The sequence below is a fragment of the Arthrobacter sp. UYP4 genome, from assembly GCF_057291175.1.
The window spans coordinates 680,585-737,160 of sequence record NZ_JBXAVU010000001.1 but is presented as its reverse complement, the minus strand read 5'-3'; the positions used below and the strand labels follow the sequence as shown (position 1 = coordinate 737,160).

The window sequence follows — 56,576 nt, the reverse complement described above, 5'->3', positions numbered from 1 at the left end:
CGCCGCCGGGCTGGCGGCCGACGTCGCCCCCGCCGCCGTCGTGGCACTCGGCATGGCCCCCGGCGTGCCGGTGTTCCTCGGCTTCCGGCATGAGGACGCAACCGTCTATCCGGTGTAGGACGGCGGTCCGCGCCGTGCCCCGACCGGCGATAGAGTCGGAGGCATGACGCGCATCATCTCAGGAGCCGCAGGCGGCACGACGCTCACCAGCGTCGACGGAAACGGCACGCGGCCGACGACGGACCGCGTGAAGGAAGCGCTGTTCTCGAGCCTCGAGTCCTACGGCGTGGTGCACGGGGCGCACGTCCTGGACCTCTATGCCGGTTCGGGCTCGCTCGGGGTGGAGAGTGCGAGCCGCGGCGCCGCCTCCGTGGACCTCGTCGAATCCGCCGACCGGGCCGCCGCGGTCGCCCAGCGGAACGCCGACCTCGTGAACCGCGTCCTCGGCTGGACGGCCGTCCGCGTGCACCGCACGAAGGTCGAGACCTACCTCGATCGGGTGGCCCCCGAACTGACCTGGGACCTCGTCCTGATGGATCCGCCCTACACGGTGCGTGAGGACGGCGTGGTCGCCGTCCTCGCTGCCCTCGAGACGCGCCTTGCGGAGGGTGCCGTCGTCGTCGTCGAGCGATCGGCGCGGACCCCGGAACCGGCGTGGCCCGCGTGGCTCGAACGCTTCTCGGACAAGAAGTACGGGGAGACACGCCTGTGGTTCCTGGAGCCCGTCGTGGAGTCCGAGGTGGAGTCGGATGGCGACTCCGCCGGGGAAGCCTCCGCCGACTAGCAGCTCTCCCTCGCGCGGGCGCAGATAGTGCCGGGCGCAGAAAGGCGCAGAGCGCAGAAGGCGCCGTGCCGGTCCTCCGGCACGGCGCCTTCTGCCGTGGGCTAGGCCCGGCGTCGTGTCCTCAGCAGGGCGGTGACGCCGGCGGCGAGTCCGAGCAGGCCGGCGATGAGGCCCGCCCAGCCGACGGCCGACGTCGACCCCGGCGTGCTGGACGCCGTCTGCTCCGCGTCGATCGCCTCGGCGGACGCCTCCGGGGTCACCTCGGCCGCATTGTGGGACCCGCCGTGGGCGTCACCCTCGACGGCGGCTGTGGTCACGAACGAGGGCGCCGGCTTGTCGGGTTCCTCGGCGCCCTCGACGGTCTCCTGGTCCCATGCGACGACGTCACCGTCCGTGTAGGACTGGGAGGTCGGGAGCAGCACCGTGGATCCCGCCTCGGGCAGGCGCCCCACCGAGATCGAGAACGTCTGGTACTCCTGCTGCGAGATCTCGGCGCCCGCCTCCGCCGTCCACACGACGGACAGGGGAGCCTCCGTGATGGTCGCGCCGTCGGAGGTGGTCACCGGCTCCGGCAGGGCGCCGGTCACCACCTCCGCCGTCCACCCCTCGACCGGCTTGACGCGCACGGACGTGAAGGGCTCGTCGGTGGGCAGCTGCACCTCGAGCTTGTTCGTCGCCGCGGTCTCCGATTCGTTGGGCACGCTGAAGGTGAGCTGCGCATAGCCGTTCTCCGTGGTGGACGCCGGCGCCACGGTCACGTGGGCGCTCGCCGCGCCGAGGCCGAGGGCCATCAGACCGGCAGTGGTGAGGGCGACGGCTCCGGTGGTGACGGTACGCCTGGGGTGGGAAGTCATGGAAATGCCTTTCGGGGATGCTGCTCCACGTCCGCGACAGCGGGATCGCGCGGGGCAGCAGGGAAGTGGGAAGGGTGCATCGGGAAGGCCCGCCAACGTACCCCGGTCCCTGTCAGGACGGGCCGGTTCAGGCGGGCAGCGGCGACGGACGCGGCGGACCGCGCAGGGTCGGCACGGAGGCGTGCACGGACAGCGGCGCGACGGGATGCGGCACGTCGGTCACGGCACGGGGCGTCGCCGGCACCGGGGAAGTGACGGAGGGCAGGGTCAGCAGGGGCCGTAGCCAGGCCAGGAGGAGCGTGACCGCCCGGTCGCTCCGCGCGACCGCGAGGGCCAGGACCACGGTGGCTATCGCGTGCAGGACGACCATGGCGGGAGTGCCGACCGCACCGGCCATTCCGGTCGGCGCCACCGTGGAGCAGGCGAGCTCGAAGGCGGCGTGGTGGTCCGGCATCGTCGAGGAGCTCTGGCAGACCGCCGGGACGGAGGTCAGCGCGAAGACGTGGTGCAGCAGGAACTGCCCGCCTCCCATCGCCAGGAGGGCGGGCCGGACGGAGAGCGCCCGCCGGGCGAGCAGCGTCGCGGGCGCGAGGAGGAGGACTGCGAGCAGCAGCATCACCCCGGGGGCGGGCAGGTGCCCCGACGCCAGGACGTGGGACGCCGAGGAGACCGAGAGGATCAGCGAGACGAGGATCACGGACCGGACGTAGGTCAGGCTCGTTGCAGGCACCCGTCCCTCCTTCCCGTCGCTCCGCGCAGTCGTGGAAGCCGCGCTGGATTCAGCGGCTCCATCTCAGGCTACCGTCGACACGCCGGCTTCCATGCCAGTACTTCGCGCGGGGCGGTCCCGTGGATGGGCACGGGAGCCGCTGCGCTCCTCCTAGTTCTTCGGGTTCGGCTGGCGGGGATCCTGCTCGCCCATGTCCGCCGCACCGAGCGCGCCGGCGGCAGGTGAGTGGCTGGTCTCGTTGAATCGCGCCACCAGTTCGGGGTGGTGGAGATCCAGGGCGGGACGCTCCGAGCGGATCCGGGGGATGGAGGTGAAGTTGTGGCGCGGCGGCGGGCAGGAGGTCGCCCACTCCAGCGAGGCACCGAAGCCCCACGGATCGTCGACGTCGACCTTCTTGCCCTTACGCCAGGTGATGTACACGTTCCAGAAGAACGGGATGATGGACGCGCCGAGGAGGAAGGAGCCGATGGTGGAGAACTGGTGCATGCCCGTGAAGCTGTCCTCGGGCAGGTAGTCTGCGTACCGGCGGGGCATGCCCTGGACGCCGAGCCAGTGCTGGATGAGGAACGTGGCGTGGAAGCCGAGGAACAGCATCCAGAAGTGGATCTTCCCCCACCGCTCGTTGAGCATGGTCCCGGTGAACTTGGGCCACCAGAAGTAGAAGCCGGCGAACATCGCGAACACCACGGTGCCGAAGACCACGTAGTGGAAGTGCGCGACCACGAAGTAGGTGTCCGAGACGTGGAAGTCCAGCGGCGGCGAGGCCAGGATCACGCCGGTCAGACCGCCGAAGATGAAGGTCACGAGGAAGCCGAGGCTCCAGAGCATCGGCGTCTCGAAGGTCAGCGATCCCCGCCACATGGTGCCGATCCAGTTGAAGACCTTCACGCCCGTCGGAACGGCGATGAGCATGGTCGTGAAGGCGAAGAACGGCAGCAGGACGGCTCCGGTGACGTACATGTGGTGTGCCCAGACCGTCACGGAGAGCGCGGCGATCGCGATCGTCGCGAAGACCAGGCCCTTGTAGCCGAAGATCGGCTTGCGGCTGAACACCGGGAAGATCTCCGAGACGATGCCGAAGAACGGCAGCGCGATGATGTACACCTCGGGATGGCCGAAGAACCAGAAGAGGTGCTGCCACATGATCGCCCCGCCGTTCTCCGGGTCGAAGATGTGCGCGCCGAAGCGGCGGTCCGCGCCGAGGGCGAACAGGGCGGCGGCCAGGACGGGGAAGGCCATCAGGACGAGGATCGAGGTGATCAGGGTGTTCCAGGTGAAGATCGGCATGCGCCACATGGTCATGCCAGGGACGCGCATGCAGATGATCGTCGTGACGAAGTTGACCGAGCCGAGGATGGTGCCGAAGCCGGCCAGGGCGAGCCCGAAGACCCACAGGTCCCCACCGATGCTGGGGGAGAAGCTGACGTTCGCGAGGGGCGGGTAGGCGGTCCAGCCGAACCCTGCGCTGCCCTGCGGGGTGAAGATGCCGAGACCGACGATGATCCCGCCGAAGAGGTAGAAGTAGTAGGCCAGGGCGTTGAGCCGGGGGAAGGCGACATCGGGTGCGCCGATCTGCAGCGGCATGATGACGTTCGCGAAGCCTGCGAACAGCGGTGTCGCGAAGAGGAGCAGCATGATCGTGCCGTGCATCGTGAACAGCTGGTTGTACTGCTCCTTGGTCTGCAGGATCTGCATGCCCGGTGCGAAGAGTTCCGCCCGGATCAGCAGGGCCTCGACGCCGCTCAGGGAGAACCACACGAACGACGTGATGATGTAGAGGTAGCCGATCGTCTTGTGGTCGGTGGTCGTCATCCACTCGAGGAAGATCCGGCCGGGGGACCGGGTTCCGGGCGTTGCCGCCGGCGTCGCTGCAAGGGTCGAATCTGCGTATTCAGCGGTCACGGTCCGCTCCTGCCGGGTAGGGATGGGGGAGGTTCATGCGGCGAAGCGGTGGCTCCCGTGCGGGCGCGGGAACCGGGAGGGGCACGAGGGGAGGACCTCGGGCACGATCAGCGAGCACGAGCCGGCGGAATCGCCGACGACGGGCTGGGCTTCCAGGCCGCTGATCCCGAGGCGTTCGAGCGCCTCGATTCCCGCGATCTCGATGTGCTGCGCGCTGCTCGCATCGATCACGACGTTCGGCTCCTGCAGGATGCGGAAGCTACGGCGGACGATGGGCAGGAGAGCCCGGCAGTTCTCCTCCGTGAGGCACCCTCGCACTTCCATGCGTGCCCAGCGGAGGTCGATGTCCAGGCGGACGGTGATGCGCAATGTGTGGCTCATGGCCCAGGTCCTCCGAAGAGCGGTCCTCGATGCCCGGCTGCTCAAGCCCTTTAAGGCTAGGAGGAGCTGTCGGACCCGGGCGCGGAAGAATGGTGCTTGACAAGCACTGCGCCGGGCGACCATGGCGTGCTGAACACCAGGGTCGGAAGGGTCGGGGCGGAGCTACCGGCCCATCGGCTGCTCGAACGCCGCCCGCTCGGCGTCGACGAGGACGGCGGCGGGGTGCGGACCCGCGGCACGCAGGGCCGAGGTCCAGGACTCCGGCCACGGCGTCCTGCGTGCCGCGATGATGACGTTCCCGGCGCTCGCACCGCCGACCATGCCCGCCTCGGTGAGGACGGCCGTCGCGGTGGCCAGGGCGGAGAGCTGCCTGCTCTGCGCGCGGGCGAAGGCGAGCGGCGGGTCGTCGCCGACGTTGACGAGGACCACGCCGTCGTCGGCGCAGACCCTCAGGAGGTGCGCGGCGAAATCCGGGCTGGTGAGATGGGCGGGGGCGTCGGCCCCCGCGAAGATGTCCAGCACCACGGCGTCGAAGGCCGCATCCGGCTGCTCGAGCACGGCGTCGGCGGCGTCGCCGACGACGACCTCGCACACCGTGCCCTCGGCCAGCGGCATGGCATCGAGGACGAAGTCGACCAGTTCTGCTTCCAGGTCGACGGCGACCTGCACGGATCCCGGACGCGTCGCCTGGACGTACCGGACGAGGGTCAGGGCTCCCGCGCCCAGGTGCAGGATCCGCAGCGGAGCGCCCGGTGGCTTGACCAGGTCGAGAACCGCCGCCACGCGACGCAGGTACTCGTAGAACACCCGTTCCGGGTGGTGCACGTCGACATGCGACTGCTGCGCCCCTCCGATGCTGAGGATGAGCGCGCCGTCGATGTATGCGTCCTCGTCGATCTCGGCGTAGGCACCCGCGCCGGGAAGCCAGCGCGTGGGGACCTCGAACTCTTCGTCCGTGCCGGGAGCCGTGCTCACACGCGCTCCCGCAGGGTCGCGAGGCGCAGTGCGCCCTCCTCGATGACGTCGAACCGCTTGCAGAACGCGAACCGCAGCATCGAGCGCGTACGCCGGGCACCCTCCTCGTGGCAGAACATCGCCACGGGGATCGCCGCGACCCCGATCAGGGACGGCAGGCGCCGTGCCAGGTCCGTGGCGTCGTCGATACCCAGCGGCGCGACGTCGACCATCGTGAAGAACGTGCCCTCCGGCTCGAAGACCTCGAACCCGGCGGCACGGAGGCCCTCGCCGAGCAGGTCCCGCTTCTTCCGCAGCATGGCCGCGGCGGAGGTGAAGAACTCCTCGGGCAGCCCCAGCCCGAGGGCGACGGCTCCCTGGAACGGTGTTCCCGAGGTGTAGGTCAGGAAGGTCTTCACGGTACGGACCTGCGCCACGAGGTCGGCGGGTCCGCTGAGCCAGCCCACCTTCCAGCCCGTGACCGAGAAGGTCTTGCCCGCGGAGGAGATCGTGAGGGTGCGTTCCGCCGCCCCGGGCAGCGAGGCGATGGGGACGTGCGGCACACCGAAGGTCAGGTGCTCGTACACCTCGTCCGTCACGATGATGGCACCGTGGCGTTCCGCCAGCCGCACGATGAGCTCGAGCGCCGGCCGGGCGAGGACGCTGCCGGTCGGGTTGTGCGGATTGTTCACCACGACGATCCGCGTGCGCTCGTTGAACGCGGCCTCCAGGCTTGCCGCGTCCGGCTGGAAGTCCGGAGCGTTCAGCGGAGCGGTGGTGTGGGTGGCGCCCGAGAGCCCGATGACGGCCCCGTAGGAGTCGTAGAAGGGTTCGAAGGTCAGCACCTCGTCGCCCGGACCGGCGAAGGCGAGGATCGCCGCCGCGATCGACTCCGTGGCGCCCGTGCTGACGATCACCTCGGTCTGCGGATCGATGTGCAGTCCGTAGAAGCGTTCCTGGTGTGCGGCGATGGCATGGCGCAGGACGGCGAGGCCCTGACCGGGTGCGTACTGGTTGGCGCCGTCGGCGATCGCGGCACGGGCCGCGTCGAGGATCTCGCGTGGACCGTCCTCGTCCGGGAACCCCTGTCCGAGGTTGATCGCCGAGTGCTGCTGGGCGAGCGCCGTCACCTCCTCGAAGATGGTGATGCCGAGGGTGCCGTCGCCGCCGAGCAGGTTCGCACCGCGCGCGGCCCTCGTCCAGGGTGCCGTACTGCTGGTCGGAATGGCTGCCGCCCGCGCGTCTGTGGTCATGACACCAGTATCGCCGGTCCCGCGCGTCCGGCCGCAGACCGCCGTGCCCTCCGCGGTATGCCGGGGGGCGGGGTGTGCGCGCAGGTGGGGAGGACTGGGTACCGTGGGGGCATGAGCCGCGCCGTCTGCCCCGGATCGTTCGACCCCCTCCACAACGGACACATCGAGGTCATCGGTCGTGCCGCCCGGTTGTTCGACGAGGTGATTGTCGCCGTGTCGACCAACTACGCCAAGAAGTACCGGTTCGACGTCGACGAGCGCATCGCCTTCTGCCGCGACGGCCTCGCGCACCTGCCCGGCGTGACAGTGCTGCCCATGGGCCCCGGCCTCGTCGCCGACTTCTGCAGGGAGCACGGCGCGGCGGCACTCGTCAAAGGGCTGCGATCAGGGCTCGACTTCGACTACGAACTCCCCATGGCGACCATGAACCGCCACCTGACCGACGTCGAGACCGTCTTCGTCCCCACCGGTACGACGTTCGCCCATGTCTCCTCCACGCTGCTGAAGGAGGTCGCGTCCCTGGGCGGCGACGTCCGTCCGTTCGTTCCGGACGCCGTCTACCGTTCCCTGCACTGATCCGGCGGGGCCTCAGACCGGTCGAGCGCACGCCGGGCGGGCCAGGGCGGCGGCCAGTGCCGTGGTCTCCTCGACGAACCGTCCGAGCCACTCCAGGGCGTCGAGGTCCGGCGTCGATTCGGCCATGGTGACGTCGGCCTCGGAGCACTGGGAGATGTTCGTGGAGGCGCGAGTCACGTGGTAGGTCGAGGTGACGACGACGATCCTGTCCCAGCCGCGGTCGCGGGCGAGCGCGGCGATCGCACGCGCCTCGCCCCTCGTGGTCAGGGGATCCGAACGGAAGCAGGTCGTGCCTGGTAACTCCGCGGCGCACAGGGCATCGGCCGCGGAGTTGCCCGGCAGCCCCGTCGAGGAGAGCACGAGTTCGTCGGCGACGCCGCGCTCGATCAGCCGCTGGCCCGCGGGCAGCCTCTCGCCCGCGGCTCCGGCCAGCACCACCACCGCATCGGCCGTCCCGACCGTCCGCAGCGGAGGGTTGTAGAACAGCACATAGGCGAGGATCAGCCACGCGAGGAGACAGGCGGTGGCGATCCCGGCCGCTGTCCGCAGGGCGCGGACCGCCCGACGGCGACGCGGGTCAGCCGGTGCCGGGCGGGGATCGGACGTCATCGTCCGAGCGTAGACGGGTCCGCCCGTTTTGGGACTGCCCGCCTCATCGGGCTAGGATGGTACGTCGGTCATATGTTCTACAGGAGTCATCATCAACAGCGATCTCAGTTCGCCTTTGACTTTCAGCGTCAAGGATCTCGGACGCAGTCCGGGAAGCATGCGGACAGTGGAAGAACATGTACCGGCACCGAAGGATTTCGGCGTTGCGCTGATCGGCGTGCAGGAGGGTTCCGAGATGGAACTGGACCTGCGTTTCGAATCGGTGCACGAGGGAATCCTGGTGTCGGGTACGGCAAACGTCGAGGTAACCGGCGAGTGCGGCCGTTGCCTGGAGCCCCTGCGGTTCGACCGTGAGGTGGACGTCCAGGAGCTCTTCTTCTACAGCGACTCCGAGTCGCTGTCGGTGGAAGAGGAAGAAGATCAGCACAGGGTGGAGAACGATTCGGTCGATCTGGAACCCGTGCTGAGGGATGCAGTGGTTACGTCGCTGCCATTCCAGCCGGTGTGCCGGGAGGATTGCAAGGGTCTGTGCTCCGAATGCGGAGCGCAGCTCAATGACGATCCGGACCACCACCATGAAGTTTTGGACCCTCGCTGGTCAGCCCTCGCAGGGCTGACGGGCACCGCCGCCGGTAACGACGCGGCAACCAAGTCAGAGTCAGACGAGAGAGAAGAGAGTTAGCCGTGGCTGTCCCGAAGCGGAAGATGTCCCGCGCGAATACCCGTGCACGCCGGTCCCAGTGGAAGGCAACCGCCCCCAAGCTGGTCAAGACCCTCGAGAACGGTCGCGTCACCTACAGCCTCGCCCACCAGGCCAAGGTTGTCACCGATTCAGCCGGTACCCCGCTGTTCCTCGAGTACAAGGGCCGCAAGGTAGCCGACGTCTGACAACGGGGTGCGGCCCGCTGCATGCCCGGTGCTGCAGTGGGCACCCGTTCGATGCTGGATCAGCTGATGCGGTTGTGAAGAATACAGAAGAACTCACGAGGCGTCTCGGTGTCGATATCGACACCGAGACGCTTCGTCTTGCCCTGACGCACCGGTCCTACGCCTATGAGAAGGGCGGGATCCCCACCAACGAGCGGCTCGAATTCCTGGGCGACTCGGTGCTCGGCCTCTCGGTGACCGACGCCCTGTACCGGGACAACCCCGACCTCTCCGAGGGTGAGCTCGCCAAGCGGCGGTCCGCCGTCGTCAGCACCAGGGCGCTCGCCGGAGTGGCCCGCACGCTCGACCTCGGCAGTCACGTGCTGCTCGGACAGGGCGAGAAGCTCACCAACGGCCGGGACAAGGCATCCATCCTCGCGGACACCATGGAGGCCGTCATCGGTGCTGCCTACCTGAGCCACGGGATCGAGATCGCGAGGGCCATGGTCATGAGGCTCATCGGGCCGCTCCTGCGCGACTCCGCTGTCCTCGGCGAAGGCACGGACTGGAAGACCCGCATCCAGGAGACCGCGGCCGCCCGCCGGCTCGGCCTGATCGACTACCAGGTGGTGGGCGCCGGTCCCGACCACGCCCGTACGTTCACCGCGCGCCTCGTGATCGGCGGCGTCGAGTACGGCTCCGGGTGCGGCCACTCGAAGAAGGAGGCGGAGCAGGAGGCTGCTGCCGCCTCCTGGAAGCTGCTCGCACCCGGGCCCGGGACGACGCCCGACGGCGAACCGCACGACGCGCCCGCAGCGCCCCCCGGACCCTGAGTGCCTGAACTGCCCGAGGTCGAGGTGGTACGGCGTGGGCTGGCGCGCTGGGTCACGGGCCGCACCGTCGAGGCCGTCGAGGTGGTGGACCCGCGGTCGCTGCGACGCCACGTCGCAGGCGTCGAGGACTTCCGCGGCAACGTCACCGGAGCACGCGTCACGGACGTGGTGCGGCGCGGGAAGTTCCTCTGGATGACCCTCCAGGACCCGGACGCCCCCCGTGACGTCCCGCACGTCGCACTGATGGCGCACCTCGGCATGAGCGGTCAGCTGCTCATCGAGGAGTTGGAGGCCCCCCTCGAGAAACACCTGAAGGTGCGCCTTCGGCTCTCCACCGCCGTCGACGACGAGGGTGCCCCGCTCCCCGCCGACCTCCGGTTCGTCGACCAGAGGATCTTCGGGGGCATGTTCGTCGCCGATCTCGAGCCCACCGCCGACGGCGCGCCGGGTGGTCGCGGAGACACGGATCTGCCTCTCATCCCGCACCAGGCCGCGCACATCGCGCGTGACCCGCTCGATCCCGCGTTCTCCGTCGAATCCTTCCACCGGCGTCTCCGCGAGCGGAGGACGGGCCTCAAGCGTGCCCTCCTCGACCAGGGCCTCATCTCGGGGATCGGCAACATCTACGCGGACGAGGCGCTGTGGGCGGCGAGACTCCACTACGCGCGCCCCACGGACACTCTGCGCCGTCCCGACACCCTCCGTATCGTCGAGGCGGTCACCACGGTCATGACCCGGGCCCTGGACGCCGGTGGCACGAGTTTCGACGCGCTGTACGTCAACGTCAACGGCGCGTCGGGCTACTTCGCCCGCGACCTCGAAGCCTACGGCCGTGCCGGGCAACCCTGCCGTCGCTGCGCAGCCGAAGGGCGCTCGACCCTCATCCGGCGCGAAGCCTTCATGAACAGGTCATCGTCCCTCTGCCCGTACTGCCAGCCGAGGCCGCGGAACGCTCGGGCCTAGTCGGCGCGGGGGGATTATGGCACCGTCGGCGCCGTAACCCAAACGTGACAACCGGAAGCTCAACGGGTACCGTTGACCCCGCGCCCGCTCCACAACGGAGGGGCGCCCCTCCTCACTCTGCCTAACCCTGTCGATGAGGACGGACCGTTCGCACTACACATTCGACAGGGGCGGGGGAACCGATAGCGGACTCAGTCCTGAGTCCTAGGGGTAAAGACGCGTGTCGACCAGCGCATGTTCGCTGGAACGAGAACAGCACGTCCGGATGTCCCATCCGAACCCGACAGCTAACTTCGCAGGCATTGGGAAAGGCATGATCATGTCCAAGAGCACTTCAGCGCGCCACCGGGCCGTCCCCACGCGCACCAACCCCCTTCTCACCGCCTCCCGCGCGATCTCCGCGAGTGCCTCGGTGGCCGGCAAGCCCGCCGCCGTCGTCGTCGCAGCATCCGGGATCATGTTCGGCGCAGCGCTCCCCGCGAGTGCCGCAGGCGAGATCACCCTGCAGGCCGCACCCGAGCAGGTCGCGGCGTCCACCGTCGCGGCGGGCACCTACACCGTCCAGGCCGGCGACACGCTGGGCAGCATCGCTGCCTCGCACGGCGTCGGCCTCGACACGCTGTTCACGGCCAACGGACTCGGCTACAGCTCGGTCATCTACCCGGGTCAGGCCCTCGCGCTCACCGGTACTGCCGCTCCCCAGCAGTACTCCGCCCAGTCCGCAACGATCGTCGCTGCCCCCGCAGCGATCGCGGCACCGGCACCCGTGGCGGCACCCGCACCCGTGGCAGCACCCGCAGTCTTCTCGGGGAACACCACCGGACTCAGCACGCAGTCCGCCTCGATCAGCCCCGCCGGCGGAGGCATCGTCGGCACGGCCATGCAGGGCATCGGCTCGGGCTACGTGTACGGCGGAACCTCGTTCGGCGGCTGGGACTGCTCCGGCTTCGTGCAGTGGGTCTACGCGCAGAACGGCATCAGCCTGCCGCGCACCACTTGGTCGCAGTTCGCTGCTCTCACCCCCACCAGCAACCCGCAGCCGGGCGACCTGGTGAGCCAGAACGGTGGAAGCCACGTCGGTATCTACCTCGGCAACGGCCAGATGGTCAGCGCCCTGAACCCCTCGCAGGGCACGCTGGTGCACTCGGTCAACGCCATGTCGGTGGACGGGTACTACACCCGCTAGGAATCGCGACCGGCGTCAGCCGGTCGTCCCAGGTACAGGTACGCAGAAGGGCGGGATGCGGGGCATCCCGCCCTTCCGCGTACCCGGCGAGAGGCCGTGGCGGCGCGTTCCCGCCCGGGCCCGCGTCCTCAGCCGCCGTAGTGCGCCGCGAGGCGCTGGAACCCCTGGTCGATGCTGACCCCCGGCGTCCAGTCGAGCACGGCCCGGGTCCGCCGCTGGTCGAACCAGTGTGCGGTGGACAGCTGTTCGGCCAGGAAGCGGGTCATGGGCGGCTCCTCGGCGCGGCCGAGCGCCAGCCAGGCGCGTTCGATGACCGTCCCCGCCGCCCGTGCTACCGATCCGGGCACCGACCATGCCGGTGGGCGGACGCCGGCGGCGCGGCAGATCCCTGCGAGCAGCTCCGCGATGGGCCGCGGCTCACCGTTGGTCACGACGAAGGCCTGGCCCTGCGCCTCGCCGATACGGGCGAGGCAGGCGACGATCGCCGACGCCGCGTTGTCCACGTAGGTGGTGTCGATCAGTGCGGTGCCACCGTCGAGCAGCGGCAGCCGTCCCCGCCGGGCCCGGTCGACGACGCGCTCGACGAGCTGCGTGTCACCGGGTCCCCAGACGATGTGCGGGCGCACCGCGGCGACGCGGAACGACGCCGTGGAGCGTCGCAGCGCCAGCACCTCCGCCGCGGCCTTGGTCCGGGCGTAGTCGCCTCGTGCGGTCCCCGGGTCCGCGGGACCGGCGGACGCGCCGACCAGGGACGTGCCGTCGTGCGCCACGGAGGGCGAGGAGACGTGGACGACGTCGGGGATGCCGGCGCGCCGGGCGGCATCGAGCAGGCGCCGGGTCCCGTCCACGTTGGTCCTGTCGAAGTCGGCGGCGCGGCCGGTGAAGGAGACCTTCGCCGCGAGGTGGATCACGGCGTCGCACCCCCGGACCGCGGCGGTCACCGCCGCGTCGTCCTCGATGGAGCCCAGTACGTCGGCGGCACCGACGACACCCGACGGGCGGCGCTGGAAGCACCGAACGTCGTGGCCGTCGGCGAGGAGCTGTCCGGCGACCGCGCGGCCGAGCATCCCGCTGGCGCCCGTCACGAGGACGGTCACAGGGAGCCGGCCCGCCCGCCGGCGAGGAACCGTCCGCTCCAGGCCGCGACCCGTGCGCGGTCGATCTTCGCATTGTGCCGGATGTCCACCGGCAGCGCGGGGACCGAGACGACCGCAGCGAGGTCCACGCCGCGCGCGCCGGCCGCATCGCGGGCGGCAGCGGCGAGCGACGCATCAGCGAGCCGGGGGCGACGACGACCCGGCGTCGTCGTCTCGACGACCGCCACCACAGCCTGCGCGCCGGAGGGGCCGACGCCGACGACAGCGGCGAGGCGGACGCCGTCGAGTGCCTCCAGCGACTGCTCGAGTCCCACCGGGGTCACCACCCCTCCCGGTGCGGTGATGACGTGGCCGAGCCGTCCTTCGACCCAGAGGCGGCCGTCGGCGTCGAAGTGGCCGACATCGCCGGTGCGATGCCACGGGCGCGTCCGTGCCGAGTCCTCCTGGGTGCGCCAGAGGCGGAAGTAGCGATCCTTGACGTGCGGAGCGTCGACGAGGATCTCGCCCGTCACGCCGGGAGTCCCGGTGGCTTCGCCGGTTGCCTCACCCGTGCCGTCGAGCGGGCTGACCGCGACGCGTGCGCCGTGCACCGGGAGACCCACGCACACGCCGTTGCCGGCGCCGTCCAGTCCCGCCTCGGCCGCCGTCGCGGCGGCCCGGATGCCGTCGAGGTCGATATCGGCGACGAGGAGGGACTCGGTCATGCCGTAGGGCGTGTGGAGGGCCGCGGACGGGACGAGTGCCTGGACCTCCTCGAGCAGCGGTACCGGGATCGGCGCCCCGGCGGAGAGCATCAGGGTAATCCGCTCCAGAGCCGACCGGCCGGCCGCAGGGAGGTCGGCCGACGTCGCCAGGACGTTGCGCAGCGCCGCCGGCGACGCGAAGACGACGGTGGCGTCGATCGCGGCCGCGGCATCGGCCAGTGCCCGCGCCGTCAGGGTCCGCGGGGCGGTGACGTCCATGGCCGGGGTCACCGACGTCGCGCCGAGGGCCGGGCCGAGCAGGGCGAAGGGTGCGAATCCTGCGACGAGAGAGGCGCCCGGTCCCAGCCCGAGGGTGGATTCCACGGCGTCGCGCATGGCCGAGAGCCGGCGGTGCGTGTACACCACGCCCTTGGCCGGACCGGTGGACCCGGAGGTGAAGAGGATGGCGGCGTCGGTGTCCGGCGCGGGCGCGGCGCGCGGTGCTCCGGCGACCGGCCGGGCGGCACGGAGGTCGTTCAAGGACGCCTCGACGCGCAGCGCCTTCTTCTTAGCGGCAGGCAGGGGAGCGGCACTGATCCGCCGACCCGGCCAGCCGAAGGCCCGGGCTGCGAGGAGGGCGTGTTCGATGCCGATCACGACGTCGGGTGCGGACCCCTTGACGGCACGGTTGAGGCCGCGCGCGCCGAGGCCGGCATCGGCGACGACGATCACGGCGCCGATCTGCAGGCAGGCGTAGATCAGGACGGTGAGGTCCACTCCGGGCGGGACGAGCAGGCTGACCCTGCTGCCCGCACCGTAGCCGAGCGCGGTGAGGCCGGCGGCCACGGCGTCGACGTCGTCGGAGAGCTCGCGCCAGGTCAGCGTCCGCGGCGTGCCCGCGGGAGCCATCTCGGCGACCGCCGTCGTCCCTGCCTCGGGACCGGCGGCGAGCTCGGTGATCCGCCGGCCCAGCGGGGTGTAGGGACGGTCCTCCGGGGCGCTGTCGCCGGACCGGTCCGGTCGGGGCACGCCCACGGACCGGATGCCGAGCCACTCCATGGCGGTCGACGCCGTGTCGGCGTCCTCCTGCACCAGGTGGCCGGCCTGCTCGAAACGATGGATGTCCGCGGCGGGGAGGCGGCGGGCGAGGTCCTCGAGGTAGGGGTCCGAGAAGATCGGGTCGTGCGGGCCCCACATCATCAGCACGGGCACGGCCAGGCTGCGGATGCCCTCCGCGACCGCGGTGAGGGCGGCGAAGCTCGGGTGGGACGGGTCGGCGGGGATGTCGGAGACGAAATTGGCGATGCCCTCGCGGGCTGCCGACGTACGGTACGGGTCGCGGAACGCGCGGCGGACCCCACGCTCCAGCGCCGGCCGGGCGAGGGAGAGGGTCACGTCGAGGAAGGCCGTGCTGGTCCTCGTGCCCAGGCCGTGCACGCCGGGTGCCAGGGCGAGCCGCAGGGGTGCCGGGATGGGCCGGGCCGGATCCTGGTGGATGGCCGTGTTGGTCAGGATCACGCCCGCCAGGTCCCTGCGGTTGCGGTCGGCGTAGCCGAGGCTGACGACGCCGCCCCAGTCGTGCCCCACCGTGACCACGGGACCCGCGAGGCCGACGGCGGCGACGAAATCCTCGAGGTCGGTGATGCGGTGTTCGAGGCGCCGGAACGCGCCGGTGCGGTCGGAGTAGCCCATGTCGAGCTGGTCCACCGCGATTACGCGCCAGCCGGCCGTGCGACCGGCAGCGAGGTAGCTCCGCCACAGGTAGGACCAGGTGGGATTGCCGTGGACGCACAGGAGCGTTCCCGTGACCTCGTCATCGGCACCTGCGCCGAGCCCGTTGTCGAGGTAGTGCCAGCGGTGGCTGGTTCCCGGGGCGTCGGCCCCGCTGGTCGAGGGCACGTCGATGTACGCCGACCACGAGGGGTCGACGCCGGGGAGTTCTACCACGCAATCTCCATCATGGAGGTGTTCAGGCCCGAGCCGACGCCCAGGCACAGCACCCGGTCCCCGGGGGTGAGGGACTGCGACTCCTGGGCGAGGGTCATCGGCAGGGAGGCCGGCCCCACGTTGCCCCAGTGCGGGAAGGTGATCGGGACGCGCTCACGCTCGAGGTCGACGGCCTTGATGATGGCGTTGGTGTAGGAGTTGGAGACCTGGTGGGTGACGTAGCGGTCCATCGCGTCCCACGCCCAGCCGTCCGCCTGCGCCTCGTGCCACGCCGTGACGACGAGCTCCAGGCCGCCGTCGAGCAGTCCCTTCGTGTCGGTGTACATCCCGTCGATGCCGCCGACGCACAGCTCGTGGTGCTGCGTCCCCGCACGGGAGACGCCGCCGAGGATGCGGTGGGACCCGGGGTGGGCGTCGGCCGGGCCGATGACCGCGGCGGCCGCGCCGGAGCCGAGCGTGAGGGTCGCGAACTCGCTCAGGAAATCCTCGCGCGTCGAGTCCTCGCGGTTGAGGCGCTTGAAGGTGGCCTCCTGGGTCCGCTGGGCGTCCTCGCCGGCGACGATCAGGGCGTACTTGATCTGGCCGGAATCGATCATGTTCGCGGCGAGGGTCATCCCGTTGACGAACCCGAGGCAGGCGTTGGCCAGGTCGAAGTTCATCGCGGACGAGGGCAGCCCCAGCGAGTGGTGGATCTTCACGGCGACCGAGGGTTCGAGGTTGCGGCGGGTCACCGACGTGTTGATGAGCAGCCCGACGTCGCCCGGCTCGATACCGGCCTCGGCCATGGCCTTGGCCCCCGCCTCGATCGCGGCGTCGTCGAAATCGGACCCGGGAGACCACCAACGCCGTTCCGTCACCCCGGCCACGCGTTCGAGGAGCCGCTTCGAGAGGCGGAGCCTCTTCAGGCTGGGGGCCAGTCGTTCGTCGAACTCGGCGGAACTGACGACTACCGGCGCCTCCACACTCGTGACGGCGAGCAAGGCCGTGTTTTCATGTCGAAACGTCGCGTTACCGGTCAAATTTCCTGCCTCGTCAACTGGTCAGCGCCGGTGGTTGGCCGTGAGGGACCCACGAATGGATCGGCCCGGACGCCTCTGAATACTGGATACTGCTGAAACTTTTGTAAGCCTACTTCTGATTGCATCGGGCGGTCACGCCGAAATCGTGCGCGTCCATGGTGTTGCCTGCCCAATACTCCGCACAGTCGGTGCGTTCCAGTAGATTGGGGAGGTCCCATTCCACCTGGAGATCCTGACACTGTGCATCTGAAGAGTCTAACCGTGCGGGGGTTCAAGTCTTTCGCCTCGGCGACCACCTTCGACTTCGAGCCCGGCGTCACCGCCGTCGTCGGTCCGAACGGCTCGGGCAAGTCCAACGTGGTCGACGCCCTCGCCTGGGTGATGGGGGAGCAGGGCGCAAAGACCCTGCGCGGCGGCAAGATGGAGGACGTCATCTTCGCCGGGACGTCCGGCCGTGCCCCGCTGGGACGGGCCCACGTCTCGCTCACCATCGACAACGCGGACGGCGCCCTGCCGATCGAGTACTCCGAAGTGACCATCTCCCGCACCCTCTTCCGCGCCGGCGGGTCCGAGTACGCCATCAACGGCAAGAACTGCCGCCTGCTCGACATCCAGGAACTCCTCTCGGACTCGGGGCTCGGTCGCGAGATGCACGTGATCGTGGGCCAGGGCCAGCTCGACAAGGTGCTGCACGCGACACCCGAGGAGCGCAGGGGCTTCATCGAGGAGGCCGCCGGCATCCTGAAGCACCGCCGCCGCCGGGAGAAGACCGTGCGGAAGCTGGACGCAATGCAGGCCAACCTCGCGCGGCTGTCCGACCTCACGGCCGAACTGCGACGGCAACTGACCCCGCTGGGGAAGCAGGCCGAGGTCGCCCGCCGGGCGCAGCAGGTGCAGTTCGCGGTCCGCGACGCGCGATCCCGGCTGCTCGCGGACGAGCTGGTGACCCTCCGGTCCGGTTTCGAGCGGGACGTCGCCGCGGAGGCGGCGCTCCAGGCGCGTCGCGAGGAGGTCGAGAAGACCCTCGGCGCCGGGCAGGAACGCCAGGCGGACCTCGAGCGGGCCGCGGCGGCGTCCGTCCCGGCCCTGAACAGGGCGCGGGAGACCTGGTACGCCCTGTCGAGTGCGCGCGAGAGGCTCTCCGCGCTCGCCGCCCGCGCAGAGGACCGGGGGCACCTCCTCGGCCAGGGGGGCACGGAACCCGAGTCGGGGCGTGACCCCGACTCCCTCGACCGGCAGGCCGAGCGTGTCCGTACCGAGGTGGCCGCGCTGCAGGACGAGGTGGCGTCGCTGGGACGCGTGCTCGAGGAGACACTCACTGCCCGCCGCGTCGCCGAGGACGCCGCATCGGCCGAGGATGCCCGGCTCGCCCGGCTGCTCCGCGCCGCGGCCGACCGGCGCGAGGGCGATGCGCGGCTCGCGGGCACGGTGGGAGCCGCACGCTCCCGCGTCGAGGCAGCCGTCGCCGAACTCGGCCGCCTCCGCGCGTCCATCGCTGCTGCCGAGGAGCGTCGCAGCACCGCCGAGCGTGACTTCACGGCGCTCGAGAGCCAGGTGGCCGGGGACGAGGAGGGCGAGGAGGGCCTCGACGCCGAGTACGAGGAGGCATCGGCCGTCCTCGCGTCCATCACGGACGGGCTGCGGATCCTCGTCGATGAGGAACGCTCCGCGGAGCGGGACCGCGGCGCACTGGCCGCGCGGCTGGAGGCGCAGCGCGAAGGCCTGCAGCAGCGTGACGGGTCCGGTGCCCTCCTGGCCGCCGGGCTCGACGGCGTGTCCATGCCGCTCGCCCAGCTGCTGCAGGTCGCTCCGGGCTTCGAGAAGGCCGTCGCCGCTGCCCTCGGTGCGCGGGCCGACGCCGTGACGGTGGAGGGCATCGCCGCTGCCGTCGACGCCCTGCAGCTCCTGAAGACCGAGGACGCCGGCCAGGTCTCGCTCGTCGTCGCCACCGGCGCGGTGGAGGGCGGGCTCCAGGCGAAGGCGGAGTTCGGGCCGGCGCTCCGGGATTCCGACGACCCCGTCCCCGTGCTGTCCGTCGTGACCGTTCCGCCGCCGCTCCGGGCCGCGCTCGAGAGCCTGCTGGACGGCGTCGTCGTGGTCACGGACCTCGCCCACGCCCGGGCTGTGATCGAGGACGGCAGCACCCCGGTCGCCGTCACGCGCGACGGGGACGTCCTGTCCCGGTATTCCGCAACGGGCGGCACCCCCGGCGCGGCGGGCTATCTCGAACTCCGCGCGGCCGCCGAGGAGACGGAGGAACGGCTCGCGCAGGCGGTCGCCTCGACCGAGCGCCTGCGCTTCCGGCTCTCGGGGGCGAGGACCGAACGGGACGCCGCGCAGCAGCGGGTGGACGCCGCGCTCGAGCGACTCCACGAATCAGACGCGCGGATGGCCGCCGTCGCCGAGAGGCTCGGCCGGCTCAACGCGGGCCTGCGGTCGGCCTCCGGGGAGGCCGAACGACTGACGGCCCTGATGCACGCAGCCGAGGCGAACCTCGCCCAGGAGGAGACACGACTCGAGGATGCGGCGCGGCGACTCCGGGAGCTGCAGGAGCAGCCCGTCGAGGCCGAACCCTCCACCGGGCAGCGCGACGCCCTGCACCGTGCAGCGGTCGACGCGCGCCAGGCCGAGCTGGAGGCCCGCCTCGCCCTGCGCAGCCGCGAGGAGCAGCTGTCCGCGCTCGCCAACCGGGCGGCATCGCTGGAGCGCGCGGCGCAGTCCGAGCGCCGCGCGCGGGAGCAGGCCGCGGAGAAGGCGAGGATCCGGCGGGCCCAGGCACTCAAGGCCGCCGCCGTCGCGCGGGCCGCCCGCCACGCCGAACGGCTCGCCGCAGGATCGGTCGAGGTCGCCGTGCAGCAGCGGGACGCCGCGGAGCGCCTGCGTGAGCAGCAGGACGCGGAGCTGCAGGAGGTCCGCGCGACGAACGCCGACCTCGGCGTCGAGCTCGCCCGCCTGACCGACTCCGTGCACCGCGACGAGCTTGCACGCACGCAGCAGAGGCTCCGTATCGAAGCGCTCGAGAACCGGTCCATCGAGGAGCTCGGCCTGACGCCGGACCACCTCGTCGACGAGTTCGGTCCGCACCTGCCGGTGCCGGAGGACTCCGCCGGCGGTGACAAGTGGGCTGCACTGCGGGCACCAGTCGACGACGACGGCAATCCGGTGCCGCAGGGCGTCCCGTTCGTCCGCGAGCAGCAGGAGAAGCGGCTGAAGCGTGCCGAACGCGACCTCGCGGCGCTGGGCAAGGTCAATCCGCTCGCCCTCGAGGAATTCGCGGCGCTCGAGGAACGCCACCAGTTCCTCAGCACCCAGCTGGCGGACCTCAAGGCGACCCGCAAGGACCTGCTGGACATCATCCGGGAGGTCGACGAGCGCGTGGAGCAGGTGTTCACGGCCGCTTACCGCGACACGGCGGAGCAGTTCGAGCGCGTGTTCGCGACCCTGTTCCCGGGCGGCGAAGGCAGGCTCGTGCTCACGGATCCCTCCGACATGCTCACCACCGGCATCGAGGTCGAGGCCCGGCCCGCGGGCAAGAAGATCAAGCGGCTGTCGCTGCTGTCCGGCGGCGAGCGGTCGCTGACCGCCGTGGCGCTCCTCGTGGCGATCTTCAAGGCACGGCCATCGCCGTTCTACGTCATGGACGAGGTGGAAGCCGCCCTCGACGACACCAACCTCGGCCGCCTGATCACGATCTTCCGGGAGCTCCGGGAGTCGAGCCAGCTGATCATCATCACGCACCAGAAACGGACGATGGAGGTGGCCGACGCGCTCTACGGAGTCACGATGCGCGGCGACGGCGTGTCCACCGTCATCAGCCAGCGCCTCGCGGCCGAGGTCGAGCAGGTCCTCACCTAGCCGTACCGCCCGTTCCGCCCGCACAGGGGCTCGCCGGCGGGACCGGCTACGGTCGCCGCGGCGGAGCGGTTCCCGTCCGGTCGGCACCCGGCCGGGCTGCGGTCGGGTCGCCGAGGGGTACGCGGGGGAGCGTCTCCCGGGACGCCAGCCAGACGGCGGCGGCGACGGCCGCCAGGGCGCCGGTGACCACGAAGGCCAGGTCGTAGGACCCCACGAACAGGCGGTCGATGATCACGCCGGCGACGATCGGCCCGAAGATCGCACCGAGGTCGGAGCTCATCTGGAAGCCGGCCAGGACCTTGCCGCCGCTGCGACCGTTGCCGATCACATCCGCGACGGCGGCTTGCTGGGCCGGGTTCAGGAGGCCGGTGCCCACTCCACCGAGCACGCAGATCGCCAGGAACACGACGACGTTGCCGGAGAATCCCAGGGCGGCCATGGCGGCGCCGTTCACCAGGAGCCCGGCGACCACCAGCGGCTTCCTGCCGACGGTGTCGGCGAGCCGCCCCGACACCGTCAGGGCCAGTGCGGTGCCCGCCGCGAAGAACGCCAGGGAGATGCCGGCGATCCCCGGCCCAGCGCTCAGGACCGCCGTCGCGAAGAGCGGCACCAGCGCCATGCGGATGCCGAACGAGGACCACCCGTTCGCGAAGCTCGACACGAGCGACGCCCGGTAGGCGGAGTCGCGGAGCGCCTCGCGGACCGTCAGCGGAGCCTGGTCGCGCGCGGCCTGGCGGTCGGCCAGGGACGTCCCCTGGAGCTGGAAGAAGACGACGGCGGAAGCGACGAGCAGGGCACCGGCGTAGACGAGGAACGGCACGCGGAGACCGAGACCCGCCAGCAGGCCTCCGAGGATGGGACCGCCGATGCTGCCGAGCAGGAAAGCGGTGGCGTAGGCACCGGAGACGCGGCCGCGGATGGCGGGTGGGGCCAGCCGGACGATCAGGCCCATGGCCGAGACGGTGAACATCGTCGACCCGATACCGCCCAGTCCGCGGAACACCATCAACTGCCAGTAGTCGGCGGCGAAGGCGCACGCGGCCGTGGACAGGGCGACGATGAGCAGCCCGAGGATGTAGACCGGGCGCTCGCCGAGCCTCTCGACGAGCCAGCCGCCCGCCGGTGCGAAGAGCAGCCGGGTGAGCGCGAAGGCGCTGACGATCACGGACGCCGCGGTCACGCCGACGTCGAAACTCTGCGCGAACTGCGGGAGGACCGGGGCCACGAGCCCGAAGCCGATGGCGATCACGAAGGCCGCGGCGATGAGGACACGGATCTCGCGGGGGATGCTCTCGCGCACCGGGGCGGGTTCCTGCGTCCGCGGGACCCGACGGCTCCCGGGGAGGAACCGGAAGGGGGAGTGCTTGCGCGCGCGAGGGAGTCCGGCCATGGTCCTCGCATTCTGCCACTGCGTCGACAGGATCCTCAATCGGCCCGTATGAGAAGGTGGATCAGTGAACGACATCCTTCTGCCTGTCATCTTCGTCATCCTCGCGATCGCCGTGATCGGGTCGCTCGCGATCCTCCTGGTGCGCGGCAGGCGCACGCCGCCGGGGCTCTACTCCTCACCGCGCGACGCCGACGACCAGGTGGCGGGCCCTGCCCACGGCGCCACGTCGCTGGATGTCCTCGACCAACCGGACGGTGTCACCACGGATGTCCTGGTGCCCGACGACCTCAGCGGCCTCGAGGAGGCTCCTCCCGCCGAGCGCCTCGACACCGTGGACCCGGTCCAGGGCCGGCTGGCGCGACTGCGTGCCCGCCTGGTGCGGTCGAACAACGCCCTCGGCAAGGGCCTCCTCGCCCTGCTGTCCAGGGACAGGATCGACGAGGACGTCTGGGACGAGGTCGAGGAGACGCTCCTCCTCGCAGACCTCGGCACCGAGCCGACCCTGGAACTGGTCGATGCCCTGCGCGAGCGGGTGAAGGTGGCCGGCAGCCGCAACCCGGCCGAGGTCAAGGACATGCTCCGCGAGGAACTGGTGAAGCTCGTGGACCCGTCGATGGACCGTTCCCTCGCCACGCAGCGCCATGCCGACCGCCCCGCGATCGTGATGGTGGTGGGCGTCAACGGTGTCGGCAAGACCACCACCGTCGGCAAGCTCGCACGCGTGCTGGTGGCCGATGACAAGGATGTGCTTCTGGGGGCGGCGGACACCTTCCGTGCAGCCGCCGCCGAGCAGCTGGCCACGTGGGGTGCCCGGGTCGGTGTGCCCACGGTCAAGTCCGACGTCGACGGCGCCGATCCGGCCTCGGTCGCCTTCGAGGCCGTGAAGGCGGGCATCGAGCAGGAGGTGGACGTCGTCCTCATCGACACGGCGGGACGGCTGCAGAACAAGGTCGGCCTCATGGACGAACTGGGCAAGGTCAAGCGCGTGGTCGAGAAGCAGGGCACCGTCGACGAGGTCCTGCTGGTCCTGGATGCCACCACAGGGCAGAACGGGCTCAACCAGGCGCGGGTGTTCGCCGAGGTCGTCAACATCAGCGGTATCGTCCTGACCAAGCTGGACGGCACCGCGAAGGGCGGCATCGTGGTGGCCATCCAGCGCAGCCTCGGGGTGCCCGTGAAGCTGATCGGACTGGGCGAGGGTGCTGACGACCTCGCACCCTTCGACGCCGAGAGCTTCGTCGACGCACTGCTGAACTGAGCCCGGGCGGGGCGCCCGGTCCCCGATCGGACGCCGGCAGCGATCCGACACAAGGGAAACCTGCCGGAAACATCGGTGTCACGCGTCTTTTACGTCGGTGAGAGTGTTGTAACTTGCCGGCAATGTGATGCCCCAGGGACGGAAACACGATCATCGCATTCTGGAGGAGCGGGAAGTCCCCGCCCCTTTGGAAGGATCGTGTTTGATGGATCTGACAGCAGGTCACGTCTGGGTGATGATCTCAGCCGCCCTCGTACTCCTCATGACCCCCGGCCTCGCCTTCTTCTACGGCGGGATGACGCGCGCCAAGGCCGCACTGAACATGATGATGATGAGCTTCGTCGCCGTCGGGCTCGTGGGAGTCGTCTGGGTCCTCTGGGGCTACTCGATGACCGGCGGGGACGGCGTCGCACAGCTCTTCGGCAACCCCTTCGCCTCCTTCGGGCTGACCAGCCTGATCGGGACCGAGGACCTCATCGGCGCCGGCTACGGGGCCACCTTCGCCATCATCACGGTGGCGCTCATCAGCGGGGCGATCGCCGACCGCGCGAAGTTCGGCGCCTGGACACTGTTCGTGCCGATCTGGGTCACCCTGGTCTACTGCCCCCTCGCCTTCATGGTCTGGGGTGGCGGACTCCTCAGCGCCGACGGCGCCGTCGGTGGTGCCGTCGGTGAGGCCATCGACTTCGCGGGTGGCACGGTCGTCCACATCAGTGCCGGCGTCGCCGCTCTGGTCCTCGCGCTGATCCTCGGCAAGCGGCAGGGCTTCGGCAAGGACCCCGCGCAGCGCCCCCACAACATCCCGTTCGTCATGCTCGGCGCCGCACTCCTGTGGTTCGGCTGGTTCGGCTTCAACGGAGGCGCCGCGGGCACGGCCGAGGAGGCCGGCCTCATCTGGGTCAACACCATGGCGGCCCCCGCGGCCGCGATGGTCGGCTGGCTCATGACCGAACGCATCCGCGACGGCCGCCCCACCTCCCTCGGTGCCGCATCGGGGATCGTGGCCGGACTCGTCGCCATCACCCCGGCCTGCGCCAACGTCAGCCCGATCGGCGCCGTGGGCCTCGGGATCGTCTCGGGAGCGGTCTGCGCCCTCGCCGTCGGCATCAAGTACCGCCTCGGTTTCGACGACTCGCTCGACGTCGTCGCCGTCCACCTCGTCGCCGGTATCGTCGGCACGCTGTCCCTCGGGTTCATCGCACTGCCCGTCGAGGGCGCGGGTGGCGGACTCTTCTACGGCGGTGGCGTCGGCCAGCTCGTCGCCCAGATCGTCGCGGCGGCCATCGCCATCGCACTGTCCGCGATCATGACCGCGATCATCGGACTCGCGATCCACAAGACCATCGGGTTCCGCGTCAGCTCCGACAACGAGGTGTCCGGCATCGACCTCTCGGAGCACGCCGAGACCGCCTACGAATTCGGCGGCCTGGGAGTGGGCGGATCCTTCCACCCCTTCGCCGAGCAGGCGCTGTCTCAGCAGAAGACCGCGCAGCCACAGACCACCCAGCAGAACGTCACGGAGGGCATACATTCATGAAACTGGTGACAGCGATCGTTCGTCCCGACAAGCTCGACGGCGTCAGGGGCGCCCTGGAGAACTACGGCGTGCAGGGCCTCACGGTCAGCCAGGCCAGCGGGTACGGCCGCCAGCGCGGCCACACCGAGGTGTACCGCGGGGCCGAGTACACGGTGGACCTCCTGCAGAAGGCGCGCGTCGAGGTCCTCGTCGCCGACGCCTGGGTCACCGACATCGTCGACGTCCTGGTCTCCACGGCCAACACGGGCCGGGCCGGCGACGGCAAGGTATGGGTGATCCCCGTGGAGGAAGCGGTCCGCGTCCGCACGGGTGAGCGCGGAGAGGCCGCACTCTAGGGACGGGGCAACACCGGGACGCCGGTCATACACAAGGAAGGGCTGCCACGATGTGGCAGCCCTTCCTTTGTGTATGCGTCGGGCCGGCGGCTAGGCCCGGCCGTGCGAGGACGGCCAGGACTCGGGCCCGCCCGACCCTGCCGGGTACTCCTCGAGCGGCACCCGGTCCTCCGACCAGGCGCGCAGGACCGGTTCCACGATGCGCCAGCAGTCCTCGGCGGTGTCACCACGGACGGAGAGGGTCGGATCTCCCGCGAGCACGCCGTCGAGCACCTCGCCGTAGGGGAGCAGGTCGGTCTCGTTGAGGTCCGCACTGAGGGTCGCCCGGTCGAGCGAGAAGATGTCGCCCGGTCCGTTGACGTCGAGTTCGAGCTGCAGGGTGTCGGGGCCGAAGCCGATGCGCAGCTTCGTCGGTGCGTCCTGCCCGGTGAAGCCGACGGGGAGGTGGCTGACGGGCCGGAACGTGATGACCGCCTCCTTGCGCTTGACGCCGAGGGCCTTGCCGGAGCGGAGCACGAACGGGACGCCCGACCAGCGTTCGTTGTTGATCGACACGGTGACCTCCGCGAGGGTCTCGGTGCCCCGCGACGGATCGACGCCGGGTTCCGCGGCGTAGTCGGGGATCTGCCGGTCGCCGATGGTGCCGGCGGTGTACCGGGCGCGACGGCTGCTGCCCGAGCTGTCGAGGTCCACCGAACTCGCCCGGAGGATCGAGCCGATATGGTCCCGCAGGTCGCGTTCGTGCAGGGTCGACGGCGCGTTGAGCGCCAGGAGGGCCATGACGTGCAGCAGGTGGCTCTGGATCATGTCCCGCAGGGCACCCGCGCCGTCGTAGTAGCGCGCGCGGTTCTCGAGCGCGAGATCCTCGTCGAAGATCACCTCGACCTTCTCGATGTGCAGGTTGTTCCAGACGGGTTCGAGGATCCGGTTGGCGAAGCGCAGCCCGAGGATGTTGAAGACCGTCGCCTTGCCGAGGAAGTGGTCCACGCGGTGGATGTTCTGCTCCGGGACGAGTCCGGCTAGCTTGTCGTTGAGGCTGTGCGCCGACGCCTGGTCCGTCCCGAAGGGCTTCTCCATGACGAGGCGCGTGCTCTTCGGCAGCGAGTCCGGCCCCAGGGCGCTGCAGGCCTTCTGGCTGATGGCCGGGGGCAGGGCGAAGTACAGCGCCACCGGCCCCTCCAGCGTCTGCACCAGGTCGGCCAGGCCGTCCTGGGTGACGTCGATTAGATGGTACGAGCTGTTGTCCCGCACCTGCTTGAGCGACGCCCGACCGGCGTCGTCGGCCTTCTCCAGGGCCGCGGCGAACGCCCCGTCGACGCGTTCGCGCCATTGCTCGTCCGTCCAGTCGTCGGATCCCGCGCCCACGAGCTTCAGCCCGTCGGCGCGCCCGAGCCGGATGAGCCGTGCCAGACCCGGGAGCAGCAGGCGCCCCGTGAGGTCCCCGGACGCCCCCAGGATGAGGAGTGTCTTGACCCGGGTGTCGGCCTCGGCGGGAATGGTGTCATGTTCTGCGAGAGAGTGAGTATCCACCTCTTCACCTTGCCACTTATCCCTGTGCCTGTCCCGCACTCGGGCAATGCGTCGCCGGTTGCGCTCCCGGGACGTGGTGCACCGCCGCCTGCCGCCGGAAGGACACCCCTCGGTGGACCCCAGTTGGTAGGCTTGGGAGTTGGATCTCCAAATCTCCCGATGAAAGTAGTTCACGGCACGTGTTCAATTCACTCTCCGACCGGCTGACTGCGACCTTCAAGAACCTCCGCGGCAAGGGCCGCCTCACCGAGGCGGACATCGATGCCACCGTCCGCGAGATTCGGCGTGCCCTGCTCGACGCCGACGTCGCAGTCCCCGTGGTCCGGGCCTTCACGGCCGCCGTCAAGGAACGCGCACTCGGCCTCGAGGTGTCCCAGGCCCTGAACCCGGGCCAGCAGGTCGTCAAGATCGTCAACGAGGAACTCGTGGGGATCCTCGGCGGCGAGACCCGGCGCATCAAGCTCGCGAAGAACCCGCCGACCGTCATCATGCTGGCCGGCCTCCAGGGCGCGGGCAAGACCACGCTCGCGGGCAAGCTGTCCAAGTGGCTCAAGGGCCAGGGGCACAGCCCCCTGCTCGTCGCCTGCGACCTCCAGCGCCCCAACGCCGTGCGCCAGCTCCAGGTCAACGGTGAGCGCGCCGGTGTTCCCGTCTACGCCCCCCACCCGGGTGTCAGCTCCGACTTCGAGGCCGCGACGGGCGACCCCGTCGCCGTGGCCCGCCAGGGTGTCGCCGAGGCGCGCGCCCGCCTGCACGACGTCGTCATCGTCGACACGGCCGGCCGCCTGGGCGTGGACGCCGAACTGATGCAGCAGGCCGCGGACATCCGCGCGGCCATCAGCCCCGACGAGGTCCTGTTCGTCATCGACGCGATGATCGGCCAGGACGCCGTCAACACGGCCCTCGCGTTCAACGAGGGCGTGGACTTCACCGGCGTCGTCCTGACGAAGCTCGACGGCGACGCCCGCGGTGGTGCGGCGCTCTCGGTCGCGTCCGTGACCGGCAAGCCGGTCATGTTCGCCTCCACGGGTGAGGGACTGAACGACTTCGAGCTGTTCCACCCGGACCGGATGGCCTCGCGCATCCTGGACATGGGCGACATCCTGACCCTGATCGAGCAGGCGGAGCAGTCCTGGGACAAGGACGAAGCGGCCCGGATGGCGAAGAAGTTCGCCGACCAGGAGGACTTCACGCTCGACGACTTCCTGGCGCAGATGCAGCAGATCCGCAACATGGGGTCCATGAAGAAGATGCTCATGATGATGCCCGGTGCCGCCAACATGCGCGAGCAGCTGGAGAACTTCGACGAGCGGGAGATCGACCGCGTCGAGGCGATCGTCCGCTCGATGACACCGCACGAGCGCGTCGCACCCAAGATCATCAACGGGTCCCGCCGCGCGAGGATCGCCCGTGGCTCGGGCGTGCACGTGTCCGAGGTGAACGGCCTGCTGGAACGCTTCACGCAGGCCCAGAAGATGATGAAGAAGATGGCTTCCGGAGGCGGCATCCCCGGGATGCCCGGCATGGCGGGCCCCGGCGGGTTCGGCGGCCCCCGCAAGACGAAGGCGGCTGCGGCCAAGGGCAAGAAGAAGCCCCGCTCGGGCAATCCCGCGAAGGCGGCCCAGGAGCTGCAGGACGCCGAGGCACGCCGTTCCGCCGCCCGTACCGCGGCACCCACCGGGGCCGCGTTCGGCGGCGGGCAGCCGGACTTCGACCCGTCGGCCATGAACCTCCCGAAGGGCTTCGAGAAGTTCCTCGGGAAGTAGCGCGGGCGGTGCCGAACCTCGAGCGGGTCGTCTTCGTCCACGGCAGCGGCAGCTTCGGCGCCGCGGCCTGGCCGAAGCAGCACGGACTGTCGCTCGACTTCGACTGCCTGTACCTGCGGCGGCACGGGTTCGCCCCGGAGGCGGATCCGCTGCCGACCGACCACGGCCGTGACCAGGAGATCGTCGCCGAGGCTCTGGGCGACGGCGGACACGTCGTCGCCCACTCGCAGGGCGCGGTCTCCGCGATGATGCTCGCCGTCGAACGCCCGGACCTCGTGCGCTCCCTCACCCTCGTCGAGCCGGCGTGCCTCTCCCTGACGGCGGACCTCCCTGCCACCCGTGCCCACATCGAGCTGATGGCGCCGCTGTTCGCCGAGCGCCACGCCCTGTCCGACGAGGAGTTCCTCCGCGCGTTCGTGCGCCGCATGTTCTCCGCGGACGCGCGGCCGGCCACCTCGGGGGAGGAGCGTCGGGATGCCGCGAGGCTGCGGCTGCAGAGCCCGCCGTGGGAGGCGCCGCTGTCGATCGTGCCCGGGGTGCCGACCCTGGTCCTCACCGGGGGCTGGGAGCCGCTCTACGAGGAGGTCGCCGAGTACCTCGCCGGGACCGGGGCCGTGCACCGCGTCGTCCCCGGCGGCCACCGCCCCCACGACACGCCGCAGGGGGACGCACTGATCCGGGCCTTCCTGCGCGCCGGTACCGTGCGGGCGGCGGCGTGACCGCCGTCCCGGCCCGCCGGGCGCCGTGACGCATCCCGAGGGGTTCCTCCACCTCACCGGTACGGTGCTGCTGTCGCCGACGCGCACGGTGCCCGACGTCTACGTGCAGCACGGCCGGTTCACCTTCGCGAGGCCGCCCGGCACCCCCGTGCAGACCCTCTCGGGCTGGGTGCTGCCCGGCCTCGTCGACGCGCACTGCCATATCGGGCTCGACCGGCGGGGCCGTGTGCCGGACGCCCTGGCCGAGCAGCAGGCCCTGCAGGACCGGGACGCGGGGACGCTCCTCGTCCGCGACGCCGGCGTCGTCAACGACACCCGGTGGGTGCAGCGCCGCGCGGACCTGCCGCGCCTGGTGCGGGCCGGCCGGCACGTCGCCCGTACCCGGCGCTACTTCCGCGACTATGCCGTCGAGGTGGAACCCGCGCAGCTGGCCGGCGCCGTGGCCGACCAGGCGAGGCTCGGGGACGGCTGGGTGAAGATCGTGGGGGACTGGATCGACCGGTCCGTCGGAGACCTCGTCCCCGCCTTCCCGCCCGCCGCGCTCAGGGACGCCGTCGACGCCGCCCACGCCGAGGGGGCGCGCGTCACCGCCCACTGCTTCGCCGCCGCGACGCTCGACGGCATGCTCGACGCCGGGATCGACTGCATCGAGCACGCCACGGGCATGCTGCCCCGGCACGTTCCCCGTTTCGTGGAGCAGGGTGTGGCGATCGTGCCCACGCTCGTCAATATCGACACGTTCCCGGTCATCGCCGACGGCGCGCAGCAGAAGTTCCCCGACTACGCGGCGCACATGCGGCGCCTGTGGGGTGGGCGGGAGGAGATGGTGCGCCGTGCCTACGACGCCGGCATCCCGGTCTACGCGGGAACCGACGCCGGCAGCGTGATCGCGCACGGCCGGCTCCCCGACGAGATCGCCGCGCTCGCCGCCGCGGGTCTCGGCGCGTCGGCGGCGCTCGACGCCGGCTGCTGGGCGGCGCGGCGCTGGCTCGGTTTCCCCGGCATCGAGGAGGGTGCGAGCGCCGACGCCGTGGTGTGCTCCTCCGATCCCCGCCAGGACATCGGCACCCTCGCCTCCCTCCGGGCCGTCGTCCTGCGCGGAGCCGTTGTGCGGACCGCGGCAGCGGAATAACTTGAAGCTTCAATTAGTTGTACGGGGTGACCGACCGTCGACCGCCCGAGGAGCCGCAATGCACCCGCAGGACCTGTTGCCCACCGACACCACCATGGGGACGCTGACCCTCAAGGTCGGCGACCTCGCCCTCCTGTCCACCTACTACGCCACGGCTCTCGGCCTCCAGGTGCTCGAGGACGGCGCCGACGCAGTCGTCCTCGGGCGCCGGGGGAAGGCCGCGGTCCGCCTCGAGGAGGCCCGGCACCTGCATCTCCCGCCGCGCGGGGAGGCCGGACTGTTCCACACGGCGCTCCTGTTCGCCGACCGTTCCGACCTCGCAGCGGCCGTCGCCTCGGCCGCCCGGCATCCGCTCAGCTCCTTCGTCGGCAGCGCCGACCACCTCGTCAGCGAGGCGTTCTACTTCACCGACCCGGAGGGCAACGGTATCGAGCTGTACTTCGACCGCCCGAGGGACACCTGGGACTGGTCGCAGGACGCGCGGGGGAACCGTTCGGTCGTCATGGACAGCCTGCCCCTGTCCCCGCAGGCGTACATCGACGAGCACCTCACCGAGGCGGCCGTGTCCGACGCCGCATCGAGGAGCGCGGACGTGGGCCACGTGCACCTGCAGGTGGGCGACGTCGACACCGCGCGCCGGTTCTACGTGGACGTGCTCGGCTTCGAGCGGACTGCGGGCTGGCACGACCAGGCACTGTTCGTGTCTGCCGGCGGATACCACCACCACATGGCCATGAACGTCTGGAACAGCAGGGGAGCCGGACCCCGCAAGGACACGCTCGGCCTGGGCGAGGTCCTGATCAGCGTGCCGTCCGCCGACGAGGTGGGCGCCCTGGCCGACCGGCTGTCCTCCGCGGGCGTCGCGAACCACTCCACGGGGGCCGAGCTGCGCTTCGAGGATCCCTGGCGCAACCGGCTGCGCGTGGCCGTCCCCGGCCAGGGCGGCGGAATCGCCTAATTTCCCGCCGTCTGGCACAATGGACTCGTACTCGATCCGTGCAGCCCCTCTCTCTGTGCGTGAATTGTGTCCTTTGAACCCCTCGAAATGGCCCGCCCCACGGGAGCAGGACGACGGGTTCGCCCCTTTTCATTTACAAGGAGTGACCACACAAGTGGCCGTAAAGATTCGCCTCAAGCGCATGGGCAAGATCCGCGCACCTTTCTACCGTGTCGTCGTCATGGATGCACGCTCCAAGCGTGATGGCCGTGCCCTCGAAGAGATCGGTAAGTACAACCCCACCGAGGAGCCCTCGTTCATCGAGATCAACTCCGAGCGTGCGCAGTACTGGCTCGGCGTCGGCGCCCAGCCGACCGAGCAGGTCTCCGTACTGCTGAAGATCACCGGTGACTGGCAGAAGTTCAAGGGACTCAAGGGCCAGGAAGGCACCCTGAGGACCAAGGCAGCCAAGGAGTCGTTCGTCGCCCCCGAGAAGGGCTCGGTGATCGTCCCCGAGGCCATCACGCCGAAGGCGAAGAAGAACGACGACGCCGCCGCGGAAGCCACCGAGGCAGAGTAAGTTGCTGGCCGAAGCTCTGGAGCACCTCGTCCGCGGCATCGTCGACAACCCGGACGACGTCCGGGTCTCCGCGAAGAACAACCGTCGCGGCGAGACGCTCGAGGTGCGCGTCCACCAGGAGGACCTAGGCCGCGTGATCGGCCGCCAGGGGCGCACCGCCCGGGCGCTGCGCACCGTGGTCGCCGCCCTCGCGGACGGCGAGCCGGTACGGGTCGACGTCGTGGACACCGACCGCCGCCGGGGCTGACCCCGCCAGAGCTTTCACGGCACGAACTTCCGATCGGCCCCACTACCAGTACCTGGTGGTGGGGCCGATCTCATGTACACCGACCACACCCAGCAGGAGCAGCGCGATGGAAGTACTGGTAGCCAGGATCGGCAAGCCCCACGGCATCCGGGGCGAGGTGACGGTCCAGCTCTTCACGGACGCTCCCGAGGACCGTTTCGAACCGGGCGAGACCTTCCGGGTCGAGGACGCCGCGGTGACCGAGCTGACCGTGGTCAAGGCGCGCTGGAACAAGGACATCCTGATCGTCGGTTTCGAGCAGGTCCCCGACCGCAACCAGGCCGAGACGCTGCGCGAGGCGAAGCTCTTCCTCGATACCGCCGGATCGGAGGACGCGGACGACGACGCCTGGTACGAGCACGAGCTCGTGGGACTGGACGTCCGGGTCGACGGCGAATCCGTGGGCAAGGTGACGGGCCTGCGGACCATGGCCGTCCAGGACCTCCTCGTCGTCGAACTCACCACCGGCCATGAGGCGCTCGTCCCGTTCGTCGGCGAGATCGTCCCCGACGTCGATCCCGAGGCCGGCTTCGTGACCATCGTGCCGCCGGCCGGGCTCTTCGACCTCAACACCCCGGGCTCCAATCAGGCGCCCGACGACGGCGACGACGTCGCAGCACCCGAGGGCGGGGCGCGCGGCTAGTGCGGATCGACGTCGTCTCCATCTTCCCGGAGTACCTCGCCGCCCTCGACCTGTCGCTCATCGGCAAGGCGCGGCAGGACGGCGTCCTCGACGTACGCGTGCACGACCTCCGCTCCTTCACGACGGACCGGCACCGGACCGTCGACGACACGCCCTACGGGGGCGGGGCGGGCATGGTCATGAAGGCCGAGCCCTGGGCGCAGGCCCTCGAATCCGTCCTCGACGGAGCCCCCGCGGCGGAGCGGCGCCCCACCCTGATCGTCCCCTCGCCCGCCGGCGCGGTGTTCGACCAGGCCATGGCGTACGAGCTCGCCGAACTCGATCACCTGGTGTTCGCCTGCGGCCGCTACGAGGGCATCGACGAGCGGGCGATCGACTGGGCGCGCGGGGACTTCGACGTCCGGCCCGTCTCGCTCGGCGACTACGTCCTCAACGGCGGGGAGGTGGCCGTCCTCGCCATGGTCGAGGCCGTGGGGCGCCTGATCCCCGGCGTCGTCGGCAACCCGGAGTCGCTCGTCGAGGAGTCCCACTCCGACGGCCTGCTCGAATACCCGGTGTACACGAAACCCTCGTCCTGGCGGGGCCGGGACATCCCCGAGGTCCTCCTCAGCGGGAACCACGCGAAGATCGCCGAGTGGCGGCGCCTCGAGCAGTTCCACCGGACGGCCGAACGGCGCCCGGACCTCCTGGCAGGCGTCGACACCGGGGCACTGACGAAGGTGGACCTCAAGGCCCTGCGCGCAGCGGGATTCGACGTCGTCGACGGCAGGCTGATCCGGCCGGAGCATTAGCAGTCTGCGCCGCCCCTGTGGAATAATCGTAGATTGTGTCCACTGGGCGGGACCCTGCCACAGGGGGAGTCCAGCCAACAGTTCCACACACCGGCCGCCGGACCTCCGGACCGACCGGGAATCCTTTCTTCGACGGCATTGCCCGGGTCCACGCCCGGTCCTTGACCGTCGTGACCAACGTGAATGACCTGTGGCGTTCACCAGGAGCATCAACATGCATATTCTCGATTCCGTTGACGCCGGATCGTTCCGCGACAACGTCCCCGACTTCCGCGCCGGCGACACCGTCAACGTCCACGTCAACATCATCGAAGGCAAGAACACCCGTGTTCAGATCTTCAAGGGCTTCGTCGTCGGCCGCCAGGGCGATGGCATCCGCGAGACCTTCACGGTGCGCAAGGTGAGCTTCGGAGTCGGCGTGGAGCGTACGTTCCCCGTCCACAGCCCGGTGCTCGACAAGATCGAGGTCGTCTCCAAGGGCGACGTGCGCCGCGCCAAGCTGTACTACATGCGCGAACTGCGCGGCAAGGCAGCCAAGATCAAGGAGAAGCGCGACCCCAAGACGGTCAAGTAACCTCCTGAAGGTGCACGAAACCCCCGCTTCCCGGTCTCCGGTCGGAGAGCACACGAAACGCCGGTCCCGCTGTACGGGCTGGCGTTTCGTGTTCTCCGCCGTCCTCGTCGCGGCCCTGCTCACGGGCCTCGTGCGCGGCTTCCTCATCGACGTCTACTTCATCCCGTCCGCGTCGATGGAACCCCTGCTCACCGAGGGTGACCGGGTGCTCGTCAGCAAGTTCGAGGACACGCGTGGCAGCGTGCGGCGCGGCGACGTCGTCGTCTTCGACGGCCGGGGGTCCTTCGACCCGATCACCGATCCGCGCAGTCTCCCCGAACGGATCGTCGCCGGGACGGGGCAGTGGCTGGGTCTCAGCGGCAGCGACACCGTGTACGTGAAGCGTGTCGTGGGTGTCGGCGGTGACCACGTGGTGTGCTGCTCTGTGGACGGTCGCCTGACCGTCAACGGGGACGGGCTGGACGAGCCGTACCTCCATCCGGGTGACGCGGCGAGTGAGAACCCGTTCGACGTCGTGGTGCCCGAGGGCCGCGTCTGGCTCCTCGGCGACCACCGTTCGGCCTCGATGGATTCCCGGTCCCTCCTCGGCGCGCCGGGAGGCGGGCTGATCGCGGAGGATCGGATCATCGGGCGTGCCTTTCAGCTAGTCTGGCCCCTTGACCGGTTCGCGCCGATCGAGCGCCCTGCCGGCTGATCCGGGAGGCCGGACCGGCGATCTCGTAGAACTTCCTCCGGTGGGTGGCCGCCGGGTATTCCGACCACAGAGGACACCAGCACATGGCACGGAGCTTCCGCAGGAAGTCACCCTCGGGCGCAGAGGCCCCCGCGACCAATGCACCCGATCCGGACACGGAGAGCGCCCCGGGGACCGCTGCCGACGACGCAGGCGACACCGGGAGGCCCTCGAAGCGCCGCAAGAAGGACGCCGACCACGGTTTCGGCGCGTGGCTGAAGGAGATCGCGACGATCGTGGTCATCGCGCTCGTGCTGTCCTTCCTCATCAAGACGTTCCTGTTCCGTGCGTTCTTCATCCCGTCGGGCTCCATGGAGGAGACCCTCGAGATCGACGACCGCATCTTCGTGAACCAGCTCGTGCCGCAGCCCTTCGACCTGCAGCGCGGCGACATCGTCGTCTTCCGCGACACCGAGGGTTGGCTGCCGCCCCAGGCCGCGGTCCAGGTGAGCTGGCTGAAGGAAGCGCTCATCTTCATCGGGCTCGCTCCCGACGAATCACAGCAGCACCTCGTGAAGCGCGTCATCGGGCTGCCCGGCGACCACGTCATCTGCTGCGATGCCGAGGGCAGGCTCACGGTCAACGGTGAGCCCCTCGACGAGCCCTACCTCTTCCCCGGCGCCAATCCCTCCGACCTTCCGTTCGACGTCGTCGTACCCGAGGGGAAGGTCTGGGTGATGGGTGACCACCGCAACGCCTCCGCCGATTCGCGGGCGAACCGGGACAAGCCCGGGGAGGGCTTCGTCGCGATCGAAAACATCGAGGGCAAGGCGGCCGTGATCGCCTGGCCGCTGACCCGCATCGGATTTCTGGGCAACCACCCCGACGTGTTCGGCGGTGTCCCCGATCCCGAGCCCGCGGCACAGCCCACCCCTGCAGGACCATGACCCCCCTCCGTAAGAAACGGTCCAGCGCCCCGAACCTCGGCGTCGAGAAGTCCTTCGCCGTCGACGGGCACCGTTACATCGCTGGATGCGACGAAGTGGGCAGGGGAGCGCTGGCCGGTCCCGTGTCCGTCGGCATCGTCGTCGTCGACCTGGCTGCCGCCACGGGCCTGCGCGGGGTCCGCGACAGCAAGCTGCTCCAGCCCGCGGAGCGTGAGGCGCTGGTCCCGCGCATCCGCCGCTGGTCCGTCGCGTCCGCCGTCGGGCACGCGACGGCGGCCGAGATCGACGCATTCGGCCTGATGGCCGCCCTGCGCGCCGCTGGGAGCCGCGCCTGGGCGACGGTGACGGAGGTCGTGACGCCCGACGCGGTCATCCTCGACGGCAACCACGACTGGCTGTCCGCCCGGTCGCAGGGCGCGCTCTTCGACACGGACGGCCGAACGGCGCCGGTCGAGTCGGTCGGTTGCACGGCGCCCGTCCACACCAGGATCAAGGCGGACCTGAAGTGCCTGAGCGTCGCTGCGGCGAGCGTGCTGGCGAAGGTGGAGCGCGACGCCCTGATGGTCGCACTCGCGGGGGACCATCCGGCGTTCGGCTGGGACGGGAACAAGGGGTACGCCACCGAGGGCCACCGCTCGGCCATCGACGCCGTCGGAGCGAGCGAGTATCACCGGAAGACGTGGCGCCTGGGAACCTCGGCGGGACCCGGCATGCCACGCGTCGAAAGTGGGGGATGATTGTCGAATGAGTGCCGAGGATCTTGAGAACTACGAAACCGACATGGAACTGCAGCTCTACCGCGAGTACCGGGACGTCGTCGGGTTGTTCAGCTATGTCGTGGAGACCGAGCGCCGGTTCTACCTGGCCAACAACGTCGACCTGCAGGCGCGCTCGGCCGACGGCGAGGTCTACTTCGACCTGACGCTGCAGGATGCCTGGGTGTGGGACGTGTACCGTTCGGCGCGGTTCGTCAAGAACGTCCGCGTCATCACGTTCAAGGACGTCAACGTCGAGGAGCTGTCGAAGTCCGACGACATCGCGCTGCCCAAGGACGGCACGCTGGGCTGACCGGAGTGCCGGCCGCTCACGCGGTCGGGTCGTCGTCCGTTCCGCCGTGGGGGAAGGCGTCCTCGCCGTCCAGCGGGACGTCGGCCGCCTGTTCGAGCCGGTCAGCCTCCGATCCGCCGGTGCCCTCACCGGCGATGCCGCCGCCGGAGACGTCGTCACCCGACGAGGCTGATATGCCCTGTTCCTGGAGGTCCGCCTCCGAGCCGCCTGTCCCCGTCCCGGTGCGATCCGCGCCCGCGCCGGCTCGGACGGGTGCCCCCTGCTCCTGCCGGTCCGCCTCGGATCCGCCTGGCAGGATGTCGCTCGACTCTGACATGGTGTCCTCCGTTCTGCATCCGGGGCGACGCCGGATGGACGACATCGCTTCTCCGTCCACGGTACGAGGGGCGGGGAGCCTCTGCCACAGCTTTCTTCCGCGGGTCCCCGGCGCCCGGCACCACCCGTTGTCCACATAGCCCCTCCCCCCACGATGAATGTGCGCCGCTTCCCCGACGCTGGGGGAGGAGGTGGAAGCCATGGTGGCAAAGGAACAGCTCGGGCGTCGCGGGGAAACGACGGCGGCGGTCTTCCTGGAGCAGGCGGGCCTGAGGATCGTCGACCGGAACTGGCGGTGCCCGGTCGGGGAGATCGACCTCGTCGCGGTCGACGGATCCACGCTCGTGATCGTCGAGGTGAAGACGCGCAGCTCCGACGACTTCGGACAGCCGCTGGAGGCCATCACGGCGAGCAAGCTCGAGCGGCTGTACCTGCTCGCGTCCAGATGGGCCCGCGCCCACGACCTGAGGTTCAGCGGCTTCCGGATCGACGCCGTGGGCGTCCTGGACGACGGTTCCGGCACTCCGCGGATCGAGCACGTGCGGGCGGTCATCTGATGGCGCTCGGTCGGACCTACGCCGTGTCGCTCATCGGTATGAACGGACACGTCATCGAGGTGGAGGCGGACATCGGGCAGACCCTGCCGGCCTTCGTCCTGCTCGGCCTGCCGGATGCATCCCTCAACGAGGCCAAGGACCGCATCCGCGCGGCAGCCCGGAACGCTGGAGTGCCCCTGAGCCGCCGGAAGATCACCGTGAACCTCATCCCGGCATCGCTGCCCAAACGCGGGTCGGCCTTCGACCTCGCGATCGTCATGTCCGCACTGGCGGCGGCCGGTGACGTCAGGAGCTGCGGCTCGACCGTCTTCCTCGCCGAACTGGGGCTCGACGGACAGCTCCGACCCGTCCGCGGCGTGCTGCCCGCCGTGATGGCCGCCGCGGGGGCAGGACACCACCGGGTGGTGGTCGCCGAGGAGAATGCGGCCGAGGCCGCACTGGTAGCCACCGTGGAGGTGCGCTCCTTCCGGACGCTGGCCGAGGTGGCCCTTGCCTTCGGCGCGGACGCGGCGCAGGTGAAACTACCCGATCCGGCAACCCGGCAGAAATTGCCGGCGCCCGCCGCTCAGCGAACCCCGGTGCTCGACCTGTCCGACATCGCCGGCCAGTACGAGGCGAGGTATGCGCTCGAGATCGCCGCAGCGGGCGCCCATCACCTCCTCATGATCGGACCGCCCGGAGCCGGAAAGACGATGCTGGCGGAGCGGCTGTCCGGGATCCTTCCCGACCTCGACGACGATCACGCGATGGAGGTGACCGCGATCCACAGCCTGAGTGGGGACCGATACTGCACCGCGCTGGTCCGGCAGCCGCCCTTCGAGAGCCCGCACCATACCGCGACTCCTGCCTCGATCATCGGCGGTGGCAGCGGGATACCCCGGCCCGGTGCGGCGTCCAGGGCACATCGGGGCATCCTGTTCCTCGATGAGGCACCCGAGTACGAGCGCCGGGTGCTCGAGGCTCTGCGTGAGCCGCTGGAGAGCGGTCGCCTGGTCCTGCACCGGGCCTCGGGGACAGCTTCGTATCCTGCGAGGTTCCAACTCGTCCTGGCGCTCAACCCCTGCCCCTGTGGCCTCGCCAGCGGCAAGGGGATCGATTGCCTCTGCACGGCGCAGCAGCGCCGCCGGTACTTCAACCGGCTCTCCGGGCCCCTGCTCGACCGCGTCGACCTGCAGGTGGCGGTCCAACGGGTCGGTCTCGCCGACTACGCCGGCGGAGCGAGCGCCGAAGCGTCCGCTGCTGTCGCCCTCCGTGTCGCCGCCGCACGGGACGCGCAGCGTGAGCGGCTGCGCCCCTGGAACTACGCGACGAACGCGGAGGTGCAGGGCAGGGTCCTGCGCGGTGAGCTCGCCCTGCCACGCACCGTCACGGCCTCCCTCGACAAGGCCCTGGATCGGAACCTTGTCAGTGCGCGTGGGTGGGACAGGGTCCTGCGCGTCGCCTGGACGATATCCGATCTCGCCGGCCGGCTCCGGCCCGACGCCGACGACGTCGTCACCGCGCTCGGTTTCCGACTGCAGGAGAGTGCGGCGTGACGGCGCCGATCAGCGGGACCGCTCTGGCCCGGGCAGCGCTCTCGAGGGTGTTCGAAGCGTCCGACACCCTCGGCCTGGGGCTGGTGTCCGTCGTCGGGCCTGTCGACGCATTGCGTATCGCCCGCAGGGAGATCACCCCGGGACCGGCGGTGACGGACGAGCTGTGCCGGGTCCTCGACGTCCCCGCGGGGCGCCGGGACCTCCTGCCGGAGGGACTGGCCCGCTGGTCGCCGCGCCTTCGCGATCTCGCTCCCGAGCGCGATCTGGCGACCCTGCACCGTCTGCGAGGGCGTCTCGTCGTGCCGGAGTCCGAGGAATGGCCCTCAGCGCTGGACGACCTGCAGGGTGCTGCTCCGCTCTGCCTGTGGGTGCGGGGCAGGCACCCGATTCCCGACCTCGGCGAACTGGTCGCCCTCGTGGGGTCGCGGGACAACACGCCCTACGGTTCGTCGGTGACGACGGACCTCGCCGCCGGGTTGACCACGCAGGGCTTCTGCATCGTGTCGGGTGGCGCGTACGGCATCGATGCGCAGGCGCATCGGGCAGCCCTCGCGACGTCCGCGGTCGACGAGCGGCCGGCGACCCTCGCCATCCTCGCCTGTGGTGTCGACCGGTACTATCCGGCGGGCAACGAGGAGCTGCAGCGCGGAATCGCGGACCGGGGGCTGCTGATCTCCGAGGTCCCGCCCGGCAGTTCACCCACGCGGTGGCGGTTCCTGCAACGCAACAGGCTCATCGCGGCCCTCAGTGCTGTCACGGTGGTCGTCGAGGCCCGGTGGCGGTCAGGGGCGCTCAATACGGCCCATCACGCGGCCGGGCTCGGCAGGGCCGTCGGTGCCGTCCCCGGGTCTGTCCATTCCGCCAACTCGGCGGGCTGCCATCGGCTGCTCCGGGACGGAAGCGCCGTCTGCGTCACCGATGCAGCCGACATCGCGGAACTGGCCGGGCCGCTGGGCGCGGTCCCCTTCGGGGATCGAGTCAGGGAGGAGGCCGCTCCGGGACGGGACCAGGACGGCCTGACCGTCCCCGACCTGCTGCTCCTCGACGGGCTACCCGTCCGGTCGGCGACCACGGTGGACAAGCTGTCGCGTGTCGCGGGGCTCGCCCCGCGCGACGTCATCAGCGGGCTGGCCCGCCTCGAGCTCGCAGGCCTGGCGCAGCGGACCGGTGACGGCTGGCACCGTGCGAAGCGCTCACCCGCGCATACGGCGGGTCCACCCGACACCGGGAGCGCCGGACCACCCGAACGGCCGAACCCACCGAGACACGAGGGAGAACTCCTGTGACCACCATCGATCAGCACTTCGAGGAGGAACGGTTCTTCGTCGAACTCCCATCACCCGTCGGACCGCTGCGCGTCGTCGCCCATCGGTCGGCAGTCGTCGGCGTGTATCACGGCGAACACCATCCACCACCGTCCCCCCTGCTCCTCGGACGGGCGGTGGGGGAGCAGGGCGGCACACCCGAGGGCGCACGGCAGGTAGTGGTCCCTCCGGGCGGCCCGTTCCCTCCGGCTGCGACGGCCGACCTCCTCGGCACGGCGGCCCGGGAGCTGGGTGAGTACTTCGACGGGTCGCGGCTCGTCTTCGAGGTCCCGACCAGTCTGCGGGGCACCCCGTTCCAGCTCAGCGTCTGGGGTGCACTTGCCCGGATCCCGTACGGGGGACGTCGCAGCTACCGGGACATCGCGGAGCAGCTGGGCAATCCGCGCATGGGCCGGGCGATCGGGGCGGCCGTCCGGGCCAATCCGCTCTCGATCATGGTGCCGGGTCACCGGGTCGTCAGCAGCACCGGATCCGTGGTGGGGTACGCCGCGGGCCCCGAGGCCAAGACCACCCTCCTCGAGCTGGAGAAGATCGTGTCCTGCGGGCTGCCCTTGCAGGGGTGAGGAGCGTGGATACTGGTAGGGGAGGTGGCCATGACACGAGGCAGCAACGGGCTGCACCCCGACGTCGACGCCGCCCTTCAGGCCTTCGTGGACTACCTCCTCAGGGAACGCAACCGCTCCGCGCACACCGTGCGGGCGTACGAGAAGGACATTGCGCTCTTCCTCTCGCACGCGTCTCGCGCCGGTGCGGCGTCGTTGGGTCAGCTCGAACTCCGGCACTTCCGGGCGTGGCTCGGCGCACTGAACGAGGCCGGCCTGTCCCGTGCGACGGTCGCACGACGCGCATCGACGGTACGCACCTTCATGGACTGGGCCGTGCGCGAGGAGCTGGTCCCTGCCAACCCGGCGCTGCGCCTCCGGGCCCCCAAGAGGACGAGCAGCCTGCCGGCCGTCCTCAACCAGCCGCAGGCCGCCACTCTTCTCGAGGGTCTCGACGAGAGCGCGAGGCAGGGCGACCCCTACGAGCTCCAGCGGTGGGCGATGCTCGAACTGCTGTACGCGACCGGCGTCCGCGTCGGTGAGCTGGTCGGCCTCGACATCGACGACGTCGACATGGAGCGCCGCACGCTGCTCGTCCTGGGCAAGGGCTCGAAGGAACGCACTGTCCCGTACGGGGTGCCGGCGGCGCATGCCATCGACGACTGGCTCCGGCGCGGGCGGCCCCGCTGGGTCTCGGAGCGCAGCGGGTCGGCCCTGTTCCTCGGCCGCCGCGGCGGGCGCATCGACCAGCGCACGGTCCGCACCCAGGTGAGGGACGCCCTCGAGGCTCTGGGCGACACGGCGGCTCGTGGTCCCCACGCCCTGCGCCACAGCGCGGCGACCCACCTGCTCGACGGCGGGGCGGATCTCCGGGCGGTGCAGGAGATCCTCGGCCACTCCAGCCTCGCCACCACCCAGCTCTACACCCACGTCTCGGTGGATCGCCTCCGGCGCAGCTACGAGCAGGCCCACCCCCGCGCCTGAGCGGCTCCCGGGTATGCCAGGGTGACGTCGCGTGGCCCACAGCGGGTCGCCACAGTGGCGAAATTCACCTATCTCGGGCACAATGAGCAGTAGTTCAATCGAACCTGCATGATATGTGTGGGTGGGTCTCGGGAAGTTCTGGCACATCCGAAGCAGTTTCATCAGCCACTGAAGGTCGTTGGGGAAGACGTACCTACAGCTATGGAGGATGGAATGTCTGTTGTGATGGCGCGCGGTGTCTTGTACGTGCACTCTGCCCCTACCGCGTTGTGCCCTCATGTCGAATGGGCCATCGGCTCCGTGCTGGACAAGCGCATCGACATGGAGTGGACAGCGCAGCCTGCCGCGCCCGGAATGCTTCGCGCCGAGCTCTCCTGGGTCGGCCTACAGGGCTCCGGCGCGCAGCTCGCGTCGGCACTGCGGGGCTGGGCCCACCTGCGCTACGAGGTCACCGAGGAACAGAGCCCCGGCGCTGATGGTGGCCGCTGGTCGCACACCCCCGAGCTCGGGATCTTCCACGCCACGACCGACGTCCACGGCAACATCATGGTGACCGAGGACCGCATCCGCTACGCCTACGAGGCAGGCGCCGGCGATCCCGCCGCCGTCTACCACGAACTCTCCCTCGCGCTCGGGGAGTCCTGGGACGAGGAACTGGAGCCCTTCCGCCACGCAGCCGAAGGCGCCCCCGTGCGCTGGCTGCACCAGGTCGGCTGACCCCCACCGCGCGGAACGCCGGCCCTGATCGGGGCCACCCATAGCAGGTTCCGAGCGAGCGGCTCAGCACACAGGAAAGGCGCCACCCGAGGGTGGCGCCTTTCCTGTCGGTGCCGGATCGGGGCGGTCAGACGCTGCGGAGCACGATGACCGCATTGTGGCCGCCGAATCCGAAGGAATTGCTCAGCGCCACGATGTCGCCCGACGGCAGGTCCCGGGCGGTCGTGACGACGTCCAGTGGGATCTCCGGGTCCTGGTCGTCGAGGTTGATCGTCACCGGGGCCTTCCGTTCGTGGATGGCCAGCACGGTCATCACCGCCTCGACGGCGCCGGACGCTCCGAGCAGGTGACCGGTCTGGGACTTGGTCGCCGACACGGCCACCTGGTCCACGTGGGACCCCAGGGCCGCCTTCAGCGCGGTGTACTCCGGCTTGTCGCCCACCGGGGTCGACGTCGCGTGGGCGTTCACGTGTACGACGTCCTCGGCCTGGGCGCGGGCATCGAACAGCGCAGCCTTCAGGGCGCGGGTCGCGCCGAGTCCCTCGGGGTCCGGCGCCGTGATGTGGTACGCGTCGGCGGTAACGGACGTGCCGCCGAGCTCGGCGTAGATGCGGGCTCCGCGGGCGAGCGCGTGCTCCTCGGCCTCGATGACCAGGGCACCGGCGCCCTCTCCCATGACGAACCCGTCGCGGTTCGTGTCGTACGGACGCGAGGCGAGCTCGGGCTCATCGTTCCGGCGCGACAGCGCGTGCATGGAGGCGAAGGCCGCGATGGGCATCGGGTGGATGGCGGCCTCGGCGCCGCCGCAGACGACGACGTCGGCCTTGCCCGACCGGATCAGTTCGAGTCCCTGGTGCAGGGCCTCGGTTCCGGAGGCGCAGGCGGACACCGGAGTATGGGCTCCTGCCCGCGCTCCGAGGTCGAGGCTCACAGCGGCAGCGGGGCCGTTGGGCATCAGCATCGGCACCGTCATGGGCAGCACGCGCCGGGGGCCCTTCTCCCGGAGAGTGTCCCAGGCGTCCAGGAGGGTCCAGACCCCGCCGATGCCGGTGGCGAAAGCCACCGCCAGGCGGTCCTTGTCCACGTCCTCGATGCCGGAGTCCCGCCATGCCTCGCGCGAGGCCACGACGGCGAACTGCGTCGAGGGATCCATGCGCTTGGCCTCCACGCGCGAGAGGACCTCCGAGGCCGGAGTGGCGATCTGGGCGGCGAAGGTCACGGGCAGTTCGTACTTCTGGACCCAGTCGGCCTCGATGGTCCGGGCGCCCGAGACTCCCTTGAGGGAGTTGGCCCACATGGTCGGGACGTCTCCGCCGATGGGGGTGGTTGCACCGAGTCCGGTGATGACGACTTTGCGTGGCATGGTCACTCTTTCGAAGCTGGAGTGCGCCGGCAGGACCGGGGCGGGAGGATGACGACTACGGCCGCCCACGGCGGGAACACCGGGAGCGGCCGCAGCGCTGGGAATGCAGGAACTAGGCCTGTGCGCCCGAGATGAAGTTGACGGCGTCACCGACGGTCTTGAGGTTCTTGACCTCTTCGTCGGGGATGCGGACGCCGAACTTCTCTTCGGCGTTGACGACGATGGTCATCATCGAGATCGAGTCGATGTCGAGGTCGTCGGTGAAGGACTTGTCCATCTCGACGGACTCGGGGGCGAGGCCCGTCTCTTCGTTGACGATCTCGGCCAGGCCGGCCAGGATTTCTTCGTTGTTAGCCATGGTGGCTCCTTTTCTGTTCTTGCCGGTGCACCGGCGGGGATGGTCAAACCGCGCAGTCGCGGTCTGGGCTTGAAAACTAGGGGAGCACCACTACCTGGGCTCCGAAGACGAGGCCCGCGCCGAAACCGATCTGCAGGGCGAGTTTGCCGCTGAGGGACGGCTGCTCCTTGAGCGTGCGGTGCATCGCCAGCGGGATGGAGGCTGCCGAGGTGTTGCCGGCATCCACGATGTCCCGGGCCACGTAGACGTGCTCGGGGAGCTTCAGCTGCTTCACCATCTCATCGATGATACGGATGTTGGCCTGATGGGGGAGGAACGCGGCGAGATCCTCGGCGGAGATACCTGCCGCGTCGAGCGCCCGCTGCGCGACCTTCGCCATCTCCCAGACGGCCCAGCGGAAGACCGTCGGCCCGTCCTGGCGCATCGTCGGCCAGAGACTCTCCCGACCTGCATCGACATCCTGCTCCCGCTCGGTGTCGGAGGCGACCGCGCCGATCGCGTAGTCGCGGATGTCGGTGAGCGGGCGGGTCATGCGGATCGCCTCGTGCTTGCTGCCGTCGGAGCCCCACACGGACGGCCCGATACCCGCGGCGTCACCGGGACCGACGACCACGGCGCCCGCGCCGTCGCCGAGGAGGAAGGAGATGGTGCGGTCGGAGTTGTCGATGAAGTCGGAGAGCTTCTCGACGCCGACCACCAGGACGTACTCCGCCGTGCCGGCGTGGACCAGTGCGTCGGCCTGGGCTATGCCGTAGCAGTAGCCCGCGCAGGCCGCCGAGATGTCGTAGGCCGGGGCCGGCGTCGCGCCGAGGCGGTCGGTGAGCTGTGCGGCGGCGGACGGTGTGGCGTGGGGGTGGGTCACGGTCGAGACCAGGACGGCGTCGAGCTGGGACGCGTCGATGCCCGCAGCGACGAGGGCCTCCCTCGACGCTGCTTCCGCCATGTCGATGACGCTCACGTCGCGCGGTGCACGGTGGCGCGTGACGATGCCTGTCCGCTGCCGGATCCACTCGTCCGAGGAGTCGATCCACTGGCACACGTCGTCGTTGGTGACGATGATCTCGGGTCGATAGGCGCCGACGCCGAGGATGCGCGTGTGTTCGCGGAGGGGGGCTTGCTGGAGGGCGGTGATGCTCACTGAGGTCCTTCGGGGGTAAGGGACGGATCGAGGTCCGTGGTCCGCGAGTGCTCCAGGATGAAGCCGCGGGCGGCGTCCAGGTCCTCGGGCGATTTTACGGCGAGCGTGGCCGTACCGCGCATTCCGCGCCGGGCGAGGCCCGTGAGCGTCCCGGCGGGAGAGAGTTCGACCAGTCCGGTGACGCCCATGCCCTGCATGGTGTCCATGCACAGGTCCCAGCGGACGGGCCGCGACACCTGCGCGATCAGGCTGTCGAGGTTGCCCTCGCCGGAGGCGACGGGCAGGCCGTCATGGTTCGACATCAGGGTGGCCACCGGATCCGTCGGCGCCAGCGACGTCCTCAGCTCCTCGAGTGCCGTGACGGCGGGAGCCATGTGGGTGGTGTGGAATGCTCCGGCCACCTTGAGGGCGATGACGCGGGCCTTCGCCGGTGGATCGGCCGTGAGGGCGGCGAGCTGCTCCAGCGTTCCTGCAGCGACCACCTGGCCGCCGCCGTTGGCGTTCGCGGCCGTGAGGCCCAGTTCCGCGAGGCGGGCGGCAACCTCGTCCGGGTCGCCACCGAGGACGGCGCTCATGCCGGTCGGCGTGGTGGCGGCGGCTGACGCCATGGCGTTGGCGCGGACCCGTACGAAGGCGACGGCGTCCTCCTCGGTAAGTGCGCCCGCGACCGCGGACGCCGTCAGCTCACCCACCGAGTGACCCGCCACGACCGTGGCTGCGGTCAGCGTGTGGCCTTCGAGGAGGAGCCGCGCTGTCACGAGGCCCGCGGCGACGATGAGCGGCTGGGCGACGGCTGTGTCCTTGATGGTCTCCTCGTCGGAGACGGTGCCGTGCTTCACCAGGTCGGTACCGGCACGGTCACTGAGCTGTTCGAAGTGCTCCCGTACTCCCGGTAGGTCGAGCCAGGGGCTCAGGAAGCCCGGGGTCTGTGAGCCCTGTCCGGGGCAGGCGATTGCAAGCACTCTTCCAGCTTTCCAAATCGGCGGAGCATTATCGGGTGTTCGGCTGAACCAAGCTGGCTGCGCCTCGTTGTAGGAAGTCTACAAGGCGGCTGTCTTCCCTGCCGTCGCGGAAGCGCCCCTCTCGGAGGCCGCGACCCGGGGCGTCCGACCATTGCCCGCGCCCGCACCCCCGGTGCCGGCGGCAGAGGCGGAGGGCATCGCCGACAGGCGTCCGACCACCAGGGCGGTCTGCAGGACGTAGGCCTCGCGGGGGATGAGCGGGTCCCAGCCCGTGACGTCGCAGACGCGCCGGAGGCGGTACCGCACGGTGTTGGCGTGCACGAAGAGCGACCGCGAGGTCGCCTCCAGTGAGTGCCCGAGGGTCAGGTAGGCGGACAGTGTCGGCTCGAGGCCGTTGGCGGCGGCGAGGAGCGGCCGGTAGATGGTGCGCACGAGAGCCCGGCGGGCCGTGTCGTCGCCGGACATCACCCGTTCGGGCCACAGGTCCTCGGAGGAGACGGGGCGCGGCGCTGCCGGCCAGGCGCGCGCGGCCGTGAGTCCCGCGAAGGCGGCCTGTGCGGAACTGCTGGCCGCGACGAGCGATTCCGCCTCCGGCCCGAACACGACGGCGCCCTCCCCGAAGAGCTCGCTGATGCGCGGGTAGGCCTTCGCGGCATCCCGCACGCCGCCTAGGACGAGGATGAGCCGCTCGCCCTGGATGCCGACCAGGACGTCCTCGGCGAGGCGTCCGGTGACGCGGCGGAGTTCGTTGAGGAATCCGACGTTCGGTTCCTGCGGGGCGCTGCCGACCATGACGGTGATGCGCGCCTGGGATTTCCAGCCGACCGCGGCGATGCGCGAGCGGAGGGCGTCGGAGCTCTCCCCGCGGAGGATCGCATCGACCACGAGTGCTTCGAGGCGCGTGTCCCACGATCCGCGGGTCTCCGCCGCGCGGGCGTAGACATCCGCTGCCGCGAACGCCACCTCGCGCGAGTACCGCAGGACGGCTTCCCGCAGCGGACCCTGGTCCGCGGCGGGGGCGAGGAACGGCACATGGTCCTCGACGACCTGCACCACCACGCGGATGAGCTGGAGGGCCTTCTGCAGGCTGATGGACCGCGTGAGTTCGGTGGGTGCGGTGCCGAAGACGTCGCTCAGCACCCATGCCGGGGAGACGGGCTTCTGGTACCAGTTGACGAAGGACGCGATGCCCTTCTGGGCCACCATGCCGAGCGCGGACCGTTCGTCGGGGCGGAGTCCGCGGTACCACGGCAGGTCGGCGTCGAGCTGCTTCAGGGTCGCGGTGGACAGCGACCCGATCGTCGCGCGCAGCTTCTCGACGGTGGCGGGGTCCGGGGGAGCGATCCCTGCGTTCGTCGCTCCGGGTGCGCTTCCGGCACCGGTCGGGGCTTCTGCGGGCTGCGGCATCCTCCGAGCATACGGTCTCGGTGCTGCGCGCTTCCATTTGTGGGGAGGCTACAAAAAGGGCGACGGCGGGAGCAGCGCTGATGCTGCTTCCGCCGTCGCCCCCCCCTACCGGGCGGGTGGGGTCAGGATTCGCCGCCGGCGTTGCCGGTGGTTCCGGCGTTGACGTCGAGCAGGCGGTACTTCTCGATGGCTTCCTTCGGCGCGTTCGCGTCGACCTCGCCACGGCGGGCGAGCATCTCCAGGGCGCGGACGACGACGGAGTGGCTGTCGATCTTGAAGAACCGTCGTGCTGCCGCGCGTGTGTCGGAGAATCCGAAGCCGTCGGCTCCGAGGGTCGCGAACTCGTTGGGCAGGAACTGGCGGATCTGGTCCGGGACGGCCTTCATGAAGTCCGAGACCGCGACGATCGGGCCCGTGGCTCCCTCGAGCTGCTGCGTGACGAACGGCTTGCGCGCGTCGGCTCCCGGGTTGAGGAAGGCTTCCTCCTCGGCGTCGAGGCCGTCGCGGCGCAGTTCGTTCCAGGACGTCACGGACCAGACGTCCGCGGAGACGCCCCAGTCCTTCGCGAGGATCTTCTGTGCCTCGAGCGCCCACGGCACAGCGACGCCGGAGGCGAGCAGCTGCGTGCGGGGCCCGTCGACCTTCGCGGGCTTGAGCAGGTAGATGCCCTTGAGCAGGCCCTCGACGTCCAGTTCCTCGGGCTCGGCGGGCTGCACGAACGGCTCGTTGTACACGGTGATGTAGTACATGACGTTGCGGAAGGACTCGGGCTTGTCGCCGATGTCCCCGTACATCCGGTTCAGACCGTCGCGGAGGATGTGCCCGATCTCGTAGCCGAACGCCGGGTCGTAGGTCACCACGGCCGGGTTGGTGGAGGCCAGGATCGGCGAGTGCCCGTCGGCGTGCTGCAGGCCCTCACCGGTCAGGGTGGTGCGCCCGGCGGTGGCCCCGATGATGAAGCCGCGCGCCATCTGGTCCGCGGCGGCCCAAATGGAGTCACCGGTGCGCTGGAACCCGAACATCGAGTAGAAGACGTAGATCGGGATCAGCGGCTCCCCCTGCGTGGCGTAGGCCGTGCCCGTCGCCGTGAAGGCGGCCATCGAACCGGCCTCGTTGATGCCTGCATGGAGGATCTGACCCTCGACGGACTCCTTGTACGCCAGGACCAGGTCGCGGTCCACGGAGAGGTAGTTCTGCCCGTTGGGGTTGTAGATCTTCGCCGTGGGGAAGAACGAGTCCATGCCGAAGGTGCGTGCCTCGTCGGGGATGATCGGCGCGATGCGCTTGCCGAACTCCTTGTCCCGCATGAGGTCCTTCAGGATGCGCACGAACGCCATCGTGGTGGCGGCCTGCTGCTTGCCGGACCCACGCTTTCCCATCTCGTACGCCTTGTCGCCCGGCAGGACGACCTCGGCGTGCTTGGTGCGGCGCTCCGGCACGAAGCCGCCGAGTTCGCGGCGGCGCTCCAGCAGGTACTTGATCTCCGGGGAATCCGCGCCCGGGTGGTAGTACGGGGCGTTGTAGAGGTCGTCGTCGATCTGCTCGTCGGTGACCGGGATGCGCAGGTGGTCGCGGAACGCCTTGAGGTCGGCGTTGGTCAGCTTCTTCATCTGGTGGGTCGCGTTGCGGCCCTCGAAGTGCGGGCCAAGGCCGTAGCCCTTGACGGTCTTCGCGAGGATGACGGTCGGCTTGCCCTTGAACTCCGTGGCCGCCTTGTACGCCGCGAAGACCTTGCGGTAGTCGTGCCCGCCGCGCTTGAGGTTCCAGATCTCGGCATCCGAGAGGTCCTCGACCATGGCCTTGGTCTCGGGTGACTTCCCGAAGAAGTGGTCTCGGACGAATCCGCCGGACTCGGCCTTGTACGTCTGGTAGTCGCCGTCCGGGGTCTGGTTCATGATGTCCACCAGCGCGCCGTCCTTGTCCTTCTCGAGCAGCGAGTCCCACTCGCGCCCCCAGACGACCTTGATGACGTTCCAGCCCGCGCCGCGGAAGAACGCCTCGAGTTCCTGCATGATCTTGCCGTTGCCGCGCACCGGCCCGTCCAGGCGCTGCAGGTTGCAGTTGATGACGAAGTTCAGGTTGTCCAGCTTCTCGTTCGCCGCGAGCTGGAGCAGGCCGCGCGATTCGGGCTCGTCCATCTCACCGTCACCGAGGAACGCCCAGACCTGCTGCCCGGAGGTGTCCTTCAGGCCACGGTTGTGCAGGTAGCGGTTGGCCTGCGCCTGGTAGATCGCATTCATGGGGCCGATGCCCATCGAGACCGTGGGGAACTCCCAGAAGTCCGGCATCAGGCGGGGATGCGGGTAGGAGGACAGTGCATTGCCCTCCTTGGACTTCTCCTGGCGGAACCCGTCGAGGTCGGCCTCCGTGAGGCGCCCCTCGAGGTAGGCGCGGGCGTACATCCCGGGGGAGGCGTGCCCCTGGAAGAAGACCTGGTCGCCTCCGCTGGGGTGGTCCTTGCCCTTGAAGAAGTGGTTGAAGCCCACCTCGTAGAGCGTCGCCGCGCCGGCGTAGGTCGAGATGTGGCCACCGACCCCGATCTCCGGGCGCTGCGCGCGGTGGACCATGACCGCGGCGTTCCAGCGCATCCATGCGCGGTACTTCCGCTCGATCTCCTCGTCGCCCGGGAACTCCGGTTCCTGGTCCGCCGGGATCGTGTTGACGTAGTCCGTCGTGGTGACCATGGGCACGCCCACGGACTGTGCACCGGCACGCTGGAGGAGCGAACGCATGATGTACTGCGCGCGCTCGGTGCCCTGGGTGCGAATCAGCTCATCGAGGGATTCGATCCACTCCGCGGTCTCCTCGGGATCCCCATCGGGCTTGCCGACGGTCAGACCGCTCAGAATATCCGCCGTACCTTGTTCTGCAGCCACGCGATATCTCTCCACTTCCACAGATCTTGTCTGTGTCGCTTTATGCCTGCGCACGACTCGTGGGCCCGCGCAGAGATGCATGCTCGGCCGATGGGCGTTAGCGCCGCGGCCATATACCGATTCACTCTATCGCCGCCATGCCGCCGATGCGTAGCGGGATCGGGGCGGCGGGACAGATTACGCCGAGGGCGTGCCTCCGGTCCTGCTCCCGCCGGATGTCCGGGACCGGTCCGCCGCCGGGCGCCAAATCACCGCATCGGCTTGATGCTTGGCGTATAAAGGTGTTGGCTGGTAGCCATGCATATCTACACGGGGGCGCGTCAGGCGACAGTCCCGTCTTTCCAGGAGGAGCTAAGTGAGCGAGGCTGAAGCCGCCACTGCGGTCGACGTGGCAGGCAAGTTGGGTTTCAAGGATGGAGACCTTGTTCAGGAGCTCGGTTACGACGACGACGTCGACTTCGACTTCCGGGAGGCCCTGGAGGACGGCGTCGGGTCCGAACTGCTCACGGAGGACGACCAGGACGTCGTCGACGGCGTGATCCTGTGGTGGCGCAGCGGCGACGGGGATCTCGTCGACGCCCTCGTCGACGCGTTGACCTCGCTCGGTGCTGGCGGCGTCGTCTGGCTCCTCACCCCCAAGTCCGGTCGCCCGGGCTACGTGGCGCCCGCCGACGTCCAGGAATCGGCACCGACCGCCGGACTCCACTCGACGTCGTCGGCCGGCGTCTCCAAGGAATGGGCCGCGACCCGGCTCGTCAGCCGGCGGAAGCAGTAGCCTTGCCGCTCGAGGTGGGGTCGGTAGCCCCTTCGTTCGCCCTGGCGAACCAGTTCGGCGAGACCGTCGCGAACACATCACTCGTCGGGGGATCGGTGGTCGTGTTCTTCCCCTTCGCCTTCTCCCGCGTGTGCACGGACGAACTCGGCCAGCTCCGGGACAACCTCGAACTGTTCGACGCCGCGGGTGTCTCGCTCGTCGCCGTGTCCGTCGACCACAAGTACACGCTGCGCGCCTTCGCGGATGCGAACGACATCTCCTTCGACCTCCTGGCGGACTTCTGGCCGCACGGTTCCGTGACCCGGGCTTTCGACGCGTTCGACGAGGTCCACGGTTACGCGGAGCGGGTCAGTTACGTCCTGGACGGTTCCGGGACGGTGCGCGCCGTGGTGTCCTCCCCGCACGGCCAGGGCAGGCCGATCGCCGACTACGCACGGGCAGTGGGTTCCGTCGAAGCTGCACTGTGACCCGAGCGGAGGACGGTCGGCGCGAACGGGATCTTCCCGGGCCCGAGTCCAACCCCCGGCTCGGCCTCACCGGCTTCGTGAGCGACACCCCGGCGTCCGGCCTCGCTGCGCTGGGGCCCGAGGACCGGGAGCTCCTCGATCAGGCCGTCGCCGTCCTCGCGGGTCTCCGGCTCGCTGTGCTGACCGGTGCGGGTCTGAGCACCGACTCCGGCATCCCGGACTACCGGGGTCCGCAGTCCGTGCCGCGGAATCCCATGACCTACCAGCAGTTCGTGGGCGACGAAGCGCTGCGCCGGCGCTACTGGGCTCGGAACCATGTGGGTTGGCGTCACCTGCGCCGTGCCGATCCGAACGCCGGCCATGCCGCCGTCGCGACGTTGGAGCAGCGTGGGCTGCTGACCGGACTGATCACGCAGAACGTGGACAAGCTGCACTCGTCGGCGGGCAGTGTGAACGTGATCGACCTGCACGGCACCTTCGACCGCGTGGTGTGCCTGCAGTGTGCATCGGTCTTCCCGAGATCGCGCATCGCCGAGATCCTCGAGGACCTGAACCCGGGCTACCTCGAGCGCGCGTCCGACGCCGGGGACGTCGCGCCGGATGCCGATGCGGACGTCGACGACACCGGGGACTTTCAGATGGCGCCGTGCCCGGTCTGCGGGGGCATGCTGAAACCCGACTTCGTCTATTTCGGCGAGAACGTGCCGAAGGCCCGCGTCGCCGAGGCCTACGCCATGGTGGACGCTGCGGGGGCGCTCCTGGTGGCCGGCTCCTCGCTGACGGTCATGAGCGGGTTGCGGTTCGTGCGGCACGCCTTCAAAGCGGGCAAGCCCGTCGTCATCATCAACCGAGGATGGACACGCGGGGACGAGTTCGCCTCGCTGAAGATCGAGACCGGCGTCTCGGAGGCGCTCACCTATCTTGCCGAGCGTCTCCCGGACCTTCCTCCGCAGTAGGTGGTTTCTACCCGGTTCATACAGGTAGTCCGGTCCGAAAGCGAGTATTGATTACTGTCGCTCTGCTCCCTCTATCGCCATAGGTTCATCTCATAGGTCTCTCACGTGGGGTGAAATAATGCGTTCTTCAACCAGGTCTCTTCTCATCGCTTTCGGCACGGCGGCAGCGGTCGCCGTCGTCCCTCTCGCACTCGACCAGGGCGGACAGGCGTCGGACGAACACGCGGTGGCTGTGGTGGACACCACTCCGACGCTGTCGAAGGTCACCGACGTGTCTGCCGGCAGCAGCGCCGTCCCGGCGGGGGACGTGCAGGAGCCCGTTGCCGGGGACACCGCCGTCGCCCCCTCGCCGGCTTCCGGTCCGAGCACTCCCCCCGGCGCGACCGGGAGCGGGATGGGCGGCGACCTCGCGCCGGAACTGCTGCCCCTCCCGCCGTACCCGCAGTGCCCTGTCACCGACGCCGGGGCATGGTGGACCGACCCGGCGGACCCGTACACGTGCCTCCCGCCCGGGTCCGTGCCCTTCCACGAGCCGACGCCGCCGGGCATCGACCCCGGGCTCCTCGAGCCGATCTTCGAGGAGCCCGGCACCCCGCCCGGCCCCGGTGATGACTGCCGCACCATCGGAGCGCTCCAGTGCACCGTCACGATCATGGGTCAGGAGTACGTGGTCACCTTCTCGGACGGGAAGCCCGTGGGGGTGATGGAGGCGCAGCAGTAGTCCGTGCGGTCAGGACGCCAGTGGGCGCTGCCTAGACTGGAACCATGAGGAACCGACGCCGATGGGACCGCCGAACCGGAATGCTCGTGGCCGGTGCCGCCATGCTCGCACTGTGCGTTGCGGCCCGCAGGCTGGGTATCGGCGTCGGTGAAGCCGGTTCCGGGCCGTCCCTCTGGCTGGCGCTGCTGTTCATCATCGGGGCAGCACTCGTGCTGGTGGTCCTGGTCGAGCGGCTGGTCGCGATCCTGCGGAAGCGCTGAAGGGCCGCAGCCAACCCCTCGACGACAGAACCCCGCCGTTCCGGGCTTTGGCCCTTGGAGCGGCGGGGTTTTCTGTGGTGGGTCCTACCGGGATCGAACCGATGACATCCACGGTGTAAACGTGGCGCTCTACCAGCTGAGCTAAAGACCCTCGTCCTGTGATGCCGCCACCGGCTCCTGCCGATCGGGCGCCATCACAAGGATTGACTATACCGGCTTGCCGCAGGATCGCACCAATCCGGGTGGCGCTATTCGCCGGCCGCGAGCTGCCCGCAGGCGCCGTCGATCTCCTTGCCACGGGTGTCCCTGAGGGTCGTGGGGATACCGGCGGCGCGGAGGCGGTTGATGAACTCCGTCGAGACGCTCTTCTCCGACGCCGTCCAGATGGAGCCCGGCGTCGGGTTGAGCGGGATCGGGTTGACGTGCACCCAGCCACGGCCGCGCTGGTTCAGTTTCTTCGCCAGTAGGTCCGCACGCCAGGCGTGGTCGTTCATGTCCTTGATCAGTGCGTACTCGATGCTCACGCGGCGCCCCGTGGTCCGGTAGTAGTTGTAGGCCGCGTCGAGGGCCTCGTCGACCTTCCAGCGCGTGTTGACGGGGATCAGCTCGTCGCGGAGTTCGTCGTCGGGTGCGTGGAGGGACAGCGCGAAGGTGACGGGCAGCGACTCGGCGGCCAGCTTGTTGATGGCCGGCACGAGCCCCACCGTGGAGACGGTGATGTTGCGGGCGGACATGCCGAGGCCCTCGGGGGAGTCGTCGACGAAGCGGTGCAGTGCCGCCATCACGCGCTTGTAGTTGGCCAGCGGCTCACCCATGCCCATGAAGACGATGTTCGTGACGCGGTCGGCGTCGTGCCCGCCATCGGTGCGCAGGTCGCCCAGGGCGCCTTCCGCGAGGGCGCGGTTCGCGGCGACCACCTGGTCCACGATCTCCGCCGTCGACATGTTGCGGGTCAGGCCCGCCTGGCCGGTGGCGCAGAACGGGCAGTTCATGCCGCAGCCGGCCTGGGAGGAGACGCACAGGGTCACGCGGCCCGGGTAGCGCATCAGGACCGATTCCACGAGGGCGCCGTCGAACAGCCGCCACAGGAACTTGACGGTGTCGCCGTTGTCCGTGGTCAGCCGCTTCACCTCGGTCAGGAGCGGCGGGAACATCGCCGAGACGAGCTCCTCCCGCCCGGCCTTCGGGAGATCGCTCATCGCCGCGGGATCCGTGGTGTAGTGCGAGAAGTAGTGCTTCGACAGCTGCTTGGCGCGGAAACCCGGGTGTCCCAGCTCCTTCAGCCGGTCCTGCCGCTCGGCCAGTGTGAGGTCGGCGAGGTGCACCGGCGGCTGGCTGACCCGGGGGGACTTGAACTGAAGCAGCGGCCGGCCGTCGCTGGACACGATCGGCTCGGCGCCCTCGACCTCAGGGCGCACCTGGGGGCGCGAGGAGACGGGAGCGGGGGCAACGGGGGTAACGGTAGCGTCGGACATCACTACCATTCTTTCACGGATGGCACCAGCGGCCCAGTCGACGGCGTGTCGGCCGCGACACGTCCGGTGGCTGGAAGCGGCCGAAACATGACGGCGCCGAGGGCGGTCGGTGTGGCGGCGGGCGATACGTCGGTAATAGTGTGAAAGCGATCGGATGGCCCGCGCGGAAACGCGCCGGAAGCACCGGCACATGCAGTGCTATGCATGCAGCTGACAAACGACGGAGAACACATTGAGCGCACAGATCGGCGTCACAGGCCTGGCAGTCATGGGAGCGAATCTCGCCCGGAACCTGGCCCGCAACGGCTACACCGTGGCCCTGCACAACAGGTCCATCGAGAAGACCGACTCGCTGCTGGAGAAGCACGGCGCCGACGGTGAGTTCATTCGCACGGAGTCCCTGCAGGAACTGGTGGACTCCCTCGAGAAGCCCCGCCGGGTGCTGATCATGGTGAAGGCCGGCAAGCCGGTGGACTCGGTGATCGATCAGCTCACTCCGCTGCTGGAGCCGGGTGACATCGTGATCGACGGCGGAAACTCGCACTACGAGGACACGCGCCGCCGTGAGGCCGCGCTGTCGAAGCAGGACCTCCACTTCGTCGGCGTCGGCGTCTCCGGCGGCGAGGAGGGCGCGCTCCTGGGCCCGTCGATCATGCCCGGTGGCTCCCGTGAGTCCTACGATTCGCTCGGGCCGATGCTCGAGAAGATCTCCGCCAAGTACAACGGCGAGCCCTGCTGTCGCTGGATCGGCACGGACGGCGCCGGTCACTTCGTGAAGATGGTGCACAACGGCATCGAGTACGCGGACATGCAGGTCATCGGCGAGGCCTTCGACCTGCTGCGCTCGGGTGCGGGGATCGAGCCTGCCGAGCAGGCGAAGATCTTCAGCGACTGGAACTCCGGCACGCTGTCCTCCTTCCTGATCGAGATCACCGCCGAAGTGCTGGGCCACACGGACGAGCGGACCGGCAAGCCCTTCGTCGACGTCGTCGTCGACGCGGCAGGGCAGAAGGGGACCGGCCGGTGGACCGTGGTCTCCGCGCTGGAACTGGGCAGCCCGACGTCGGGCATCGCTGAATCGGTGTTCGCCCGGGCACTGTCCTCGCAGAAGGACCAGCGCGTGCTGGCCCAGGACCTCCTGCAGGGCCACGAGGACACCGTCGAGCTGCCCGACACGTTCGTCG

57 protein-coding genes, 1 tRNA gene and 1 riboswitch (2 of these 59 running past the window's edge) are annotated in these 56,576 nt (G+C 69.9%); of the genes, 37 read left to right on the top strand and 21 right to left on the bottom strand.

What is annotated here, in order from left to right; genetic code table 11:
- Both AC0Z9V_RS03470 and rsmD read left to right on the top strand, forming a co-directional pair.
- On the top strand, positions 1–118 hold the 3' portion of the coding sequence (locus tag AC0Z9V_RS03470; protein ID WP_208739499.1) for a sulfate/molybdate ABC transporter ATP-binding protein. 926 nt of this gene lie to the left of the window's left edge; the window shows 118 of its 1,044 coding nt (coding positions 927–1,044); its start codon lies beyond the left edge, outside the window; it ends in the stop codon at positions 116–118.
- Between the two features lie 45 nt (positions 119–163).
- On the top strand, positions 164–784 hold the full coding sequence (gene rsmD / locus AC0Z9V_RS03465; protein WP_485140701.1) for a 16S rRNA (guanine(966)-N(2))-methyltransferase RsmD: 621 nt from the start codon (positions 164–166) through the stop codon (positions 782–784).
- Positions 785–885: 101 nt separating this feature from the next.
- On the opposite strand, the gene AC0Z9V_RS03460 is transcribed toward rsmD, so the two are convergent.
- The 6 genes from AC0Z9V_RS03460 to AC0Z9V_RS03435 all read right to left on the bottom strand — a co-directional run bounded on the left by AC0Z9V_RS03460 (position 886) and on the right by AC0Z9V_RS03435 (position 6,858).
- The gene (locus tag AC0Z9V_RS03460) at positions 886–1,638 is read right to left on the bottom strand and encodes a YcnI family copper-binding membrane protein (RefSeq protein ID WP_485140700.1); all 753 of its coding nucleotides are present in this window, start codon (positions 1,636–1,638) and stop codon (positions 886–888) included.
- A 127-nt stretch (positions 1,639–1,765) separates the two neighbouring features.
- Entirely contained in the window at positions 1,766–2,368 is a 603-nt protein-coding gene (locus AC0Z9V_RS03455; protein ID WP_485140699.1) for a hypothetical protein, read from the bottom strand.
- A gap of 150 nt (positions 2,369–2,518) precedes the next feature.
- A complete protein-coding gene (gene ctaD, locus AC0Z9V_RS03450) occupies positions 2,519–4,195 on the bottom strand; it encodes an aa3-type cytochrome oxidase subunit I (RefSeq protein WP_485141272.1) in 1,677 nt (558 codons plus the stop codon).
- 108 nt (positions 4,196–4,303) lie between these two features.
- Positions 4,304–4,651 (bottom strand): hypothetical protein, encoded by a 348-nt coding sequence (locus tag AC0Z9V_RS03445; RefSeq protein WP_485140698.1) that lies wholly within the window; start codon positions 4,649–4,651, stop codon positions 4,304–4,306.
- 162 nt (positions 4,652–4,813) lie between these two features.
- Positions 4,814–5,626, bottom strand: a complete 813-nt coding sequence (locus tag AC0Z9V_RS03440) for a spermidine synthase (protein ID WP_485140697.1) — start codon at positions 5,624–5,626, stop codon at positions 4,814–4,816.
- Positions 5,623–6,858: an aminotransferase class I/II-fold pyridoxal phosphate-dependent enzyme gene (locus AC0Z9V_RS03435; RefSeq protein WP_485140696.1), complete on the bottom strand. Its 1,236-nt coding sequence runs from the start codon at positions 6,856–6,858 to the stop codon at positions 5,623–5,625. Before AC0Z9V_RS03435 ends, AC0Z9V_RS03440 begins: the two co-directional genes overlap by 4 nt.
- 111 nt (positions 6,859–6,969) lie before the next feature.
- Here AC0Z9V_RS03435 and coaD point away from each other — a divergent pair, with 111 nt between their 5' ends.
- On the top strand, positions 6,970–7,434 hold the full coding sequence (coaD, locus tag AC0Z9V_RS03430; protein WP_133080710.1) for a pantetheine-phosphate adenylyltransferase: 465 nt from the start codon (positions 6,970–6,972) through the stop codon (positions 7,432–7,434).
- 12 nt (positions 7,435–7,446) lie between these two features.
- Here the strand turns inward: coaD and AC0Z9V_RS03425 are convergent, their stop codons facing one another.
- On the bottom strand, positions 7,447–8,043 hold the full coding sequence (locus tag AC0Z9V_RS03425; RefSeq protein ID WP_133080709.1) for a YdcF family protein: 597 nt from the start codon (positions 8,041–8,043) through the stop codon (positions 7,447–7,449).
- Between the two features lie 115 nt (positions 8,044–8,158).
- On the opposite strand from AC0Z9V_RS03425, the gene AC0Z9V_RS03420 reads away from it, so the two are divergent.
- The 5 genes from AC0Z9V_RS03420 to AC0Z9V_RS03400 all read left to right on the top strand — a co-directional run bounded on the left by AC0Z9V_RS03420 (position 8,159) and on the right by AC0Z9V_RS03400 (position 11,892).
- The gene (locus AC0Z9V_RS03420) at positions 8,159–8,725 is read left to right on the top strand and encodes a YceD family protein (protein WP_133080708.1); all 567 of its coding nucleotides are present in this window, start codon (positions 8,159–8,161) and stop codon (positions 8,723–8,725) included.
- A gap of 2 nt (positions 8,726–8,727) precedes the next feature.
- Positions 8,728–8,931: a 50S ribosomal protein L32 gene (gene rpmF / locus AC0Z9V_RS03415; RefSeq protein ID WP_043445822.1), complete on the top strand. Its 204-nt coding sequence runs from the start codon at positions 8,728–8,730 to the stop codon at positions 8,929–8,931.
- Between the two features lie 74 nt (positions 8,932–9,005).
- Complete coding sequence (rnc, locus tag AC0Z9V_RS03410) at positions 9,006–9,743, top strand: ribonuclease III (RefSeq protein ID WP_133080707.1); 738 nt, start codon at positions 9,006–9,008, stop codon at positions 9,741–9,743.
- Positions 9,744–10,706: a bifunctional DNA-formamidopyrimidine glycosylase/DNA-(apurinic or apyrimidinic site) lyase gene (gene mutM / locus AC0Z9V_RS03405; protein WP_485140695.1), complete on the top strand. Its 963-nt coding sequence runs from the start codon at positions 9,744–9,746 to the stop codon at positions 10,704–10,706.
- Positions 10,707–10,838: 132 nt separating this feature from the next.
- Positions 10,839–11,023: riboswitch (cyclic di-AMP (ydaO/yuaA leader) on the top strand.
- A gap of 2 nt (positions 11,024–11,025) precedes the next feature.
- Positions 11,026–11,892, top strand: coding sequence for a C40 family peptidase (locus tag AC0Z9V_RS03400; RefSeq protein ID WP_485140694.1), 867 nt, complete (start codon positions 11,026–11,028; stop codon positions 11,890–11,892).
- A 128-nt stretch (positions 11,893–12,020) separates the two neighbouring features.
- Here the strand turns inward: AC0Z9V_RS03400 and AC0Z9V_RS03395 are convergent, their stop codons facing one another.
- From AC0Z9V_RS03395 to AC0Z9V_RS03385, 3 genes are read right to left on the bottom strand one after another with little or no spacing between them, the layout of a single operon-like run.
- Positions 12,021–12,989: an NAD-dependent epimerase/dehydratase family protein gene (locus AC0Z9V_RS03395; RefSeq protein WP_459290094.1), complete on the bottom strand. Its 969-nt coding sequence runs from the start codon at positions 12,987–12,989 to the stop codon at positions 12,021–12,023.
- Positions 12,986–15,619 carry an alpha/beta fold hydrolase gene (locus tag AC0Z9V_RS03390; protein ID WP_485140693.1) on the bottom strand — a complete coding sequence of 878 codons (2,634 nt, stop codon included), beginning with the start codon at positions 15,617–15,619 and terminating at the stop codon, positions 12,986–12,988. Before AC0Z9V_RS03390 ends, AC0Z9V_RS03395 begins: the two co-directional genes overlap by 4 nt.
- The gene (locus AC0Z9V_RS03385) at positions 15,613–16,638 is read right to left on the bottom strand and encodes a 3-oxoacyl-ACP synthase III (protein ID WP_459268126.1); all 1,026 of its coding nucleotides are present in this window, start codon (positions 16,636–16,638) and stop codon (positions 15,613–15,615) included. The genes AC0Z9V_RS03390 and AC0Z9V_RS03385 overlap by 7 nt, the downstream gene beginning before the upstream one ends.
- 240 nt (positions 16,639–16,878) lie before the next feature.
- On the opposite strand from AC0Z9V_RS03385, the gene smc reads away from it, so the two are divergent.
- Positions 16,879–20,493, top strand: a complete 3,615-nt coding sequence (gene smc / locus AC0Z9V_RS03380; RefSeq protein WP_485140692.1) for a chromosome segregation protein SMC — start codon at positions 16,879–16,881, stop codon at positions 20,491–20,493.
- 46 nt (positions 20,494–20,539) lie between these two features.
- On the opposite strand, the gene AC0Z9V_RS03375 is transcribed toward smc, so the two are convergent.
- The gene (locus AC0Z9V_RS03375; RefSeq protein WP_485140691.1) at positions 20,540–21,883 is read right to left on the bottom strand and encodes an MFS transporter; all 1,344 of its coding nucleotides are present in this window, start codon (positions 21,881–21,883) and stop codon (positions 20,540–20,542) included.
- Positions 21,884–21,947: 64 nt separating this feature from the next.
- Here AC0Z9V_RS03375 and ftsY point away from each other — a divergent pair, with 64 nt between their 5' ends.
- The 3 genes from ftsY (at position 21,948) to AC0Z9V_RS03360 (ending at position 25,013) form a co-directional block, all read left to right on the top strand.
- The gene (gene ftsY, locus AC0Z9V_RS03370; RefSeq protein ID WP_208741381.1) at positions 21,948–23,141 is read left to right on the top strand and encodes a signal recognition particle-docking protein FtsY; all 1,194 of its coding nucleotides are present in this window, start codon (positions 21,948–21,950) and stop codon (positions 23,139–23,141) included.
- 205 nt (positions 23,142–23,346) lie between these two features.
- Positions 23,347–24,678 carry an ammonium transporter gene (locus tag AC0Z9V_RS03365; RefSeq protein WP_459290086.1) on the top strand — a complete coding sequence of 444 codons (1,332 nt, stop codon included), beginning with the start codon at positions 23,347–23,349 and terminating at the stop codon, positions 24,676–24,678.
- Complete coding sequence (locus AC0Z9V_RS03360) at positions 24,675–25,013, top strand: P-II family nitrogen regulator (protein ID WP_043445797.1); 339 nt, start codon at positions 24,675–24,677, stop codon at positions 25,011–25,013. Before AC0Z9V_RS03365 ends, AC0Z9V_RS03360 begins: the two co-directional genes overlap by 4 nt.
- A 90-nt stretch (positions 25,014–25,103) precedes the next feature.
- Here AC0Z9V_RS03360 and AC0Z9V_RS03355 read toward each other — a convergent pair whose 3' ends face one another.
- Positions 25,104–26,543: a glucose-6-phosphate dehydrogenase gene (locus AC0Z9V_RS03355; RefSeq protein ID WP_485140690.1), complete on the bottom strand. Its 1,440-nt coding sequence runs from the start codon at positions 26,541–26,543 to the stop codon at positions 25,104–25,106.
- Between the two features lie 179 nt (positions 26,544–26,722).
- On the opposite strand from AC0Z9V_RS03355, the gene ffh reads away from it, so the two are divergent.
- The 13 genes from ffh to AC0Z9V_RS03290 all read left to right on the top strand — a co-directional run bounded on the left by ffh (position 26,723) and on the right by AC0Z9V_RS03290 (position 36,659).
- Positions 26,723–28,309 (top strand): signal recognition particle protein, encoded by a 1,587-nt coding sequence (gene ffh, locus AC0Z9V_RS03350; protein WP_133080696.1) that lies wholly within the window; start codon positions 26,723–26,725, stop codon positions 28,307–28,309.
- An 8-nt stretch (positions 28,310–28,317) separates the two neighbouring features.
- Positions 28,318–29,028 carry an alpha/beta fold hydrolase gene (locus tag AC0Z9V_RS03345; protein ID WP_485140689.1) on the top strand — a complete coding sequence of 237 codons (711 nt, stop codon included), beginning with the start codon at positions 28,318–28,320 and terminating at the stop codon, positions 29,026–29,028.
- A 25-nt stretch (positions 29,029–29,053) separates the two neighbouring features.
- On the top strand, positions 29,054–30,160 hold the full coding sequence (locus AC0Z9V_RS03340) for an amidohydrolase family protein (RefSeq protein ID WP_485140688.1): 1,107 nt from the start codon (positions 29,054–29,056) through the stop codon (positions 30,158–30,160).
- A gap of 58 nt (positions 30,161–30,218) precedes the next feature.
- A complete protein-coding gene (locus AC0Z9V_RS03335; protein ID WP_485140687.1) occupies positions 30,219–31,118 on the top strand; it encodes a VOC family protein in 900 nt (299 codons plus the stop codon).
- A 154-nt stretch (positions 31,119–31,272) separates the two neighbouring features.
- Positions 31,273–31,677 carry a 30S ribosomal protein S16 gene (gene rpsP, locus AC0Z9V_RS03330; protein WP_104118496.1) on the top strand — a complete coding sequence of 135 codons (405 nt, stop codon included), beginning with the start codon at positions 31,273–31,275 and terminating at the stop codon, positions 31,675–31,677.
- Position 31,678: 1 nt separating this feature from the next.
- The gene (locus tag AC0Z9V_RS03325; RefSeq protein WP_104118497.1) at positions 31,679–31,924 is read left to right on the top strand and encodes an RNA-binding protein; all 246 of its coding nucleotides are present in this window, start codon (positions 31,679–31,681) and stop codon (positions 31,922–31,924) included.
- Between the two features lie 106 nt (positions 31,925–32,030).
- Positions 32,031–32,606 carry a ribosome maturation factor RimM gene (rimM, locus tag AC0Z9V_RS03320; protein WP_485140686.1) on the top strand — a complete coding sequence of 192 codons (576 nt, stop codon included), beginning with the start codon at positions 32,031–32,033 and terminating at the stop codon, positions 32,604–32,606.
- Positions 32,606–33,397 (top strand): tRNA (guanosine(37)-N1)-methyltransferase TrmD, encoded by a 792-nt coding sequence (trmD, locus tag AC0Z9V_RS03315; RefSeq protein ID WP_459268131.1) that lies wholly within the window; start codon positions 32,606–32,608, stop codon positions 33,395–33,397. The genes rimM and trmD overlap by 1 nt, the downstream gene beginning before the upstream one ends.
- Before the next feature lie 214 nt (positions 33,398–33,611).
- Complete coding sequence (gene rplS / locus AC0Z9V_RS03310; protein WP_087075993.1) at positions 33,612–33,971, top strand: 50S ribosomal protein L19; 360 nt, start codon at positions 33,612–33,614, stop codon at positions 33,969–33,971.
- 88 nt (positions 33,972–34,059) lie between these two features.
- Positions 34,060–34,665, top strand: a complete 606-nt coding sequence (gene lepB / locus AC0Z9V_RS03305; protein WP_485140685.1) for a signal peptidase I — start codon at positions 34,060–34,062, stop codon at positions 34,663–34,665.
- Positions 34,666–34,748: 83 nt separating this feature from the next.
- Positions 34,749–35,591, top strand: coding sequence for a signal peptidase I (gene lepB / locus AC0Z9V_RS03300; RefSeq protein ID WP_133080690.1), 843 nt, complete (start codon positions 34,749–34,751; stop codon positions 35,589–35,591).
- Positions 35,588–36,328, top strand: a complete 741-nt coding sequence (locus AC0Z9V_RS03295) for a ribonuclease HII (RefSeq protein WP_459290070.1) — start codon at positions 35,588–35,590, stop codon at positions 36,326–36,328. The genes lepB (AC0Z9V_RS03300) and AC0Z9V_RS03295 overlap by 4 nt, the downstream gene beginning before the upstream one ends.
- Before the next feature lie 7 nt (positions 36,329–36,335).
- On the top strand, positions 36,336–36,659 hold the full coding sequence (locus AC0Z9V_RS03290; RefSeq protein WP_087075985.1) for a DUF2469 domain-containing protein: 324 nt from the start codon (positions 36,336–36,338) through the stop codon (positions 36,657–36,659).
- Between the two features lie 16 nt (positions 36,660–36,675).
- Here AC0Z9V_RS03290 and AC0Z9V_RS03285 read toward each other — a convergent pair whose 3' ends face one another.
- Positions 36,676–36,975: a hypothetical protein gene (locus AC0Z9V_RS03285; RefSeq protein ID WP_485140684.1), complete on the bottom strand. Its 300-nt coding sequence runs from the start codon at positions 36,973–36,975 to the stop codon at positions 36,676–36,678.
- A gap of 190 nt (positions 36,976–37,165) precedes the next feature.
- Here AC0Z9V_RS03285 and AC0Z9V_RS03280 point away from each other — a divergent pair, with 190 nt between their 5' ends.
- The 6 genes from AC0Z9V_RS03280 (at position 37,166) to AC0Z9V_RS03255 (ending at position 42,634) form a co-directional block, all read left to right on the top strand.
- Positions 37,166–37,531: a YraN family protein gene (locus tag AC0Z9V_RS03280; RefSeq protein ID WP_485141271.1), complete on the top strand. Its 366-nt coding sequence runs from the start codon at positions 37,166–37,168 to the stop codon at positions 37,529–37,531.
- Entirely contained in the window at positions 37,531–39,066 is a 1,536-nt protein-coding gene (locus AC0Z9V_RS03275) for a YifB family Mg chelatase-like AAA ATPase (RefSeq protein ID WP_485140683.1), read from the top strand. Before AC0Z9V_RS03280 ends, AC0Z9V_RS03275 begins: the two co-directional genes overlap by 1 nt.
- Positions 39,063–40,352, top strand: coding sequence for a DNA-processing protein DprA (dprA, locus tag AC0Z9V_RS03270; protein WP_485140682.1), 1,290 nt, complete (start codon positions 39,063–39,065; stop codon positions 40,350–40,352). Before AC0Z9V_RS03275 ends, dprA begins: the two co-directional genes overlap by 4 nt.
- Positions 40,349–40,954, top strand: coding sequence for a methylated-DNA--[protein]-cysteine S-methyltransferase (locus tag AC0Z9V_RS03265; RefSeq protein ID WP_485140681.1), 606 nt, complete (start codon positions 40,349–40,351; stop codon positions 40,952–40,954). The genes dprA and AC0Z9V_RS03265 overlap by 4 nt, the downstream gene beginning before the upstream one ends.
- A gap of 30 nt (positions 40,955–40,984) precedes the next feature.
- On the top strand, positions 40,985–41,917 hold the full coding sequence (locus AC0Z9V_RS03260; RefSeq protein WP_485140680.1) for a tyrosine recombinase XerC: 933 nt from the start codon (positions 40,985–40,987) through the stop codon (positions 41,915–41,917).
- Between the two features lie 213 nt (positions 41,918–42,130).
- Positions 42,131–42,634 carry a DUF3145 domain-containing protein gene (locus AC0Z9V_RS03255; protein ID WP_133080683.1) on the top strand — a complete coding sequence of 168 codons (504 nt, stop codon included), beginning with the start codon at positions 42,131–42,133 and terminating at the stop codon, positions 42,632–42,634.
- A gap of 127 nt (positions 42,635–42,761) precedes the next feature.
- Here the strand turns inward: AC0Z9V_RS03255 and fabF are convergent, their stop codons facing one another.
- From fabF to aceE, 6 genes are all read right to left on the bottom strand, one after another.
- Positions 42,762–43,997, bottom strand: coding sequence for a beta-ketoacyl-ACP synthase II (gene fabF / locus AC0Z9V_RS03250; protein WP_459268140.1), 1,236 nt, complete (start codon positions 43,995–43,997; stop codon positions 42,762–42,764).
- Positions 43,998–44,109: 112 nt separating this feature from the next.
- Positions 44,110–44,355: an acyl carrier protein gene (locus tag AC0Z9V_RS03245; RefSeq protein WP_133080681.1), complete on the bottom strand. Its 246-nt coding sequence runs from the start codon at positions 44,353–44,355 to the stop codon at positions 44,110–44,112.
- 76 nt (positions 44,356–44,431) lie between these two features.
- The gene (locus AC0Z9V_RS03240) at positions 44,432–45,493 is read right to left on the bottom strand and encodes a beta-ketoacyl-ACP synthase III (RefSeq protein ID WP_133080680.1); all 1,062 of its coding nucleotides are present in this window, start codon (positions 45,491–45,493) and stop codon (positions 44,432–44,434) included.
- On the bottom strand, positions 45,490–46,455 hold the full coding sequence (locus AC0Z9V_RS03235; protein ID WP_485140679.1) for an ACP S-malonyltransferase: 966 nt from the start codon (positions 46,453–46,455) through the stop codon (positions 45,490–45,492). The genes AC0Z9V_RS03240 and AC0Z9V_RS03235 overlap by 4 nt, the downstream gene beginning before the upstream one ends.
- Positions 46,456–46,533: 78 nt before the next feature.
- Positions 46,534–47,862, bottom strand: coding sequence for a PucR family transcriptional regulator (locus tag AC0Z9V_RS03230; RefSeq protein WP_208741358.1), 1,329 nt, complete (start codon positions 47,860–47,862; stop codon positions 46,534–46,536).
- Positions 47,863–47,984: 122 nt separating this feature from the next.
- Positions 47,985–50,738, bottom strand: coding sequence for a pyruvate dehydrogenase (acetyl-transferring), homodimeric type (gene aceE, locus AC0Z9V_RS03225; RefSeq protein WP_133080677.1), 2,754 nt, complete (start codon positions 50,736–50,738; stop codon positions 47,985–47,987).
- 355 nt (positions 50,739–51,093) lie between these two features.
- On the opposite strand from aceE, the gene AC0Z9V_RS03220 reads away from it, so the two are divergent.
- The 5 genes from AC0Z9V_RS03220 (at position 51,094) to AC0Z9V_RS03200 (ending at position 53,917) form a co-directional block, all read left to right on the top strand.
- Positions 51,094–51,513 (top strand): DUF3052 domain-containing protein, encoded by a 420-nt coding sequence (locus AC0Z9V_RS03220; RefSeq protein WP_133080676.1) that lies wholly within the window; start codon positions 51,094–51,096, stop codon positions 51,511–51,513.
- Between the two features lie 2 nt (positions 51,514–51,515).
- Positions 51,516–51,980, top strand: coding sequence for a redoxin domain-containing protein (locus tag AC0Z9V_RS03215; protein WP_459290048.1), 465 nt, complete (start codon positions 51,516–51,518; stop codon positions 51,978–51,980).
- 110 nt (positions 51,981–52,090) lie between these two features.
- A complete protein-coding gene (locus AC0Z9V_RS03210; RefSeq protein ID WP_485141270.1) occupies positions 52,091–52,936 on the top strand; it encodes an NAD-dependent protein deacetylase in 846 nt (281 codons plus the stop codon).
- Positions 52,937–53,054: 118 nt separating this feature from the next.
- The gene (locus AC0Z9V_RS03205; RefSeq protein WP_485140678.1) at positions 53,055–53,657 is read left to right on the top strand and encodes a hypothetical protein; all 603 of its coding nucleotides are present in this window, start codon (positions 53,055–53,057) and stop codon (positions 53,655–53,657) included.
- A gap of 44 nt (positions 53,658–53,701) precedes the next feature.
- Positions 53,702–53,917 carry a hypothetical protein gene (locus tag AC0Z9V_RS03200; RefSeq protein ID WP_208741349.1) on the top strand — a complete coding sequence of 72 codons (216 nt, stop codon included), beginning with the start codon at positions 53,702–53,704 and terminating at the stop codon, positions 53,915–53,917.
- 75 nt (positions 53,918–53,992) lie between these two features.
- On the opposite strand, the gene AC0Z9V_RS03195 is transcribed toward AC0Z9V_RS03200, so the two are convergent.
- Together AC0Z9V_RS03195 and rlmN are read right to left on the bottom strand one after the other, a co-directional pair.
- A tRNA-Val gene (locus tag AC0Z9V_RS03195) sits at positions 53,993–54,068 on the bottom strand.
- Between the two features lie 97 nt (positions 54,069–54,165).
- Positions 54,166–55,392, bottom strand: coding sequence for a dual-specificity RNA methyltransferase RlmN (rlmN, locus tag AC0Z9V_RS03190; RefSeq protein ID WP_485140677.1), 1,227 nt, complete (start codon positions 55,390–55,392; stop codon positions 54,166–54,168).
- Positions 55,393–55,624: 232 nt separating this feature from the next.
- Here rlmN and gndA point away from each other — a divergent pair, with 232 nt between their 5' ends.
- On the top strand, positions 55,625–56,576 hold the 5' portion of the coding sequence (gene gndA / locus AC0Z9V_RS03185) for an NADP-dependent phosphogluconate dehydrogenase (RefSeq protein WP_133080668.1). Its footprint extends 488 nt past the window's final position; 952 of the gene's 1,440 nt are visible here — the first part of the coding sequence; its start codon is at positions 55,625–55,627; the stop codon falls past the right edge of the window.

Coding starts and splice junctions, on each gene's coding strand:
- AC0Z9V_RS03360 (WP_043445797.1), top strand. CDS start 24,675: ATGAAACTGGTGACAGCGATCGTTCGTCCCGACAAGCTCGACGGCGTC.
- AC0Z9V_RS03400 (WP_485140694.1), top strand. CDS start 11,026: ATGTCCAAGAGCACTTCAGCGCGCCACCGGGCCGTCCCCACGCGCACC.
- rlmN (WP_485140677.1), bottom strand. CDS start 55,392: ATGTCCGACGCTACCGTTACCCCCGTTGCCCCCGCTCCCGTCTCCTCG.
- rplS (WP_087075993.1), top strand. CDS start 33,612: ATGCATATTCTCGATTCCGTTGACGCCGGATCGTTCCGCGACAACGTC.
- rimM (WP_485140686.1), top strand. CDS start 32,031: ATGGAAGTACTGGTAGCCAGGATCGGCAAGCCCCACGGCATCCGGGGC.
- rsmD (WP_485140701.1), top strand. CDS start 164: ATGACGCGCATCATCTCAGGAGCCGCAGGCGGCACGACGCTCACCAGC.
- AC0Z9V_RS03375 (WP_485140691.1), bottom strand. CDS start 21,883: ATGGCCGGACTCCCTCGCGCGCGCAAGCACTCCCCCTTCCGGTTCCTC.
- AC0Z9V_RS03260 (WP_485140680.1), top strand. CDS start 40,985: ATGACACGAGGCAGCAACGGGCTGCACCCCGACGTCGACGCCGCCCTT.
- AC0Z9V_RS03365 (WP_459290086.1), top strand. CDS start 23,347: ATGGATCTGACAGCAGGTCACGTCTGGGTGATGATCTCAGCCGCCCTC.
- AC0Z9V_RS03425 (WP_133080709.1), bottom strand. CDS start 8,043: ATGACGTCCGATCCCCGCCCGGCACCGGCTGACCCGCGTCGCCGTCGG.
- AC0Z9V_RS03290 (WP_087075985.1), top strand. CDS start 36,336: ATGAGTGCCGAGGATCTTGAGAACTACGAAACCGACATGGAACTGCAG.
- AC0Z9V_RS03460 (WP_485140700.1), bottom strand. CDS start 1,638: ATGACTTCCCACCCCAGGCGTACCGTCACCACCGGAGCCGTCGCCCTC.
- AC0Z9V_RS03205 (WP_485140678.1), top strand. CDS start 53,055: ATGCGTTCTTCAACCAGGTCTCTTCTCATCGCTTTCGGCACGGCGGCA.
- lepB (WP_133080690.1), top strand. CDS start 34,749: ATGGCACGGAGCTTCCGCAGGAAGTCACCCTCGGGCGCAGAGGCCCCC.
- AC0Z9V_RS03230 (WP_208741358.1), bottom strand. CDS start 47,862: ATGCCGCAGCCCGCAGAAGCCCCGACCGGTGCCGGAAGCGCACCCGGA.
- AC0Z9V_RS03275 (WP_485140683.1), top strand. CDS start 37,531: ATGGCGCTCGGTCGGACCTACGCCGTGTCGCTCATCGGTATGAACGGA.
- AC0Z9V_RS03295 (WP_459290070.1), top strand. CDS start 35,588: ATGACCCCCCTCCGTAAGAAACGGTCCAGCGCCCCGAACCTCGGCGTC.
- AC0Z9V_RS03335 (WP_485140687.1), top strand. CDS start 30,219: ATGCACCCGCAGGACCTGTTGCCCACCGACACCACCATGGGGACGCTG.
- AC0Z9V_RS03285 (WP_485140684.1), bottom strand. CDS start 36,975: ATGTCAGAGTCGAGCGACATCCTGCCAGGCGGATCCGAGGCGGACCGG.
- AC0Z9V_RS03255 (WP_133080683.1), top strand. CDS start 42,131: ATGTCTGTTGTGATGGCGCGCGGTGTCTTGTACGTGCACTCTGCCCCT.
- fabF (WP_459268140.1), bottom strand. CDS start 43,997: ATGCCACGCAAAGTCGTCATCACCGGACTCGGTGCAACCACCCCCATC.
- AC0Z9V_RS03445 (WP_485140698.1), bottom strand. CDS start 4,651: ATGAGCCACACATTGCGCATCACCGTCCGCCTGGACATCGACCTCCGC.
- AC0Z9V_RS03245 (WP_133080681.1), bottom strand. CDS start 44,355: ATGGCTAACAACGAAGAAATCCTGGCCGGCCTGGCCGAGATCGTCAAC.
- AC0Z9V_RS03435 (WP_485140696.1), bottom strand. CDS start 6,858: ATGACCACAGACGCGCGGGCGGCAGCCATTCCGACCAGCAGTACGGCA.
- coaD (WP_133080710.1), top strand. CDS start 6,970: ATGAGCCGCGCCGTCTGCCCCGGATCGTTCGACCCCCTCCACAACGGA.
- AC0Z9V_RS03200 (WP_208741349.1), top strand. CDS start 53,702: ATGAGGAACCGACGCCGATGGGACCGCCGAACCGGAATGCTCGTGGCC.